Origin of the sequence: Luteimonas sp. 9C (genome assembly GCF_902506295.1) — a bacterium.
Taxonomy (GTDB): Bacteria; Pseudomonadota; Gammaproteobacteria; order Xanthomonadales; family Xanthomonadaceae; genus Luteimonas.
Genome location: NZ_LR733313.1, coordinates 395232 through 451823, shown reverse-complemented (window position 1 = coordinate 451823; position 56592 = coordinate 395232). Strand labels below are relative to the sequence as shown.

Genomic DNA, 56592 nt, shown 5'->3' with positions numbered 1-56592 from the left:
ACCACGCCTGCCACAACATGCAGGCGGCATTGACGGTCACCACCACGATCGTCCACGGGTCGTCGACCGGATGGAAGGCGAGATGCAGGGCCAGGGTCAGCGCCGACACCACCAGCAGCTGCAGGCGGGGGAAATCGAAACCCCGGATCCACCACTTGCCGCTGCGGATGGTCGGTACCAGAGTCGCGATGGCCAGCAGCGCGGTGACTGCGGCGAAGGTGAGGGTGAGCATCTGACGTGCGGCGGCGACGGAAGCTGCACTATGAACACGCGCGCGCTGCGGCCATGTGAACCCGGGATGCGCCGTTGCGCGCGCGGTGGCTGGTCGCAGGCGGTGCCGGCTGCGACCATGGCCACCCTCGCGCTGCCCACGCCGGCATGCGGTTCCGGAACTCCTGCATGTCCCTGCGTTCGCGACTCGACCCCTTCACGCTGCTCCTGCTGGCCACCGTCGCACTGGCCTCGCTGCTGCCGGTCCAGGGCCGCGCGGCCGTGGTCATGGATGTGGTGACGAATGGCGCGATTGCCGCGCTGTTCTTCCTGCATGGCGCGCGCCTGTCGCGCGCGGCGATCGTCGCCGGTGCATTGCACTGGCGTCTGCACCTGACGATCCTCGCGTGCACCTTCGCGCTGTTTCCGCTGATCGGTCTGCTCGGACGACCGTTGTCGGGCTGGTTGCTGACGCCCGAGCTCTACGTCGGCGTGCTGTTCCTGTGCGCATTGCCGTCGACGGTGCAGTCGTCGATCGCCTTCACCTCGATGGCCGGCGGCAACGTGCCGGCCGCTGTCTGCAGCGCGTCGCTGTCGAGCCTGCTCGGCGTCGCGCTGACGCCGCTGTTGATGGCCCTGCTGGTCGGCAGCGCCGAAGGCGCGATGGCGCATCCGCTCACAGCGGTCGGCAAGATCATGCTGCTCCTGCTGCTGCCGTTCGTGGCCGGGCACCTGTTGCGCCCGGTCGTGGGCGGCTGGGTGGAGCGCCGCCGCGCGGTGCTGCGCTGGACCGACCAGGGCACGATCCTGCTCGTGGTCTACACCGCCTTCAGCGCGTCGGTGATCGAGGGTCTGTGGCAGGAAACCCCGGTGTGGACCCTGATCGCGGTCGCCGCGGTGTGCGCCGTGCTGCTGGGCATCGCCATGCCGTTGATCGCATGGATCGCGCGCCGGCTCGGCTTCGATCGGGCCGACGAGATCGCCATCGTGTTCTGCGGCTCCAAGAAGAGCCTGGCCACCGGACTGCCGATGGCGAAGCTGATGTTCGCCAGCGGTGGCCTGGGCGCGATCGTGCTGCCGATCATGATCTACCACCAGATCCAGCTGATCGTCTGCGCGGTCGTGGCGCGCCGCTATGCCCGCGGCGCGGCGCAGGCCGCGACGGGCTGACGCACAGCGCCGCGTGCCTTGCCGCCGTCAGCGGTTCAGCGCGCCCATGCCCGCGGCCGGATAGCGCGTGCCCGAAGCCGCATCCGGCGGAAAGATCGCGTCGATGCGCGCCAGATCGTCTTCGGTGAGATGGATGTCGAGCGCGGCGATGTTCTCGTCGAGATAGCCGATGCGCTTGGTGCCCGGAATCGGCACCAGGTCGTCGCCCTGCGCCAGCACCCAGGCGAGTGCGAGCTGGCCCGGCGTGACGCCGTAGTCCTGCGCGATCGCCTGCACCGATTCGACCAGCGCGAGATTGCGGTCGAAGTTCTCGCCCTGGAAGCGCGGGGAATGGCGGCGGTAGTCGTCGTCGTCGAAGTCCTCGATGGTGCGGATCGTGCCGGTCAGGAATCCGCGACCCAGCGGCGAGTACGGCACGAAGCCGATGCCCAGTTCGCGGCAGGCGGCCAGCGTTCCGCTGGTCTCGGGATCGCGCGACCACAGCGAATACTCGCTCTGCAGCGCCGCGATCGTGTGCACCCTGGCCGCGCGCCGCAGGGTATCGGCAGACGCCTCGGACAGGCCGAGGTGCCGCACCTTGCCCTGTTCGACCAATCGCGCCATCGCGCCGACGGTGTCCTCGATCGGCACCTGCGGATCGACGCGATGCTGGTAGTACAGATCGATCGTCTCAATGCCGAGGCGCTTGAGGCTGGCCTCGCAGGCCTGCTGCACGTATTCGGGCCGGCCGTTGATGCCGCGCGCCTGCGGGTCGGACGGATCGAGCTGGATGCCGAACTTGGTCGCGACGAAGACATCGTCGCGGCGGCCGTCGATGGCGCGGCCGACCAGTGTCTCGTTGGTGTGCGGGCCGTACATGTCGGCGGTGTCGAGCAGGGTGATGCCCTGATCCAGCGCGTGCCGGATGACGGCGATCGCGTCGGCATCGCTGCCGCGGCCGCCGTAGAACGCGCTCATGCCCATGCAGCCGAGGCCGATCGCGGAGACGGTGGGGCCGCCGGGTCCGAGGGTGCGGGTCTTCATCGCGGGTCTCCGTCGTGAATGCGAAGGCGCACTGTGCATGTCCGGATGGCAAGCCGGTGTCGAGGCGCAGGCGGTGCCGGGCGCGGTGACGCTGTCCGCGTCCGGCGATCGCGTACTACGCCGGCGCGAAGTCGCGCGCCCGCCGCTGCGCGGCGGGCGGCTCAGCGCAGCCAGGCGGCAGCGAGTGCGATCAGGATCAGCACGCTGGCGGCGAGCGCGCCGGCGCGGCGCAGGTCGCGATGCATCATCGGATCGCGCCTCCGTGTGCGCTCATACGAGATCGAACCGTTCCGAGTAGAGCCGGTCCGACGGCACGCCGCGCGCGACGAGTGCGGGTTCGACCGCATTCGCCAGCGCATCCGGGCCGCAGACGTACACCGGCAGCGTGTCCAGGTGGGCAGGCAGGCGACGGTCGATGAGCGCGGCATCGACATGGCCGGTCTCGCCGTCCCAGCCGTCGGGTGCGTGTTCGAGCACGTGGATCACGGTCAGTGGCAGGTCGTCCGCAAGCGCGGACAGTGCGTCGCGATACAGCACCGCGTCCCAGTCCGGATTGCCGTATACCAGCCACAGCGGCGCGGTCGCGCCCCGGTCGCGCGCGGTGCGCAGCATGCTGATGATCGGGGTGATGCCGACGCCACCGGCGATGAACACCGCGCCTTCGGGACACCGCGCGGGCGCGTACACGAATTCGCCATATGGCCCTTCGACGAAAGCGCGCATGCCGGGCGACAGCGTGCCCACGCGCCGGGTGAAATCACCGAGCGGCTTGATCGTGAATTCCAGCGTCGCATCGTCGGCGCTGGAACTGATCGAGAACGGATGCTGCTGCAATCGCCAGGGCGTGTCGCCGATCGTGATCCACGCGTACTGGCCGGGACGGAAATCCAGTCCGTCGTGGCCGGCCGGCAGCAGGCGCAGCATGTGGCTGCCGTCGCGCGCGGTCTCGACCGACTGCACCGTCCACGGCCGCCGCGCGAGACGACGCGGCCGCAGCACACGTGTCTCCAGCACGGCGTAGAGCGATGCACCGACCGCCAGCGCCAGCGCGGTCTTCTTCCACAGCGGCGCGGTGTAGTGGTCGACCATCAGCGCGTGGCCGAGACCGATGGCGACGACCATCAACGCGAGTGCGCCGTGCAGCGCGCGCCAGTGTTCGTACTGCAGGCCGAACGACAGCCGCCACAGCGAGGTCGTCGCCAGCCAGGTCGCCGCCAGCAGCGCGCCCCACAGCGGCGTCGCGCGCAGCCAGTCCGCGCGGGGATCGAGATACTCGAGGAAGCGCGCATCACCCAGGCACATCGTCAACGGATGCGCCAGCACCAACCCCCAGCCGAGCAGACCGGTCTGGCGATGGAACTGCAGCACGTCGTCCTGGCCGAGGCCCTTCGCGAACCAGCGCTGGCGGCCCGAGGTCAGCGCCTGCGCCGACAGCACGCCCAGGCCCAGCAGGCCGAGCATCGCGCCGATCTCGACGATACGATCGCGCACCGCGGGTGGATCGCCGCTCAACGCGATCGCCATCGGCAGCAAGGCCAGCGCCATCCATGCGAGCAGCCACAGCAGCAGGTGGCGCCAGCCGGTGTTCATGCCGCGGGCCCCCCGGTCGCGCCGCGCACGTCGCGCAGCAGCGTGACGACCAGGCCCATGCACACCAGCAGATACGGCAGCCCGCTGGGGACCCACATCAGCAGGCCGGCGAGCTGCTGGTCGCGGACCGCATCCAGACCGGCGAGCAATGCGCGGTCGGTGTAGGCCGGATACAGCAGGCGCGGCGAGAACGTCAGCAGCGCGCCCAGGAAGCCCATCAGCATCATCGCCGTCACCAGTGCCACGCAACCGCCCGCCGCGCCGCCGTCGCGTGCGCGCAGCCGATGCAGCACCGCGCTCCAGAACCACACGCCGGCCAGCACCACGCTGGCGAGCATCGCCCGGTGCAGGGGTTCGCTGGCCAGTGTCGCCGCCGTTGCCGCCGGCAGATGCCACACCCACATCGTGGCGACGTGCACGAGCGTCGCGACGCCCAGGTGTGCGTGCGCCAGCCCGGCGGCTGGCGCGCACACCGGCGCGAGCCGCGCGCGGATCGATGGCGGCAGCGCGTGCGCCGCGACGCGGGCGGGCCGCGCGACCAGCAGCAGCGGCGGCGCGCAGGCGAGCAGGGTCATGTGCTGGGCGACATGCGCCGACAGCGCGTAGCCCGCGTACGTGTCCAGCGGCCAGACCAGGGCCCCGCCCAGGGCCGCCATGCCGGCAGAGAAGGCCAGCGGACCGCGCCACCGGCCGCCGGGAATGCCGTCGACGGACGCCCGGTGCATACGGCGCAGGCCCGCGACGTACAGGAGCGCCACGACCGCCATCGGCACCAGCGACCACGGCGACAGCGTCCAGGCATGGCCCAGGGGTGGGGGCGGTCCGTCCGGCATCGAAGCGCCTGCCGCCGGGGCGGCCATCAGGCACGCCAGCGCGACGGCGGCCGGGAAGGTGAGGGCGGGGCGCGACATGGCCACGACCCTAGCAGCCGGAGCGCAGGCACCGCGTCGCGCTGCACCCGACGGCACGCCGATTTGATGCGCGTGCGCGTAGGCTGCGCGCTTCGACGAATCGTGGAGCGCCGGTGTACTTCTGGCTCAAGGTCCTGCACATCCTGGCGATGACGGTCTGGTTCACCGGACTGTTCTTCCTGCCACGCCTGTTCGTGGCCCGGCACCGCCGCGAGATCGATGCCGATCCCGCGTACTGGAACCCGGTCACCAACACGCTGTTCTTCCGGATCATGACCCCGGCCGCGCTGGTGACGATCACGCTGGGCGGCATCCTGATCGCCTGGAATCCGAGCGGTGCCTGGCTGGTGCTCAAGCTCGTCGTCGTCGCGTTTGCCGTGCTGCTGCATCTGTACATGGGCCTGCTGCTTTACGAACTGGGCCACGACCGCTGCCGGCACGGGCCGACGTTCTTCCGCGTGATCGGATGGATCCCGCTGGTGCTGCTGCTGTTGATCGCCGGGCTGACGGGCGCCAAGCCGCAGACGCTGGGCGATCTGCCGGCGCCGCCGTCGCGCAATGTGGATGTGGAGGATGTGGTGCCCGGGCTGGAGGATGGCGCCGCGAGGCCGTAGCGAATTGTTCTTTTGCTTTTGCTTTGCTGTTGCTCCGCTCCTACCGAAGCGTGACGCAATGGCTTAGCTGGCAGACCCGTAGGGCGCCGCACAGGGATGTGCGGCGTTTTTCGACCGATGCAGGATGCCGAGTCGGAAAATCCCGGAACAAGTGACACGCCGGGTGAGCTCCGTCGGGGCTGGCCCTTTTCTTTGGTTCCGTTTCTTTGACTCGTATCTTTCGATGCTCGCCCCCTCGGGACGGCTGCGCCGTTCGCACTGCGTGCGTGGGCCAGCAAAAGAAATGAACCTGCTCGCCGCAAGGCGAGTGGAACCGTTTGATCTTGCTCATCGCCGCAGGCGGACACACGAACATCAACGTCAACCGCTTTCGTCCGCTGACGCGGCCGAGTTCATTTCTTTTGGTTGACGCCAAAAGAAACGGAACCAAAGAAAAACGTCTCCCCGACACGTCCGAAGCCCGCGGCTTTTAGCTCTTCGGGACTTTCCGACTCGGCATCCTGCCTCGGTCGGAAAACGCCGCCCATCCATGGGCGGCGCCCTCCGGGTAGGCCAATGCTGGATGGCGTCGCGAATGGGTAGAAGCAAGCGAACGCAACGGCAGGAGCCACAGCAACAGCGAACGGCAAAACGGCAAACCCTACTCCGCCGGCGGCTTCTCCACCGCATCGCGCCCACTGGCCGCCTCGGTCTCCTCGTCTCCGTACACGCCCACGCCATGGCGGAAGCTCAGCGTGCCGCCGAGCCAGCCGGCCACGCCCACCAGCACCGCCATCGTCGCCGACGACAGCAGGCCCCAGGGCCAGACCGCTTCCTGGTGCCCGGGCAGGCGCAGCCAGACACCGAGCGCGGCCATCGCCAGCACCATCACGGCGACGATGAAGTGGTTCCACGCGGACACGTGCCGGCGCACGACGCGGATCGACATCATGTCGATCGTGCCGACAACGCCGGCGAGTACGCCGAAGCCGAGCCCGCCGACGTTGAGCCAGAACGAGAGTTCGGCCCAGAACGGAGCGTCGAGCCAGAGATAGAGCACGTCGGTGACGACCACCATCGACAGGAAGGCGATCGGGAACGTCACCAGCATCGGGTGGATGGGGTGCTTGGCGATCGCCAGCACGCTCTCCACGGTGTGGCTCTGGGTGTCGGGAACCGGCTGTTTGAGATCGTCACGCATGGGGTATCGGGCGCCTCAGGCGCAGGTCGGAAGCATCGCCAGCGGCGACGCGGTGAACACGACGCCGAGCGCGGACACCGCCGCGCCCAGCAGGGTCAGTGTCACCAGGAAATGGCGTCGCTCGTGGTCGGCGCGGCCGGTCTGGTCGCTGACCGTCAGCGCGCGACGGATCTGCCAGGCACGCCGGGCCTCGAACGCGATCGCGGCGAGGACGAGCGCGGTCAGCGCCCACAGCACCCAGGTCATCAGCTCCAGCCCGCCGACGCGGTCGCGCCACAGCTGTTGCGCGCAGGCCAGGCCCTGCAGGCTGTAGAGGGCCACGAAGTGCAGCGCCCACAGCGCGTATGGCACGCTCATGCGGGTCAGGGTGATGCGTGGCGGCCGGTTCACAGCCACCTCGGGAACACGTGCAGCACCGCCCAGGTGATCACGCCGATGGCGACCGTATAGCGCCAGAACCCGGCGGCGATCCGCGACTCGAGACGGCGCACCGCGTCGACATAGCCGTGATGGATGCGCAGCGCGGTGAAGCCACCGATCAGCAGCGCCACGCACACGTGCACGGCGTGGAAGCCGGCCAGCGTCCACACCACCGACGCATAGGCATGCACCTGCGGCGCGCCGACCGCCGCCCACAGCGCCGGCAGGTGCAGCGCGAGGAACGCGATGCCACCGACGATCGCCACGCCCTGCCACACGATCGCCGCGCGCTGACGGCCGGCGGCCAGCGCCACCGGGCCGCGCCACGCCGCGAGCAGCGGCAACGCCAGCATGGCCAACGCGGTCAGCGCCGGCGTCCACGCCATCACCGCTGCGCCGCCCGCTGGCCAGGCCGGTGCGTTGAGCCACAGGTAGAAATAGGCGAACACCAGGGAGGCGAACAACGAGCCGTCGATCAGCAGGGTGCCGACCAGCGCCCACCAGCCCGGCGCGTTCTGCGCCGCTGCCTGCGTGGGCAGGCGCAGCCCCGGCGCGATTTCGATTTCGGCCGGTGCATGACGATCGCCGGTGGTCCACGCCCAGTGCAGGAACAGGCCGATCAGCGGCGCCAGCATCAGGATCGACAGCCAGTACTGGGAGCTGATGAAGCCGCCCAGCAGCACGGCGATCACCAGCGCCGCACACAGCGGCAGCCAGGTGGAGTCCGAAATGCGGATCACCTGCTCGGGGCGACCGGACTGGATGCCGGTGCCGAGCAGTTCGCGGCGGTCGTCGTGCGCCTCGCCCAGCAGGCCGTCGGTGCGCCGGGTGGCCTCGACCACCTCGGGGTTGTCCCACAGCGGATAGCGGCTCTCGATCTGCGGCACCGAAGCGAAGTTGTAGGTCGGTACCGGTGTCGGCATCGCCCATTCCAGCGTGCCGGCCTGCCACGGGTTCTCGACACCGCGGCGGCCGAGCACGAAGCACAGGACCACGTCGATCAGGATCGCGATCACGCCGACCGCCATCACGAAGCCCGCCGCGGTCGACAGCAGGTTGAGCCAGTGCACGCCGAGCTCCATCGCATAGGTGTCCACGCGCCGCGGCATGCCGACCATGCCGGTCACATGCATCGGCAGGAACGCGAGGTTGAAGCCGATGAACACCAGCCAGAACCCGCTGCGGCTCAGGGACTCCGACGGCATGCGTCCGCTGACCAGCGGCAGCCAGTAGTACAGGCCCGCGAACAGCGGGAACATCAGACCGCCGATCAGCACGTAGTGCAGATGGGCGACGACGAAGTGGGTGTCGTGGACCTGCCAGTTGAAGGGCACGAAGGCCAGCATCACACCGGTCAGCCCGCCGCAGACGAAGACCACGAAGAAGCCGATGATGTAGAGCATCGGCACGCGCAGCCACGGCTTGCCGGCCCACAGCGTGGCCAGCCACGCGAAGATCTGGATGCCGGTCGGGATCGCCACCATCATGCTGGCCGCGCTGAAGAACGCCAGCGCCAACAACGGAATGCCGACCGCGAACATGTGGTGCACCCACAGTCCGAAACTCAAAAAGCCCGTCGCCACCAGCGCCAGCACGATCCAGGTGTAGCCGATCATCGGACGCCGCGCGAAGGTCTGCACGACCATCGACACCACGCCCGCGGCGGGCAGGAAGATGATGTAGACCTCGGGATGGCCGAACAGCCAGAACAGGTGCTGCCACAGCAGCGGGTCGCCGCCCCGCGCGACCTCGAAGAACGCGAAATCGAACGCGCGTTGGATCTCGAGCAGGATGCTGGCGAGGATCAGCGGCGGAAACCCGAACGCGATCATGAAGGCGGTGACCAGCATCGCCCAGACGAACAGCGGCATCCGCCGCAGGTCCATGCCCGGCGCGCGGGTGATCAGGACCGCGGTGATCATCTCCACCGCCGAGACCACGGCCGCGATTTCGGCGAAGGTCACGCCGATCAGCCAGAAGTCCGCACCTTTGCCCGGGGAATAGGTCGAATCGCTCAGCGGCGTGTACATGAACCAGCCGGTGTCGGGCACGCTGCCGAAGATGAAACTCGAGTACAGGAACAGGCCGCCGAACAGATAGCACCAGTAGCCGAACGCCGACAGCCGCGGGAACGGCAGGTCGCGCGCGCCGATCATTTTCGGCACCAGATACATGCCGAAGCCGCCCATGATCGGCACCGCGAACAGGAACATCATCGTCGTGCCGTGCATGGTCACGAACTGCGCGTAGCGCTGCGGGTCGAGCACGTCGAGACCCGGCCACGCGAGCTGCAGACGCATGAACATCGACAGCAGACCGCCGACCAGCAGGAACGCGAAACCGGTGACGATGAAGCGCATCGCCACCGTGGAATGGTTGACCGCGGTCAGCTGGCCGACGATGCCGGGGCCGTTGGCCCACACGCGCGTCAGTCGTGCGAGGCGGTCGGCATGGCGCAGGTGGTCGCCGGGCGTGGGAATGGTGTGGTCGGGCGTCGCGGCGCTCACAGCACGTCCTCCGAAGCGCCGTGGCGGGGCGGCGCGCGACCCGCCGGTGCCTGCGCCGAGGGCGGCGCGTCGGCAGGCCGCGCATCCCGCTCGGCCAGCCAGCCGGCGAGCGCTTCCGGCGCGATCACGCGCACGGGAAACAGCATGCGCGCGTGCTCCAGTCCGCAGAATTCGGCGCATTGCCCGCGCATGGGCGTGTCGCGGTCGGCGCGCAGTCGCAGCGTATTGATGCGGCCGGGAATCGCGTCGACCTTGCCGCCCAGCCGCGGAATCCAGAAGCTGTGGATCACGTCTTCGCTGGTGATGCGGAACTCGATCATCCGGCCCAGCGGCATCGCCAGTTCGTCGATGCTCTCGCCGATGACCTGGTCGTTCGCGTCGCGATACCGGAAATGCCATTGCCACTGCCGCGCGGTCACTTCGACCACCGCGTCGGGTTCGCTGCCCACGCCGGTCACGCGCGCGCTGGTCAGCGTGCCGTAGACCAGCAGTGCGGCCACGACGACCAGCGGCAGCGCCACGCCGCCCCACAGGATCAGACGTTCGGGACGACGGGGGCCCGCGCCCGCATCGCGCCGCCGCAGCGTGTGCCACAGCAACAGCAGCACGCCGATCCAGACCGCGGTGAACAGGCCGGTCATCAGCCAGCCCCCCCGCGCGATCTCCGCGGCAGCGGGGCCCGCGGGATCGAGCATGGACTGGGGGCCGGTGCAGGCGCTGGTCAATGCCGCGGATGCGGCAACCAGCAGGGCGCCGGCGCGTCGGCGAGCTCGGTTCGGCATGTCGATGGTGCGGCCCCAGTGTCCACGTGCATGGGTGCCGGTCGGCGAACCCTCCGCGCACGCTACCGGTCGGCGCGGCCACATTCTGTGAATGCGCCTGCACGACGCCAGCCTCGCGCTGCCCTCACGGGATGGACGGGCAGGTCGGGCAGTCTCATGGCCTGAGACGATTGACGGGCACAGTACGCGCGTGAACCTGACCGACAAACTCGCGATCCTCGCCGATGCCGCCAAGTACGACGCCTCCTGCGCGTCGAGTGGTGCGAACAAGCGCGACTCGTCGAAGACCGGCGGCATCGGCAGCACCGAAGGCATGGGCATCTGCCATTCGTATACGCCCGACGGCCGCTGCGTGTCGCTGCTGAAGATCCTGCTGACGAATTTCTGCATCTTCGACTGCGCGTATTGCATCAACCGGGTGTCGAGCAACGTGCGCCGCGCGCGCTTCACGCCAGAGGAGGTCGTGACGCTGACGCTGGATTTCTACAAGCGCAATTACATTGAAGGCCTGTTCCTCTCCAGCGGCATCATCCGCAGCGGCGACTACACCATGGAGCAGATGGTCGAGGTCGCGCGCAGCCTGCGCGAGGACCATCGCTTCGCCGGCTACATCCATCTCAAGACGATTCCCGATGCCGCGCCCGAGCTGCTGGCCGCAGCCGGACGCTATGCCGACCGTCTGAGCATCAACATCGAACTGCCGACCGAGGCCGGCATGTCGGCGCTGGCGCCGGAGAAGACCCATGCCGGCATCCACGGCGCGATGGGCGAACTCAAATGGCGGATCGACGAGGACAAGGACGCGTGCCGGATCAAGCGCCAGGCGGTGACGGTGCGCCGCGCCAAGGCGCCGCGCTTCGCGCCGGCCGGCCAGAGCACGCAGATGATCGTCGGCGCCGACGATGCCAACGACCGCAGCATCCTCGAGACCAGCAACCGCATGTACGGCACCTACCGGATGCGGCGGGTGTACTACTCGGCCTTCAGTCCGATTCCCGATGCGTCCAAGAATCTGCCGCTGCAGTCACCGCCGCTGCTGCGCGAGCACCGTCTCTACCAGGCCGACTGGCTGTTGCGCTTCTACGGCTTCGATGTCGAGGAAATCACGCCGGACGCGGCGAATGCGGAGGACGTGGACGCCGAGACACCCGGCATGCTCGATCTCGACGTCGATCCCAAGCTGGCCTGGGCGCTGCGCAATCCGACGCGCTTCCCCGTCGACATCAACCGCGCGCCGCGCGAGATGCTGCTGCGCGTACCGGGTTTGGGCACGCGCAACGTCGAGCGCATCATCGCCGCGCGTCCGCACGGCGCATTGCGCCTCGACGATCTCGCCCGGCTGCGTGTGCCGCTGAAGAAGATCATGCCGTTCGTGATCACGCCCGGCCATCACCCGCGTCAGCGCCTGGACGATCCGACGCGGCTGCGCAACGAACTCGCCCCGCAGCCGCGGCAGGCGAGCCTGTTCTGATCCGCGTCGCAGTCATGACGGATCGCGCCCAGGCTTCAGACACAAAATTTGAAGCCCTCCCCCATGCATGGGGGAGGGTTGGGTGGGGGCAAACCTTCCGATCGCTTCGGTCTGTGAGCTTGCCCCCATCCCAGCCTTCCCCCGTCGACGGGGGAAGGAGCAAAAGCAACTGCCCCCCGTGCGTCCAGAAAACTTGACTCGCGTCACCGCAAAGGTCGACCCGCCCTGGGACGCCACCGCGTGGCGCGTTGCTGCGCGCGCCGCCCTGTGCGCCGGCCTGCCACCCGAACAGCTCGACTGGAGCGGCGGTGCCCAAGGCTCGCTGCTCGGCGGACTCGACCTGTCGACGCTGCCTGCGCAACGCACCGCCCCGCGCGTGCCCTCCGAATTCCTCTCGCTGGCTGGTGCCGTGCTCTGCAACCGCGCCGAGGACCGCCATGGTTTGCTCTACCGCATGCTCTGGCGCATCGCCGAGGGCGAACGCGCATTGCTGCAGCGTGCATCCGATCCCGACGTGCATCGCGCCACCACGATGGCGCAGGCGGTGCGCCGCGACAGCCACAAGATGAAGGCCTTCGTGCGCTTCCGCGCGGTACCCGGCGCCGACGAGGAATATGTCGCCTGGTTCGAGCCGGACCACCACATCGTCGATCGCGTCGCGCCGTTCTTCGCGCGCCGCTTCGCCGGCATGCGCTGGGCGATCGTGACGCCGTACCGGACCGCCCTGTGGGACGGCGAAGCGATCGCATTCGCCGACGGCGGCGTGCGCGCCGATGCGCCGTCGGAAGATGCGCGCGAGGATCTGTGGCGCACCTACTACGCCAACATCTTCAATCCGGCGCGCCTCAACCCGACGATGATGCGGTCGGAGATGCCGCAGAAATACTGGAAGCTGCTGCCCGAGGCGGCGTTGCTGCCGGACCTGATGCGCGACGCCGGCCTGCGCGTGCGCGAGATGGCCGAGCGCGCACACGAAGCGCCGCGTCGCCGCATTCCCGCGGCGCCGGCGCCCGCGCCGGTCGTGGCCGGCACGCTCGACGCGTTGCGCGAATCCGCGCGCGACTGTCGCCGCTGTCCGCTGTGGCAGCCGGCCACGCAGACCGTGTTCGGCGAAGGGCCTGCGCACGCGCGCACGATGATCGTCGGCGAACAGCCTGGCGACGAGGAGGACCTGTCCGGACGTCCTTTCGTCGGTCCTGCGGGGCGTCTGTTCTCCCGCGCGTTGGACGAACTCGGCATCGACCGTACCGCGTTGTATCTGACCAATGCGGTCAAGCATTTCCGTTTCGAGCCGCGCGGCAAGCGCCGGCTGCACAAGCGCCCGGACGTCGCGCACATCGAGGCCTGCAACGGCTGGCTGCGCGCTGAGATCGCGCAGGTGAAACCCGAGCGCATCGTCTGCCTCGGCGCGAGCGCCGCGCGCGCGGTGTTCGGACCCGGCGTGCGATTGACCGAAGAGCGGGGCCTCTGGCGCACGCGCGAGGACGGGGTGCGCGCGTTCGCGACCGTGCATCCGTCCTGGGTCCTGCGGCAGGGCGATCCGCAGGCCCAGGCCGACGCGTACGCCGGCTTCGTGGACGATCTGCGCCTGCTGCTCGCGGCGTGACGCCTGCGCGGGGCCGCCCGTCGTAACGCGGCGCTCGCATGCGTGAACGGCGCTGGATTGCGCCGTGGTGCGTTCACCCGCACGTCGCAGCCCCGGTCGAACACTCCCCGCACTCAGAACGCAGGAGTGTCACGATGAAGCACACCACCGCAGTCCGTGGCCTTGTACTGGCCCTTTCGCTCGCCGCCGGCGCCGCCGCCGCCGCGCAGGACGCCATGACCAGCACCCAGGTGCGCGCGGCGCTCACCGAGGGCGGTTACACCGAGATCAACGATGTCGAGTTCAAGGACGGCGTATGGAAGGCCGATGCCAAGGACGCCAGCGGCAACATGATCGACGTCCGCCTGGACCCGGCGAGCGGCCGTGTGTATCCGGAAACCGCGGGCGCCACGAATCTGGGTGAAGCCGATATCCGCGCCAAGCTGACCGCGGCTGGCTACACGCGGATCGAAGACGTCAAGTTCGACGACGGCATGTGGGAAGCCGAAGCCGACAACGCCCAGGGCCAGCGCATGGACCTCAAGCTCGATCCGGAAGATGGCCGCGTGGTCAGCGAATCGCGCGACTGAGTCCTGCGCGGATCGTGGGACCGGAACGCCCGGCTCCGGCCGGGCGTTCTGCTGTCCGGGCGCTGCGGATGCGTCAGTCGCGCGCGTGATCGGGAATCGGCACGTCGTGGGGCATCTCGTCGCGCACGCAGTTGGCGGCGTCTTTCGGCGCCTCGGCATTCGTGTCCACGCAGCGGGCGGCGATCATCGCCCAGCGCGAGACCGCGTCTTCGCGTGCTGACAGTGCATCGGTCGCGACCATCCAGCGGGCGATGTCGACCAGCTGCGCGCGTTCGTCGAGCGAGGACACCGCATCGATCGCCGCGGTGCTGACGATGAAACTGTGCGCGAACGCCGCGGTGGTGCGTTCGGCGGAAACCGCCGGATCGGCGATGCCCGCGGGTGCATCGAGCAGGGCATGCAAGCGGATCGCCTCACGGGCCTTCAGGTCACCGGCCGAGCCGATGCTCATGCGCAGCAGCACGGTGGCACCGAGCGCGCCGATGAAGATGCCGATCATCACGACGAAGACGGCGCCCACCAGTAGCGGGCCGCGAGGACGCGGCGCATGGGTGTCGTCATGGGGACTCTGGTTCACGCACGGACTCCATCGCCGACCGGTGGCCGGAGGCGGCATAGGCTAGCGCAGCACGGCCGGGCTGCGTCGCGCCGGGGTGCGACCGATCAGCGCAGCCAGCCGGCGAGTTCCTCGCGGCTCAGGCGTCCGTCGCGGTTGCTGTCGATCGCGTTGAACTCCGCGTCGAGTGCGGAATGGGCCTTGGCTTCGGTCCGGTCGACGTAGCCGTCGCCGTCCGCATCGAGTGCGGTGAAGTCGATGCGGTACTGCGCCGACTGCGCGGAGCGCGGTTCGTAGGACCGGACGATGACCTGGTGGCCGTCGTCGTGGTCCATCGTGACCACGCCGGTCTGCCGGCCGGCCTGCGACGACACTTCGGGCTGCGCATTGACGTGCTGCAGCGGCGTCGTGGTGACCTGGCCCGAGGCCGGTGACGCGGCGAAGGCGAGCACGCACAGACCGGCGGCAATGGATGGACGGAACATGGGACCCCCTGTGGGATGTACTGGCGGCACAGCGTCGCAATGCCCGCCCGCACGATGCGTGAACGCGCCGCAGCGCCCGGCTCAGCGGTGTCGCAGGCGCAGTTGCAGCACGGCGGTCTGGATCGCCAGCACCACACCGATGCCGAGCGCCACCCATGCCGAGGTCACCGCGCCGGTCAACGGCCATTCGGTCTGCTTGAACCACACCGCGAACAGCCCCCACAGTGCGATCGCCAGATAGGCGATGTTGCCGCGCATGCGCAGGTTGAGGACCAGCAGCACGACCGCCGATATCGCCCACAGCGCAAGGCTCCAGCCGAGCATGCGGGTGGTCGACAGCAGCTCGTAGGCCACGATCGTCTGTGCGACGTTGAGGAAGGCCGCCAGCGACAGCCAGCCGGCATGCACCGACAGCGCCAGCCACGCCAGCCGGTAACGCTTCGCGTTGCCCGCGCGCGACAGCTGCACGGCGCACCAGGCCAGCGCCATCAACGCGCCGAAGATCACCACCACGCACGCCCAGAACAGGCCGGCGGAGAACAGCGGCATCCAGATCGCGGTGAGGAAGAAGCCGAGGGCGGCGATCGGCGCGATGCGGCCGAGCAGCGGATCGGTGCGCCGCGTCCCGGTCGCCTGCCACCCGGCGTAGAGGAGATCGAGCAGGAAGATCAGCCCCCAGACCGAGAACGCATAACCCGCGGCGACGAGCAGGGTGGGATAGCGGTCGGAGATGGTGCCCTGGTCGGGCCCGAACACACCGGTCTGCGACAGCCAGGCGATGGCCGGCATCGCGAGGGCACACAGCAGTACGAGCAGGCGCATGGCGTCACTTCCGTCGGGAACCGGCGCGGATGCTCGCACCGGAGACGTGAGGGTGTCGTGGGATTGCGCATTCGCGCGCCGTTCCCCCCGGAGTGAAGCGACGCGCCTGCGCGCGGTCCGTTCGCGTGTCGACCGATGCGCTCATGCCGGCGCGCAGGCCGGGGGCGTGGCGCTAAGTCGGGGTCGGATTGCGGTCCGTTCCGGCAGCGTGCTGTGCGAGCGTCCTTCGCTCACCCCACCCCTGCGCGACAGGCGGCCTCCGCTCCCTGGGGAAGCGAGACGTCGATGCGTTCCGCCCTCGGCGGAACGTGCTTCACATCCCGCTGTGCCGCAGCAGCGCGGCGATGTCAGGATCGCGCCCGCGGAACGCGCGGAAGTTCTCGATCGCATCCCGGCTGCCACCACGCGACAGCACCTCGTCGCGGAAGCGCCGACCGGTGTCCGACAGCGGGTCCGTGGTCTCCTCGAACGCGGCGTAGGCATCCGCGCTCAGCACTTCCGCCCACTTGTAGCTGTAGTACCCGGCCGCGTAACCGCCGGCGAAGATGTGGCTGAACTGGTTGGGGAAGCGATGCCAGTCGGGGATGCGGGTCACGGCGACCTCGTCGCGTACGCGCGTGAGCAGGGCCTGCACGTCGTCCCGGGCGGCATCGAAATCCGAATGCAGCAGCATGTCGAACAGCGAGAATTCGATCTGCCGCAGCGTCTGCAGGCCGCTCTGGAAATTGCGTGCGGCCAGCATGCGGTCGAAGAGTTCGCGCGGCAGCGGTTCGCCGGTGTCGGCGTGCGCGGTCATCGCCTGCACGCGGTCCCACTCCCAGCAGAAGTTCTCCATGAACTGGCTCGGCAGCTCCACCGCGTCCCACTCCACGCCGTTGATGCCGGCGATCGGCAGGCGGTCCACCCGCGTGAGCAGCTGGTGCAGGCCGTGGCCCATCTCGTGGAACAGGGTGGTGACTTCGCCGTGCGTGAACGTGGCCGGGCGACCGCCGGTGCCGCGGCCGAAGTTGCAGACCAGATAGACCAGCGGTGTCTGCACGCCGTCGGCGGTCGCGCGGCGGTTGCGGCAGTCGTCCATCCACGCGCCGCCGCGCTTGCCTTCGCGGGCGTACAGATCGAGATAGAACTGGCCGACCAGCGTGCCGTCGGCATCGGTCAGGCGGTAGAAGCGCGCGTCCTCGTGCCACACCGGCGCCTCGTCGCGCTCGACGCGCAGGCCGTACAGCGACTGGATGACGTCGAACAGCCCGGCCAGCACCCGATCCTCGGTGAAGTAGCGCTTCACCGTCTGCGCCGAATAGTCGTAGCGCGCCTGGCGCAGCCGGTCGCTGGCGAACGACATGTCCCAGGGCTCCAGCGACGGAATGCCGAGCTGTTCGCGGGCGAAGTCCGCCAGGGCCTCGCGGTCCGCCTCGGCATGCGGCCGTGCGCGCGCGGCGAGATCGCGCAGAAACGCCAGCACCGCGTCCGGGTCGCTGGCCATCTTGGTCGCCAGCGAGAGCTCGGCGTAGTTCGTGTGGCCGAGCAGCCGTGCCTGTTGGTCGCGCAGCGCCAGAATGCGCCCGATCAGCGGCCCGTTGTCGAGCGCCTCGGGCCCGGACTCCGACGCGCGCAGACCATAGGCGCGATAGAACCGCTCGCGCAGGTCGCGGCTGGTGGCATAGGTCTGGATCGGCAGATAGGACGGCATCTGCAGCGTGAGCTTCCAGCCCGCCCGTCCGTCGCGCTCGGCCGCGGCGCGCGCGGCGGCCAGCGTCTCTTCGGGCAGGCCGTCGAGTTCGGCGAGGTCTTCGACATAGACCGCGAACGCATCGGTGGCGTCGAGCACGTGTTCGGAGAACTCGGAGGACAGCTTCGCCAGCGCCTGCTGGATCTCCGAAAACCGCGCGCGATCGGCATCGTCGAGTGCCGCGCCGCCCAGCCGGAAGTCGCGCAGGGCATGGTCGAGCACCCGGCGCTGCAGGGCGTCGAGTCCGAGCGCATCGGCCTGGTCGGACAAGGCCTGATAGGCGGCGAACAACGCCTGGTCCTGCCCCAGCGCGCTGAAGAACCCCGTCACCTTGGGCAGCGCGGCGTTGTAGGCCTCGCGCATGACCGGCGTGTTGACCACCGCATTGAGATGACCGACCTGGTTCCAGGCCCGGCCCAGACGCTGGGTGGCGTCCTCCAGCGGCGCGACCACGCGGTCCCAGGTCACCGGCTGGGTGCGGCCCGCCAGCGCCAGGGCCGCTCCGGCTTCGGTGACCAGCGCGTCGATCGCCGGCGCCACATGGGCCGGCTCGATCTCGTCGAAACGCGGCAGGCCGGATTGATCCAGCAGCGGATTGTCCATCGGAGCGTCCATCACAAGCGGGGAGCGCGATTCTAGGTGCGGGCCGATGCAGGGCCCGTGTGGACGCCGCGCCAGCGCGCTTCGGCGCTATCGTGACGGCCTCGCTCCCCGCGCCGCGCCGTTCCGCAATGCATTCGATCGAAGTCGTGCTGGTGATGCTGCTGGCGGTGGTCGCCAGCGGTTACCTGACCCGCGTGCTGCCGCGCTGGCTGCCGTTGCCCCTGCCGCTGGTGCAGATCGCGCTGGGGGCGACGATCGCGGGCGTGTTCGGCCAGGGCGTCGCGCTCGATCCGCACCTGTTCTTCGTACTGTTCCTGCCGCCGCTGCTGTTTCTCGACGGCTGGCGGATTCCCAAGGGCGGCCTGTTCCGCGACCGCGGCGTGATCCTGCAGCTTGCGCTGGGCCTGGTGGTATTCACCGTCATCGGCGCGGGGCTGCTGATCCACTGGATGATTCCGGTGATGCCGCTGGCGGTCGCGTTCGCTCTGGCGGCGATCCTGTCGCCGACCGATCCGGTGGCGGTGTCCTCGATCGCCGCGCGCGCGCCGATTCCCAAGCGGGTGATGCACATCCTGGAAGGCGAATCGCTGCTCAACGACGCGTCCGGCCTGGTGTGTTTCCGCTTCGCCGTCGCCGCCGCGCTGACCGGCACGTTCTCGCTGCTGTCGGCGTCGCTGACCTTCCTGTGGCTGGCGCTGGCCGGGGTCGCGGTCGGCGTGTTGCTGACCATCGGCATCAACCGCGGCCACGCGCTGGTCTCGCGCGTGTTCGGCGAGGAGGCCGGCACGCCGATCCTGATCAGCCTGCTGACCCCGTTCGGCGCCTATCTGCTGGCCGAGCAGGTCGGTGCGTCGGGCATCCTGGCCGCGGTCGCCGCGGGCGTGACGATGAGCTACGTCGAACTCAGCGGCCGTGCACTGGCGACCACGCGCGTGCAGCGCGCCGCCGTGTGGGACACGGTGCAGTTCTCGCTCAACGGCATCATCTTCGTCCTGCTGGGCGAACAGTTGCCGTGGATCCTCGAACGCGCGGTGCGTTCGGTGCGCGAGGCCGGCCATGTCGATCCGTGGTGGCTGGCGGTCTACGTGTTCGCGATCTACGGCGGGCTGTTCGCGTTGCGCTTCGCCTGGGTCTGGGTGTCGCTGCGCATCGGGCTCCACCGCAGCGGACGCCACGACACCCGGCCGCGCATCCGCCTCGTCGCGGCGATGTCGCTGGCGGGCGTGCGCGGCGCGATCACCCTGGCCGGCGTGCTGACCCTGCCGCTGGTGCTCGACGACGGCACCCCGTTCCCGACCCGGGACCTGGCGATCTTTCTCGCCGCCGCGGTGATCATCCTGTCGCTGCTGCTGGGCAGCTTCGCGTTGCCGCGGCTGCTGCGCGGACTGGAAGTGCCCGAGGAAGACGAGGACGACCGCGAGGTCGACCTGGCCCGCCACGAGGCGGCGGTCGCCGCCGTGGCCGCGGTCGAACGCGCGCAGCACGGGCTGCCGGCCGCGCAGGCCAACCCCGACCTCTACGCCAGCGCGGCGGTGCGGGTCATGGCCCTGTACGAGGAACGGCTGCGCCGCGAGGGCGCGCTGGGCGTGGACGCCGCCGCGCTGCGCCGCGCCGACGAGGCCGAGCGCGCGCTGCGCCTGGCGGGCGTGCACGCCGAGCGCGAACGCATCTACGCGCTCGCCCGGCATCGCGACATCTCGGAAGAAGTCGCGCGCAAGCTGGTGCGCGATCTGGATCTGATGGAGGCGCGGTACCGCTAGGTCCAGCCCGTCCCCGCTCGAGGAGGCGGGCTTGTCGGCGCGCTCAGCCCGGCTGCCAGTCGAACGCCAGCGTCTCGTCCCGCGCGAAGCGCTGGAGGTGGTTCTCGATGACGGTCTGGTAGCGCTCGCTGTCCTCGGCCGTCGGCTGGGTCAGCACGATGCGCAGCGTGTCGTCCTCGACGAAAAAGTCGGCGCCGTTGTCCTCCCCCTGGAACGGGATGAAGGCGTGGCCTTCCTCGTCGTCGCGGGTGATCTCGAACTTGTGCCGCCAGTGGTTGCACAAGGTGCGGAGCAGACGCGGGGCATCGTTGGACGCGGTGGTCGCGGTGGTGGTGATCGACATCGTGGAACTCCTGCGAGCGGCGCGTCGCCGCGGCCGCGAGCATAGGCCCAAGCCGATGACGCGGTGAACCCCCGGACCCCAACGCAGCGTTGCACGGCCGATGCCGCACACTGTGCGGCCCCGTGTCCCTGCAGGTGCTCCATGACTGATGCCGCCGCGCCGCGCGCGTTTCCCTGGCCGGTCGTGCTGTTCGATCTCGACGGCACCCTCGTCGACAGCGCGTCCGACATCGCCGCCGCGGTCAACCGCCTGCTGGCCGAACTCGGCCATCCGCAGGTCGACGAGGCCACGGTGCGCAGCTGGATCGGCGACGGCGCGCGCCAGCTGATCACCTCGGCGCTGCAGCATGCGGGCGAGACGCAGACGGTGGATGCGGTGATGCCGCGTTTCATGCGCCACTACGGGGACTGCCTGCTGCTCGAGCCGCGCCTGTATCCGGGCGTCGAATCGACCCTGCAGGCGCTGCAGTCCGCCGGCGTGCGCATGGCGGTCTGCACCAACAAGCCGTCGCAGTTCGTGCCGCCGCTGCTCGAAGCGCTAGGCATCGACGGCTACTTCGACGCGGTGCTCGGCGCGGGCGATCTGCCCGAGCGCAAGCCGCATCCGCTGCCGCTGCTGCATCTGGCCGATGGCTTCGGCGTCGATATCACGCAGTGCCTGATGGTCGGCGATTCGGCGGCCGATGCCGGCGCGGCGATCGCGGCCGGCGCGCCCCTGGTGCTGGTCGCCTACGGCTACCGGCGCGATTTCGATCTGCATGGTTGCGGCGCGCGTGCGGTGATCGACCGGTTCGAGGCGCTGCTCGAATTGCGCTGACGCGGTCTGGTATGCGATGGGTTTCGCCATCCTACGAAGCGCTGCACGCGCAAGCACTCAACGCGCGAACAACACAGCACGCACCTCGGCCGCGATGCGCGCGGTCTCGCGCAGCGGCGTGACGTCGAACGCCGGCAGCGCATCCCCGAACGGACGGGCGCGTCCATCGGCGATCAGGCCATCGACGAAGCGCTGCGGGGCGCCGTCGAGCGGTCCGGGCGCGAACACATGGACCGGTGCGTGCGTCGCGCAGGCCTCGGACAGCATGTTGACCGAGTCCGACGAACACACGATCCGATCGGCCCAGCCCAGCATGCCGGCATAGGGATTCGCGCCGTCGCGTGCGTCCGCCCAGACGCTGGCGGCGCGGCCGGCATAGCGCGCACGCAGCGCATCGCGCACCGCCGGCGACGTGCGCCGCGATCCGGTCAGCAGCAGGCTGCCGCCCTCGCGCGCAACGACCGCATCGAGCCGGTCGGCGAGCGCGGTGAACGCGGCGACGTCGAAGCGGCCGTGACGCGAGTCGCCGCCGAGCAGCACCGCGATCCGCGGGCCGGGCAGGGCGCCGAATGCCGGGTGGGCATCGCGCGCAGCGGCCAGCCACGCATCGTCGACCGGATGCAGGCTCCCGCGTGCGACGAGGACGTTGTCGCCGCGCAGGGCGTCGTGCTCGGGCACGACGACGAGATCCCAATGCCGCGGATCGATGCGCGGATCGAGGATCTGCACCGTGCGCGCGCCGCGCTGCCCGGCCAGCCGGGTCGCCAGCGCCGCCTGGCGGCCGCAGCCGATCGCGAGCGCCGGCGCAGCGTCCAGTCCTGCGGCAAAGTCGCGGCCGAAGGCGTGCGACGCGAACGGCAGCCGGCGCGGCGCGGCCCAGCGCCATGGCGCATGCGGCGCCAGATGCAAGGCATCAGGCTGGGCAGAGAGCGCAGCGGCAAGCGCTTCGGCCTGGCGCGCGTTGCCGGCGCGCCCATCGCTGAGTGCCCAGATCCGTCCGTAATCCCCGTCTTCGCCTGGCCCACGTTCCACGTATGTGATCATCCGTTCTGCGCCGTCGCACGCGTCGCGCCGCCGCAGGACTCTACACTGCGGCCCTGCCTGGCCCATCCGATCCGAGGTTGCCGATGACCGATGTTCTGCCCGATGCCGCGCTCGACCAGCTGTTCCGCACCGCCCGCACCTACAACGGGTTCAGTGGCGAGATCAGTGACGACACGCTGCGCCAGCTCTACGACCTGCTGAAGTTCGCACCGACGTCGGCCAATTCCTCGCCCGCGCGCTTCGTGTTCGTGAAGTCGGCCGAAGCCAAGGCGAAGCTCGGGCCGGCGCTCTCCGAAGGCAATTACGAGAAGACGATGTCGGCGCCGGTGATCGTGATCGTCGCCCACGACGAGGACTTCCACGAGAAGCTGCCGTTCCTGTTTCCGCACACCGATGCCAAGAGCTGGTTCGACGGTCCGCGCGAGAACCGCGAAGTGCCGGCATTCCGCAATGGCAGCCTGCAGGGCGCCTATCTGATCCTAGCCGCGCGCGCGCTGGGTCTCGATACCGGTGCGATGTCCGGCTTCGACAACGCCAAGGTCGACGAAGCATTCTTCGCCGGCACGGCGATCAAGTCGAACTTCCTGGTCAATCTGGGCACCGGCGATCCCTCGACGATCTTCCCGCGTTCGCCGCGCCTGCCCTTCGACGAAGCCGCGCGCATCGTCTGATCTTCCGCCCGCGCGCCGGCGATCCGGCCGCGCGGTTTCCGCCCACCACCCGTTCGAGGATCCGCCCATGCGTACCGCCCACCTGCTGCTCCCGCTTGCCGCCGCCCTTGCCCTCGCCGCCTGCGCCCAGCAGGATCCGGCGCCGGCGGATGCCACCCCGCCTGCCGCCACCGCCACCGCGCAGCCGGCGACCGAGCCGATGACCGACACCGCACCGGCCGCCGACGCCATCACCGGCGTGTCGGGCACCTACGTGCTCGACCCCAAGCACACCGACGTCATCGCCCAGTGGAGCCATTTCGGCTTCTCCAATCCGATCGCGCACTTCGGCGAAGTCTCCGGCCAGATCGTCTACGACGCCGAGAACGTCGGCGCGTCGTCGGTCGAGGTCACGCTGCCGCTGTCGGGCCTGAACTCGCACGTCGGCGATTTCGACGACCACCTGCGCAGCGCCGATTTCTTCGACGCGGCCAAGTTCCCGAACGCCACGTTCAAGAGCACCGCGGTCGAGAGCGCCGGCACCAACCAGCTCAAGGTCACCGGTGACCTGACGATCAAGGACATCACCAAGCCGGTGGTGCTGGACGTCACGATCAACAAGTTCGGCGAGCAGCCGATGGCCAAGCGCGCCGCCGCCGGTTTCGACGCGGTCGCGCAGATCAAGCGCAGCGACTTCGGCGTGGGCGCGTATGCGCCGAACGTCAGCGATGAAGTCGAACTGCGCATCACCACCGAGGCCGTCGTCGCCGAAGGCGCCGCCCCGGCCGCGCCTGCCGCGCAGTAAGCTTCCGCGTCACGACGCCGGCGCACGGGTCTCCCGAGCGCCGGCGTTTTCGTTTCCGCGATCCGGATCTGCCGTCATGAAAGTCCAACGTCCCGCCGACCAGCGCGGCCGCACCACGCACGGCGATCGCACGCGCCTGTGCACGTTCTCCAGCGGTGATTTCCACGATCCCGACTGGCTGGGCTTCGGCGCGCTGCGCCAGCTCAACGAGGAGCATCTGCCGCCGGGCGCGACCGTGCCCGCGCAGCGCGTGGCGAACATGGAGCTGCTGGTCCTGGTGCTCGACGGCGTCCTGGGCCGCGACGGCGCCGCGCTCGAGGCCGGTGCGCTGGCCTGGACCGGCGCCGGTCATGCCAGCGATACGCCGGTCGAAACCGCAGGCGCCGAGGGTGCGCGCGTGCTGCGCATCGCGATCCAGCCCGACCGGGTCAATCTGTCGCCGGCCACGGGCGTCATGCGGGTGGCCGGCGACGCGGGTTGGACGCTGCTCGCCGCGCCCGATGGCGCCGCGGGCAGCCTGCCGATCCGCCAGCAGGCCGGGCTGCACCATGCGCGCATCGCACCGGGTGCACGTCTGGGCCTGACGCTCGACGCCACGCAGCGGCACTGGCTGCAGGTCCTGCGCGGGGGCGTGACGCTCGACGGGCAGACGCTCGCGGCCGGCGATGCGCTGGGCTGGCATGCGGAGACCGTCGTCACCGGTCTCGTCGCCACGCACGACGGCGCCGAACTGCTGCTGATCACCCTGCCGGGCTGAGCCCGTCTGCACGGTCGCGCGCTAGAATGGCGGCCTCCACGCCGATGAACACCGCCGTCATGACCGCAGCCCCGACGCAAGCCAATGCCGCCCAGCGCTATGAAGTGCGCCGCGCCGACCTGCCGCTGAGCTGCCCGCTGCCGTCGATGGCGCTGTGGAATTCGCATCCGCGCGTCTACCTGCCGATCGAAGCCGAGAACGGCGAGTCCGACTGCCCGTACTGCGGCGCGCACTTCGTTCTCGTCGACTGACCCCGGCGCGTTCCGCGCCCGTATGCGTCGACCGCTGACCGTCATCCAGTTGCTGCCCGCGTTGTCGTCGGGCGGCGTCGAGCGTTCCACGATCGAAATCGCGCAGGCGCTGGTCGATGCCGGCCATCGCGCGATCGTCGTCTCCGCGGGCGGACGTCTCGTGCCCGCGCTGGAGGCCACCGGCGCGACTCACATCGCGCTCGACATCGGTGCGAAATCGCTCCGGGTGCTGCGCCATGTGCGCACGCTGCGACGCCTGCTCGCCGACACCGGCGCCGACATCGTGCATGCCCGCTCGCGACTGCCGGCGTGGATCGGCTGGTGGGCGCTGCGTGGCCTGCCCGAAACGCGCCGCCCGCGGTTCGTCACCACCATGCACGGGCTCAATTCGCCGTCGCGCTACAGCGCGATCATGGCCCGCGGCGAGCGGGTCATCTGCGTGTCGGACACCGTGCGCGACTATCTGCTGCAGCACTATCCGGCGACGCCGCACGCGCGCCTGCGGGTGATTCCGCGCGGCATCGATCCGACGCAGTTCCCGGCGACGTCGCATCCGAACGCGGGTGCACGTGTCGAGATCGCGGCGCGCTGGCCCGCGCTCGGCGGCGATGGCCCGCTGCTGCTGTTGCCCGGCCGCGGCACGCGGCTCAAGGGCCACCACGATGCGATCACGCTGCTCGGCGACCTGCGCGCCGAAGGCCTGGATGCGCGCCTGTGGATGCCCGGGGCGCGCGAGGCGGGGCGCGAGGCCTATCTCGACGAACTCACCCGCGCCGCCGATGCCGCGGGATGCGGCGATGCGCTGGCGATGACCGCGCCCACCGATGCGATCGCCCGCGCCTATGCGGCCAGCGATCTGGTGCTGCAGCTCTCGCGCAAGCCCGAAGCGTTCGGCCGCACCGTGCTCGAAGCGCTGTCGTGCGCGCGGCCGGTGGTCGGCTGGGCGCATGGCGGCGTCGGCGAACTGCTCGCGCAACTGCAGCCCGAGGGCACGGTGGCGCCGTTCGATCGCGTCGCGTTGGCGCACGCCGCACGCGCGCTGGTCACGCGAGCGCCGGCGCGAGCCGGTACGATGCCCGACACGCTGCGTGCGATGCAGGAGGCGACCCTCGCGGTCTATGACGAGTTCGACGACGACAACTGAAACCGCGAGCGGTGCCTCTGCGCCGCGCCCCGTCGGCTGGCGCTGGGCGCCGCACTGGGTCCTGGCCTTCGTGATCCTGTGGCCTGCGCCCGGCTACGCCGAGGGCGTGATGGTGCTGGGCGCGCTGGCGGCGATCATCCATCTGGTCGGCGCGCGATTCCGCGGCGGTGCCGCCCTGCTCAGCGCGCCGGCCTGGGCGCTGACCAGCGTGCTGTTCTTCGCCTACTGGCTGCCCCAGCTGGTCTCGGCAGTGGATTCGGTCGATGTCGGGCGCGCGCTGCGCGAGGCGCTGGTCGACCTGCGCTATCTCCCGTTCCTGTGGCTGGTGGCGTCCGCGGTCGCGACGCGCCGCGGCCGGCGCATCACGCTGGGCGGGCTGGCGGTGATCGTCGCGGTGTGGACGATCGACGGTCTGTGCGAAGTCGTGTTCGGCACCAGCCCGCTGTTCTTCGGCATCGACCAGCTCAAGCAGCTGATCAGCAGCCGGCCGATGTGCACGGTCGACCAGATCGCCGCCGCGGACCGCCTCGGCGGTGTGCTGGGCCCCTGCAATCTCAAGCTCGGCGTGGTGCTGGCCAGTCTGTCGCCGTTCGGGCTGTACTGGGCGGGCCGCCGCTTCGGCGCCAGCGGCTGGGTGATCGCGAGCGCGGCGATCGGCATCGTGCTGCTGTTTGCCGGCTCGCGCGCGTCGTGGCTGACCTATGCGCTGGTGCTGCTGTTCTCCGGCTGGCGCCTGCTCGGCTGGCGTCGCCTGCTGGCGGTGTTCGCGGCCGGGCTCGTCGTGGCCGTGGTCGCGGCCGTGGGTTCGCCGCAGGTGCGTGACCGCATCGAGCGCACCGCGATGGGGCTGTCGGCCGACGAGGCCGGCGTCGACAACGCGCTGTCGGGTCGCGCGCGCATCTGGGACGCGGCGCTGTGCATGGTCCGCGAGAATCCGGTCAACGGCGTCGGTGCTCGGGGCTTTCGCGAAGCCTTTGCCGGCTGTGATCCGCGACCGGGCGAACTGGCGGCCTGGGGCGATGGGCCTGCGTTCCACGCCCACCAGATCGTGCTCGAGATCGGCAGCGAGACCGGACTCATCGGCCTGCTGATGTGGCTGGCGGGCGTGGCGATGGCCTGGCGCGCCTGGCGCTTCGCCACACCCGACGCACGCGAACAGGCGCGGCCGGCGATGCTCGCGCTCGCGGTGACGGTGTTCCCGCTCAACACGCATCTCGCGTTCTATTCGACGTTCTGGGGCGGCTTCACGCTGCTGCTGTCTGCCCTGTACGCCGGCAGCCTGCTCGCGCGCGTGGAGCCGGTGCAGCCGCAGGACGGCGTGCTGCGCTGATCGAGATCCGTCGGATGGGTAGAGCGCAGCGACACCTATCGTCGCCATGCGCGTACTCGCGATCGCAGCCATCGATGCAGCACCGCCGATCTCGGCAGATGCACGACTCCATCAATCAGAACAATGATGGGTTTCGCTGCGCTCTGCCCATCCGACGTAGGCGGTCGCCTTCGCTCAGTACAGCGATGCTCCATCCGGTTGCCGCTTGAAGCGCCGGTGGATCCACAGGTACTGGTCGGGCGCCGCGCGGACCATGTCCTCGATGCCGGCGATGACCGTCGCGGTGTCCGCGGTCGCGTCCTGCGTCGGATACGGCGCGGGCGCCGGAGACAGCGTCAGCGTGTAGCCGCCGTCGTCGCGGCGCACATGCCGGTAGAACACCACCGCCGCACCCGACAGGCGCGCGAGCGAGTGGGTCGACGTGAGGCTGTGCGCAGAGCGGCCGAAGAACGGCACGTAGACCGCGTCGCCGCCACTGGGATCCTGGTCGGGCGCGTACCACAGCAGGCCGCCGCGCTTGAGGTGGCGCACCACCCCGCGCACGTCGCGCTTGGGAAACATCGCCGCGGCGTAGCGCGCGCGCCCGCGGCGCACCGCCCATTCCATCGCCGCTTCCGAATGCGGGCGATACATGCCGGCCAGCGGGATGTGGTCGCACATCAGGCGGCCGCAGACTTCGAGCGTGGTGAAGTGGCCGGACACGACGATCACGCCACGCCCCGCCGCGCGCGCGGATTCGACATGCTCGACGCCTTCGACGACCAGTCCGCGCCGCAGCGGTGCGATCGAGCCCCACCAGGCGCGTGCGAATTCGAACAGGCCGATGCCCAGCGCGTGGAAATGGCGACGCAGCAGCGCATCGCGCGCAGGCGCGTCGAGTTCGGGAAAACACAGTTCGAGATTGCGCGCCGCGACCCGGCGACGGGCCGCCAGCGCGACGCGCAAGGTGGCGCCGAGTCCGCGTCCGAGCGCGCGCTGCAGTGGCCACGGGATCCGCGCCGCGAGCGCCATCAGGCCGATGCCGAGCCACGCCGGCCAGTGGCGGGGCGCGAGCGGCGGGCGGGGCAGGGGCGGCGTCGACATCGGGCCATTGTAGAAGGTGGAGCCGTGCAGGCATCCGCTATCCTGTGCCGATGCCGGCCGACACCACAGAACGACTGCTGCGCGGCCTCTACTCGGCCCTGCTCGTCGTGCTCGCGCCGATCACGGTCTATCACCTGATCTGGCGCGGCTTCCGGCAGTCGGCCTACCTGCTGCGCTGGGACGAGCGCTACGGCATCTACCGCACGCCGCCGCTGACGGCGCCGGTGTGGGTGCACGCCGTCTCGGTAGGCGAGGTCAACGCCGCGGCGCCGCTGATCAACGCACTGCTCGCCCGCGATCCGGCGCGTCGCCTGCTGGTCACGACGATCACGCCGACCGGTTCGGAGCGCGTGCGGGCGCTGTGGGGCACGCGCGTCGAGCACGTCTACCTGCCCTACGACCTGTCGGGCGCGGTGCGGCGTTTCCTGCGTCATTTCCGTCCGCAGATCGGCCTGATCGTCGAGACCGAACTATGGCCGAACCTGCTGTTCTGCTGCCGCGATGCCGGCGTGCCGACGGTGATCGTCAACGCACGACTGTCGGCACGTTCGCTACGCGGCTATCGCGTGCTGCGCCCGCTGGTCGGCCGCGCGCTGCGCACGGTCCGCCGCGTCGCGACGCAGTCCGGGGACGACGGCAAGCGTTTCGTCAAACTCGGTGCGCTGCGCGAGGCGGTGATCGACACCGGCAACCTCAAGTTCGACATCACCCTCGACGACGCAAAGATCGCGAAGTTGCTCGCCGACTTCCGCGGCCACGCCGGCGCGCGGCCGGTGTGGATCGCGGCCAGCACGCATCCCGAAGAGGAAGCGGCGGTCATCGGCATCCACCGCCGCCTGCGCGTGCGATGGCCCGACCTGCTGCTGATCTGGGCGCCGCGCCATCCCGAGCGGTTCCGCAGCGCGATGCAGCTCGCCGTCGATGCCGGCTGGCGCGTGGCCACCCGCGCGCTGACCACCTGGCCCGATGCCGGCGACGACGTCTTCGTGCTCGACACCCTCGGTGAACTGGGCCAGTTCTTCGCCTGCGCCGACGTGTCCTTCGTCGGCGGCAGCCTGCAGGACATCGGCGGCCACAATCTGCTCGAGCCGGCCGCCGTCGGCACGCCGGTGGTCACCGGGCCGCACCTGCAGAACTTCACCGACATCGCCAGGCAGCTGGGGCGCGCGGAGGCGCTGCGGATCGGCGAAGACGCGGACGCGGTGCACGACCACATCGCCGCATTGCTGGACGATGCGCACGCGCGCGAGACGATGGCCGAGGCCGGCCGTGCGCTCGTCGCCAATGGCCGCGGCGCACTCGCGCGCACGCTGGCCCTGATCGAGCCGGATCTGCCGGCGCCGGATACGAAAACAGCGCGGATCCTGCGATCCGCGCCGTCGTCGTCCTGACCGCCGCAGGGCTTACTGTGGCGGCGGTGTCGCCGTGCCGTCGCCGGTCCCCGTGGACGCGCCGACGCTGTTGACGTCGACGGTCAGCTGACGGTTCACGTTCTGCAGGTTGCCGATGTCCAGCGTGCCGGCGGCCTGCTCGAGCAGCAGGCGGCTCTGCAGGAAGTTGTACTTGGCGAAGGCATAGGCCTGGCGCGCCGAGAACAGGTTCTGCTGGTTGATCAGCACGTCGATGACGGTGCGCGTACCGACTTCCAGACCGACCTGCGAGGCCTCGTAGGCGCTGTTGGCCGAGACCAGCGCCAGACGGCGTGCCTCGACTTCGGTGATGCCGGCGACGAGGTTCTGGTAGGCGCTGCGGGTGTTGCGTTCGATCGCGCGGCGCTGCGCTTCGTACTGGTCGGTGGTGATGTCGCGCTGGGCGATCGACTGGCGCACGCGCGACTGGGTGATGCCGCCGCTGAAGATCGGCACGGTCAGCGTCACGCCGATGCTGTTGGTTTCGCCACGACGCGTGAGGGTGTCGATGTTCTCGCGCCCCCAGGTGTCACTGTTGCCATAGCTGGCGCCGAGATCGAGCGTCGGCAGATGCGCCGACTTCGCTGCGGTCACGCCGTACTCGGAAGCCGTCACCTGGTAGCGCAGGGCCTGCAGCTGCGGATTCTGCTCGATCGCGGTGGCGACCCAGGCTTCCGCGTCGCGGCCTTCCGGCAGCTGCGGGGTGAAATCGTCGGGCAGGCCGCGCAGGTCGCGGATCTCCGAACCGGTGATCTCGGCCAATGCCTGGTAGGCATCCTGTAGCGCGTTGCGCTGGACGATCGTGTTCGCGCGGGCGCCGTCGTACTGGGCGCGCGCCTCGTGCACGTCGGTGATCGGTGCCAGACCCACTTCGAGACGCTTGTCGGCGAAATCGAACTGGCGCTTGAACGCGGCCTCGGCAGCCTCGGCGGCGGCCAGGGTTTCGGTCGACACCAGCACGTCGAAGTACGCCGCCGACGTCCGCGTGATCAGCGAGTCGTTGTCCGCGTCGAGCTGGAAGTCGGCCGCCGTGCTCAGCGCGCGCTGCGAACGCAGCGTCGACACCTGGCCCCAGTCGAACAGCACCTGGCCGGCATTGATGCCGTAACTGCGCGTCCGCCCGCGGCCCGACACGCCTGCAACGCGGCTGTCGGTCAGCGAGGCGCTGCCGTTGATCTGAGGCAGCAGTGCGCCGCGGGCCTGGACCGCGCCTTCCTTGGTCGACAGGCGCTGCGATTCGGCGATCGACAGCGTCGGATCATTGGTGCGGGCCAGCTCGTAGGTCTGGACGAGATCGGCGGCCAGCAACGGACTGGACGTCAGCGCGAGTGCGAGCGACAGGAACAGGGGGCGGCGGAACATGGAGGATCCTTGGACGATCAGAGAGTGAACTGCGGCACCGGCGCCGCGCCTGCGAGATAGGCGAGTCCGGTCTCGAACAACGATTCGATGCGCGGCGCGTTGACAGCATCGCCCTCGCGGTGCACCAGCACCGCTTCCATCGCGGGTGCGCGGCCCCGGACGATGAACATGCGGCCGCCGGGACGCAGCCACTGCACGAAACGCGCGGGGATCACGTCGACGGCGCCACAGACGCAGATCGCGTCGAAGCGGCGGTCGGTATTCCAGGCGAACGCATCGGCGGCGACCACGTCGACATTGGCGATGCCCTGCGCCTGCAGGCGGCCGCGGGCCGCATCGGCCAGGTCCGCATGGCGCTCGAGGCTGACGACGTCGCGCGCCAGATAGCCCATGCACGCCGCCAGATAGCCGCTGCCGGTGCCGATCTGCAGCACTTCGTCGCCCTGTTCCAGGGCCAGCGCCTGCAGCGCACGGCCTTCGACCACGGGCTTGAGCATCAGCTCGCCGTGGCCCAGCGGGAGTTCGAGGTCGGCATAGGCCAGCGCGCGGCGCGGTTCGGCCACGAACGCCTCGCGCGGCACGCGCGAAATCGTTTCGAGCACGCGTGCATCAAGCACGTCCCAGGGCCGGACCTGTTGTTCCACCATCGCCACACGGGCCTTGGCGTAGTCGATCGTCATTGTTGCGGGTTCCTTCGTTCGCCAGCCCGCAATTCTAGCGGTGCGGGGGCGGGTTCATCATCGCGGGGGTGTCGCGGGTGACGCAGTGCCGGAAGTCACCGGCCCAGACGGCACGCGGGCGGCCCATGTGACAGCGCTCAGCGCCGCCCGTAGGCGCGCAGGAACATGTCCACCGAGGCTTCCAGGTGCGCGCGCCGTTGCGCGGCGCAATCGCCGGCGTCGTCGCAGTCGAACACCATCCGCTGGTGCAGGTCGCCCTTGAGCAGCACGAAGAACTGCGCCGCCGCGGTCGGCACCAGAGACGCATCGATGTCGAGATCGCCGGTCTCGATCCGGCGCTGCAGCAGCGTCGCGAACGCGGACTGCACGCGCTCGGGGCCGCCCTTCCAGAAGCGCTGCGGCAGGCGCTTCTCCACCATCTGCGGCGTGCACAGCAGGCGGTGGCCGGCGACGGCCTCGGGCGAGGACACCATGGCGAAGAACGCCTCGGCGACTTCCAGCAGGCGCTGGCGCAGCGGGGTGGCCGGTGCCGGCTCGAACACCGAATCGGGCATCTGCTGCTCGCAGTAACGCGCCGCGGCCTCGGTGAACAGCGTGTCCTTGTCGCCGAAATGGCTGTAGACGGTCAGCTTGGACACGCCGGCCTCGGCCGCGATCTGGTCCATGCTCACGCCTTCGAAGCCCTGTTGCAGGAACATGCGCTCCGCGGCTTCGAGGATCGCCGCGCGCTTGGCCAGATCCTTCGGACGGCCGGGACCCGCCGCGGCCTTTTCGGGCGTCGGAACGGGGGTCAGCGTGGACGGACGCGTCGACATGGCGGGGAATACTATACCAATCAGTTCTGAAAATATACGATACGGCTCCGTATCCCCACCCGATGGACGCTCGTCATGCGACGCCTGACCCCGTTTCGCACCTCCCGCGCCGCGCTGCTGACGACCCTGGTCGCCGGCATGCTGGTGCTGTCGGCCTGCGGCGATCGCAGCGCGCCCGAGCCGGCGGCGCGCCCGGTGCTCGTGGTCACGCCGGGCGCCGCCGTCGACAGTGGCACGGCCGCATTCCCCGGCGAGATCCGCGCCCGCGAGGAGGCGGTCCTGGCGTTCCAGGTCGGCGGCCAGCTGATCCGGCGCGACGTCGACGCCGGTGCACGGGTCGAACGCGGCCAGGTTCTGGCCGAACTCGATCCCGGTGACCTACGGCTGCAACAGCAGTCGGCGCAGGCGCAGGTCGCATCGGCCGAGGCGGAATACACCCGCGCCCGCACCGATCGCGCGCGCTATGCCGCGCTCGTCGACCAGCAGCTGATCAGCCGTTCGCAGATGGATGCCCAGGACGCGGCCTACAAGGCGGCGCAGTCGCAGCTGCGCGCCGCGCGGGCGCAGGCCGATGTCGCAGGCAACCAGGCCGGCTACACGCAGCTGCGGGCACCGCGCGACGGCGTGATCGCCAGCCGCGAGGCCGAAGCGGGGCAGGTGGTCGCCGCGGGCCAGGCGATCTTCATGCTCGCCGGCGACGACGGCCGCGAGGTCGCGATCGCCCTGCCCGAATCGCGCATCGCGGATTTCGCGATCGGTCAGCCGGCGCAGATCGAGCTGTGGAACCGGCCGGGCACGCGCGTGCCCGGCACGATCCGGGAAATCGCCGCGGGCGCCGACCCGCAGACCCGCACCTACGCCGCGCGCGTGGCGATCGCCGACGATGCGGTCGCAGGCCTCGAACTGGGCCAGAGCGCACGCGTGTATCTGGCCGGCGCGAGCACCGGCACCGCCCTGCAGGTGCCGCTGGCCGCGATCCAGCCGGGACCCGATGGCGGCAAGGCGGTCTGGGTGGTCGACCGGGGCGACGGCCGCCTGCGATCGGTGCCGGTCGAGACCGGTCCCTACGGCGCGCGCAGCGTACCGGTGCTGTCCGGGCTCGCGTCCGATGCGCTGGTCGTCGCGGCCGGTGGGCACCTGCTGCGTGCCGGCCAGCGGGTGACGCCGGTGGATCGCGAGAACCGGCCCATCCAATCGGACGTGCCGAAACCGGCGGCAGCGAAATGACGCACGTCGTCATCGAACGCCAGTTTCGTTCCGACTGCGGCGCGTCGTCGCCGCGGTCCGCGTGCGGTGACGCCGGACGGATGACGCCGTCGCGCGCGCGCGTCCGGGTCTGCTGCCCGTGACCCGCTTCAACCTCTCCGAATGGGCGCTCGGCAACCGCACGCTGGTGCTCTACATGATGCTGGTGGTCGCGGTGGCCGGCATCTTCTCCTACGGCCGGCTGGGCCAGTCCGAGGATCCGCCCTTCACCTTCAAGGCGATGGTCATCCAGACCCAGTGGCCGGGCGCCACCGCCGAGCAGGTCTCGCGCCAGGTCACCGAGCGCATCGAGCGCAAGCTGATGGAGACCGGCGACTACGAGTTCGTGAGCTCGTACTCGCGTCCGGGTGAATCGCAGATCGTGTTCCATGCGCGCGACGATCTGCGCTCGGCGCAGATTCCCGATCTCTGGTACCAGGTGCGCAAGAAGGTCGCCGACCTGCGGCCCTCGCTGCCGCAGGACATCGTGGGGCCGTTCTTCAACGACGAGTTCGGCGACACCTTCGGCAACATCTACGCGCTGACCGGCACGGGCTTCGACTACGCGATCAAGAAGGATTACGCCGACCGCATCCAGCGCGAACTGCAGCTGGTCGACGACGTGGGCAAGGTCGAGCTGGTCGGCCTGCAGGACGAGAAGGTCTGGATCGAGGTCAGCAATACGCGACTGGCCACGCTGGGCATTCCGATGGCGGCCGTGCAGCAGGCGCTGGCGGAGCAGAACGCGCTGGCGTCGGCGGGTTTCTTCGAGACCGGCAGTGCGCGCGTGCAGCTGCGCGTCGACGGCCCCTTCGATTCGATCGACGCGATCCGCGATTTCCCGATCCGCGCCGGCGACCGCACCGTGCGCCTGGGCGACATCGCGACCGTCGAGCGCGGCTTCGCCGACCCGGCCGCGCCGCGCATGCGTTTCATGGGGCAGGACGCGATCGGCATCGCGGTGGCGATGCACGAGGGCGGCGACATCCTCGAACTCGGCAAGCGCCTGGAAACGGAATTCGCGCAGCTGCAGGAGACGCTGCCCGCCGGCATGGAACTGCGCAAGGTGTCCGACCAGCCGCGCGCGGTGCGCGATTCGGTGGGCGAATTCGTCAAGGTGCTCGCCGAGGCGGTGATCATCGTGCTGCTGGTGAGCTTCGTGTCGCTGGGCCTGCGCACCGGGCTGGTCGTGGCGGTGTCGATTCCGCTGGTGCTGGCGATGACCTTCATCGCGATGGACCAGTTCGACATCGGCCTGCACAAGATCTCGCTCGGCGCGCTGGTGCTGGCGCTGGGACTGATGGTCGACGACGCCATCATCGCGGTGGAGATGATGGCCGTGCGGATGGAGCAGGGCGACAGCCGGCTCGCGGCGGCGAGCTACGCGTGGACCCACACCGCGTTCCCGATGCTCACCGGCACCCTGATCACCGCGGCCGGCTTCCTGCCGATCGCGACAGCGGCGTCGAGCACCGGCGAATACACGCGCTCGCTGTTCGAAGTGGTGACCATCGCGCTGGTCGTGTCGTGGATCGCCGCGGTGCTGTTCATCCCGCTGCTCGGCGAGAAGATGCTGCCGGATCTGGCGAACCCGCAGCCGCCGCGCCCCGGCTCGTTGCCGGCCCGCTGGCGCGATGCGCGCGCCCGCGCCGCGGACCGCTGGCCGGCCTTCGCCTTCGCGCTGGCGCCGGGTACGCCGCACGCCCACGACCACGATCCCTACCAGCGGCCGTTCTACCGGCGCTTCCGCGCGTGGCTGCACTGGGCGCTGACCCATCGCTGGCTGGTGATCGGCGCGACCGCGGCGATGCTGGTCGCTTCCTTGCTGCTGTTCCGGTTCGTGCCGCAGCAGTTCTTCCCCGATTCGACGCGCCTGGAGCTGATGGTCGACGTCGAACTGGCCGAGGGCAGTTCGCTGCGCGCGACCGAAGCCGCGGCCGCCCGACTCGATGCACTGCTCGACGGACGCGCCGGCATCGATTCGCGCGTGTCCTATGTCGGCAGCGGCTCGCCGCGCTTCTATCTGCCGCTGGACCAGAAACTGCCGCAGGCGAACTTCGCCCAGTTCGTCGTGACCACGACCGATGTCGAGGCACGCGAGCGCATCCGCATGTGGCTGGTCGATGAGGTTGCGCCGACATTTCCGGAGCTGCAGCTGCGCGTGACGCGGCTCGAGACCGGGCCGCCGGTCGGCTATCCGGTGCAGCTGCGGATCTCGGGCGAACACGTCGAACGCGTGCGCGCGATCGCCGATGCGATCGCCGAGCAGGTGCGCGCCAATCCCGGCGTCGCCAACGTCAATCTGGACTGGGACGAACCCAGCCGCGTCGTGCGCCTGCGGGTCGACCAGGAGCGCGCCCGCGTGCTCGGCGTGAGTTCGCAGACCCTCGCCCAGTTCCTGTCGAGTTCGCTGTCGGGCCTGCAGGTCAGCACGTATCGCGAGGGCAACGAACTGATCGGCATCGTCATGCGCGGCGACGACGACGAACGCGGCCAGCTCGAGCTGCTCGAAAGCCTGTCCATTCCGACGTCGAACGGCGCGTCGGTGCCGCTGGGCCAGATCGCGCGGCTCGATCCGACATTCGAGGACGGCATCATCTGGCACCGCGACCGCTTGCCGACGATCACCGTGCGCGCCGACATCCGCGGCGATGCCACGCCGCCGACGGTGGTGGCGCAGATCCTGCCGACGCTCGAGGACATCCGCGCGTCGATGCCTGACGGCTACCGGCTCGAGACCGGCGGTACGGTCGAGGATTCCGGCAAGGGCCAGGATTCGATCAAGGCCGGTCTGCCGCTGTTCCTGTTCGTCGTGGTGTCGCTGCTGATGTTGCAGCTGCGCAGCTTCTCGCGGACCGCGCTGGTGCTGCTGACCGCGCCGCTGGGCATGATCGGCGTGACTCTGTTCCTGCTGGTGTTCCGCGTGCCGTTCGGCTTCGTGGCGATGCTCGGCACGATCGCGCTGGCCGGCATGATCATGCGCAACTCGATCATCCTGGTGGACCAGATCGAGCAGGACATCGCTGCCGGGCATGCGCGCTGGGACGCGGTGGTCGACGCGACGGTGCGGCGTTTCCGGCCGATCGTGCTGACCGCGCTCGCCGCGATCCTGGCGATGATTCCGCTCTCGCGCAGCGTGTTCTTCGGGCCGATGGCGGTGGCGATCATGGGCGGGCTCACGGTCGCGACGCTGCTGACGCTGCTGTTCCTGCCGGCGCTCTATGCCGCGTGGTTCCGCGTGCGCGAGGACGAACGCGGCGCGCAGGATGAACGCCCCGAGACCGGACGGCACGCCGACACCGCCGGAACGAAGTCCTAACAACGGGCTAATCGAGGCTTAATCGGGCGGCCACAGCATGCCGCTCCATGGACACCGCTTCCGCCCGACTCACCGCCCGCCTGCCGCGCCCCTGGGCCCAGTGCCGCGTCGTCGAACCCGACGCGGTGGACCGCGCCGAGGTCGAGGCCTTCATCGCCCACGTCTACCTCGCGCGTTACGGCGCGCGGCTGCGCAGCTTCCTGCCGCACCTGCTCGCGTTCCGCGACGGCGACGGCCGGCTGCTGGCGGCCGTCGGCCTGCGCACCGGCCATGACGGCGCGTTGTTCGTCGAGCAGTATCTCGACGCGCCGGCGGACGCCGTCGTCGCGGCATCGGTCGGGCGCTCGGTGTCGCGCGGCGAGCTGGTCGAGGTGGGCAATCTCGCGGCGCTGTCGGCCGGCGATGCGCGCGCGCTGATCGTGCATCTCACCGGCGCGCTGCATGCGGCCGGCCTGCGCTGGGTGCTGTTCACCGCGACGCGCCAACTGCGCAACGCCTTCGACCGCCTGCACCTGGCGACGGTGGTGCTGGCCGACGCGGACCGGTCGCGCCTGCACGACGACGGCACCGACTGGGGCCGCTATTACGAGGTGCAGCCGCAGGTGCTGTTCGGCGATCTCGCCGCCGGGCACGCCTTCCTGCAGGCACGTGCGACGCCCGAGGTCGCGCCCTGGCACGGCATGACGGCGACCTGCGCCGGAGTGCCGGCATGAGCGGCTTCGCCGATCTGCTCGACAGCCTGCTGCACATGCCCACGCGCGTGCTGACCGCCGACGGCGCAGTCGATGCGCCCGCGCTGCACGCCCGCGCGCTGGCGATCGCCGATGCGCTGCAGGCGCGCGGGGCCCGCGTCGTCGCCAGCCGCCTCGACAACGGTCCCGACTGGCTGGCCCTGGATCTCGCGCTGCGCGCGCGCGGCCTGGTGCACGTGCCGCTGCCGACGTTCTTCAGCGCCGCGCAGACCGCGCATGCGCTCGCGCGCAGTGGCACCGGTCTGCTGGTGCTGGCCGAGTCCGCCGCATCGCACGCGGACACGCAGCCGCTGCTGCCGGGGCTGCGTGTCCGCCTGCTGGAGGCCGCGGGTGCGGCCATGCCGGCGGGCACTGCGTGCATCACGTTCACCTCCGGCACCACCGGCCAGCCCAAGGGCGTGTGCATCGGCGACGACGCGCTGCTGACCGTGGCCGGCGCGCTCGTGGATGCGTCACGGCCGCTCGCGCCGGCGCGGCACCTGTGCCTCATGCCGCTGTCGACGCTGCTGGAGAACATCTCCGGTCTCTACGGCGCGCTGCTCTCGGGCGCCGACATCGCGGTGCCGCCGCTGGCCGAGATCGGCTACAGCGGCGCGGCCGGGCTGGATGTGCCACGGCTGCTCGCCTGCCTGCATCGCTACGCGCCGCACAGCCTGATCGTGTTTCCGCAACTGCTGCTGGCGCTGGTGACGGCGGCGGAGCAGGGCGTCGCGCTGCCGGCGTCGCTGCGCTTCGTCGCGGTGGGCGGTGGCCGCGTCGGCCCGGCACTGCTGGCGCGCGCCGCGGCCGTGGGGCTGCCGGTCTTCGAGGGCTACGGCCTGAGCGAATGCGTGTCGGTGGTCGCCCTCAACCGGCCCGGCGCGGTGCGCGCCGGCAGCGTCGGACGGCCATTGCCCCATGCGCGCGTGTCGGTGATCGACGGCGAACTGCACGTCGCCGGCGTGCGCTGCCTGTCGTATCTGGGCGAGGACGCGCCGCCGCCGGGCGCCATCGCCACCGGCGATCTGGGCCACGTCGACGACGACGGGTTCGTCCACGTCACCGGCCGGCGCAAGCACATGTTCATCACCGCGTTCGGCCGCAACGTCTCGCCCGAATGGGTGGAGAGCGAACTGCTGCAGCACCCGCTGTTCGCGCAGGCGATCGTGCTCGGCGAGGCGCGACCGTCCAACGTCGCGGTCGCCTGGTTGCGCCGGCCCGATGCCGATGCCGCCGCCGTGCGGCGCGCCCTCGACGCGGTCAACGCCGGGCTGCCCGACTACGCGCGCATCGCCCGTGTGGTGCGCGCCGCGCGTCCGTTCTCGGCCGCCGACGGCCTGCTGACCGACAACGGCCGGCCGCGTCGCGACGCGATCGCGCACGCCTACGCCGATGCCGTCGCACGCGCCTATGGCGACGCGCCCGTTTCCCCGTTTCCCACGTCGACACAGGAACTGCCCGCATGACCTTCCACGACCGCCTGCTGGCCGAGACCGCCGATGCGCGCGCCACGCTCGTCACCCTGCCGATCATCCACCAGGCGCTGACCGGTGACATCGCGCGCGCGACCTACGTCGATTTCCTGACCCAGGCCTATCACCACGTGCGCCACACCGTGCCGCTGCTGATGGCCTGCGGCGCACGCCTGCCGGCGCGGCTGGAATGGCTGCGCACCGCGATCGGCGAATACATCGAAGAGGAGATGGGCCACCAGGAGTGGGTGCTCGACGACATCGCCGCGTGCGACGCCGATCGCGCCGCGGCCGCGGCATCGGAGCCGTCGCTGGCGACCGAACTGATGGTCGCCTATGCCTACGACACCATCGCCCGCGGCAATCCGGTCGGATTCTTCGGCATGGTGCTGGTGCTCGAAGGCACCAGTGTCGCGCTGGCGACGCGTGCGGCGACGAGCATCGAAACTTCGCTGGGCCTGCCTCGCACCGCCTTCAGCTATCTGCTGTCGCACGGCGATCTCGACATCGAGCACGCCGGTTTCTTCGAAGACCTGATGAATCGCCTCGACGATCCCGGCGACCAGGCCGCGGTGATCTACGCCGCGCGCCGGTTCTACCGCCTCTACGGCGACGTGTTCCGCGGCCTGCATGTGCCCGCGCGCGACCTGCGCCAGGCGGAGGCCGCGTGATGGATCTCCAGGGCAGGACCGTGCTGCTGACCGGCGCCACCGGCGGCATCGGCGCGGCACTGGTGGCGACGCTGGTGGCGCGCGGCGCGCACGTGCTCGCGGTCGCGCGTCACGCGGAACGGCTGACGACGCTGGCGCGCAGCCATCCGGCGGGCGCGGTCACGCCGTTCGCCGCCGATCTGACCGACGCGGTGGATCGCGCGGCACTGCTGACGCATGCGCGCACGCTGCTGCCTGCGCCGTCGGTGCTGGTGCTGGCGCATGCACGCCCGTCGTTCGGACTGTTTGCCGCGCAGACGGACGCCGAGTTCGAGGCGCTGGTGCGCACCAACCTGGTCGCGCCGATGCAGCTGATCCGCTGCCTGCTGCCGATGCTGCAGGCGCAGTCCCAGGCCGCGGTGGTCGCGGTGGGCTCGACCTTCGGCAGCCTCGCCTTTCCCGGTTTCTCGGCCTACAGCGCGAGCAAGTTCGGCCTGCGCGGTCTGATCGAAGGCCTCGGCCGCGAACACGCCGGCGGCGCCGTGCGGTTCCAGTACCTGGCGCCGCGCGCGACCCGCACGCCGTTCAATACGCCGGCGGTCGATGCGCTGAACCAGGCGCTGGGGACGCATGTCGATGCGCCCGAGCCTGTGGCCGAGGCGCTCGTGCGCGCGATCGAACGCGGCACCCGCCGCCGTCAGCTCGGCTGGCCCGAAGCGCTGTTCGCGCGCCTCAACGGGCTGCTGCCCGCACTGATCGACCGCAGCCTCGCGAAACAACTGCCGCTGATCCGCCACCACGCCGGTGGTACCCCGTCCAACGCATCCCAGGAGCCCCGCCATGATTTGCTTCCGCTCTGACCGCCTCGCCGCCGCCCTGCTCGCCGCCTGTCTGGCGCTGCCGGCGTTCGCATCCGCTGCCGAGCCCGCCGCGCCCGTCGTCGCCGTGCGCGACCAGTGGGCGCAGGCCGCCTACGTCACCCCGAAGGCCCAGCGCGGCGCGGCGCTGACCGCACTCGCCGGCCGTTCCGAAGCCCTGGTCGCGGCGCGACCGCGCGATCCCGATGCCCTGATCTGGGACGGCATCGTGCGCTCCAGCCTGGCCGGCGAGCGCGGTGGGCTGGGCGCCCTGGCGCTCGCCAAGCAGGCCCGGCGCGATTTCGAATCCGCGATCGCACTCGACGACACCGCGCTCGGCGGCGCCGCGCACACCAGCCTCGGCGCGCTGTACTACCAGGTGCCCGGCTGGCCGGTCGGCTTCGGCGACGACGCCAAGGCCCGCGAGCACCTGCAGCGCGCGCTGGCGATCGACGCCAGCGACATCGATGCCAACTACTTCTACGGCGACTTCCTCCGCGACCAGGGCGAGTGGGCCGGCGCCGCAGCGGCATTCGAGAAGGCCATCGCCGCGCCGGCGCGCCCCGGACGCGATATCGCCGACCGCGGCCGCCGCGCCGAGGCGACGCGCAAGCTCGCGGAGGTGCGCCAGCACCTTGCCAGCCGCTGAGCGCCGCCACAGACTGCGGCGATGCGCATCTTGCTGGTCGAGGACGATCCATCGCTGGGTGAGGGACTGCGCACCGCGCTGCGCCGCGCCGCCTATGCCGTCGACTGGCTGCAGGATGGGGCAAGCGCGCTCGCGGCCATCCGCACCGGCGGCATCGATCTGGTGGTGCTCGATCTGGGCCTGCCGCGCAAGGATGGCCTCGAGGTGATCCGCGAGGCCCGCCGCGCCGGGGCCACCGTGCCGATCCTGGTGCTGAGCGCGCGCGAGCGTGCGGCCGACCGGATGCTGGGACTGGACCTCGGCGCCGACGACTACGTCGGCAAGCCCTTCGACAACGGCGAACTGCTCGCCCGCGTGCGCGCGCTGCTCCGCCGCAGCAGCGGCCAGGCCAGTCCGACGCTGGCCTTCGCCGGTCTCGCGCTCGATCCCGCCTCGCTGACGGTCACCTGGCAGGGCCGGGTGGTCGATCTGCCGCGGCGCGAGGTCGCGTTGCTGCGCCTGCTGATGGAACATCCCGGCCGCATCGTCTCGCGCGAGACCGCGCAGCAGCGGCTCTACGGTTGGGACGAGGATGTCGCCAGCAACGCCGTCGACGTGCACGTGCACCACCTGCGCAAGCGTCTGCATCCGGCGCTGATCCGCACCGTGCGCGGCGTGGGCTACGCGCTCGACGATCCGGCAGGAGAGGCCGCATGAGATCCATCCGCCGCCTGCTGCTGGTCGGCCTGATCGGCGTGATGTCGCTGGTGATGATCGTCGCCGGCGCCTTCAGCTATCGCGCCGGCCTGCAGGAAGCGGGCGAGATGTTCGACGCCAAGCTCGCACATTCCTCGCGCGTGCTGATGAGCCTGGTCGACGAACCGCTGGGCGACGTGGCCGTGCATGCGGGCGGCGCGCCGATCGTCGTGGCCGTCTGGCAGGGCAGCGCCGACGGCGTGGGCGACGCGCTGGCGTTCCCGACCGGGCACGCCTACGAGACCAAGCTCGCGTTCCAGGCGCGCGATGCCGACGGGCGCCTGCTGCTGCGCTCCGACAGCGGCCCCGACATCCCGCTGGCGCCGCTGGTGGCCGGCTATGCGGACGCCGTCATCGACGGCGACCACTGGCGCACCTTCACCCTGCGCTCGCCGCGCGGGCGCTGGTACCAGTCCGGTGAGCTGTCGGACATCCGCATGGAGCTGGCCGAGGACATCGCCGAGGGCACGCTGCTGCCGCTGCTGCTCGCGATTCCGTTGATGGCGGTGGTCGTGTGGCTGCTGGTCGGCTGGAGCCTGCGCGGCCTGGCGCGCGTGTCGGGCGAGGTGGAAGCGCGCACGGCCGATCGTCTCGCGCCGCTGCAGCCCGGACGTGTGCCGCGCGAGGTGCAGGGGCTCGTCGTGGCGATCAACGACCTGCTCGCGCGACTCGACGCCGCCTTCCAGCGCGAGCGCCGCTTCACCGCCGATGCCGCGCACGAGCTGCGCACGCCGATCGCCGCGCTGAAAGTGCATGCCGACAACCAGCGCACCGCGCGCGATGCCGACGAACGCGGGGCCGCGCAAGCGCTGCTCGATGCCGGCGTGCAGCGCATCGAGCGCCTGGTGGAACAACTGCTCGCGCTCAGCCGCGTGGAGCCGGGCGCCGCGGTCGCCAAGCCCCGGCGCGTGGACCTGCACGCACTCGCCGACACCCATGTCGCCGAACGGCGCGCGCTGGATGCCGCCCGCGGCCTGACCATCACGCTGGACGGCGACGCGCAGCAGGTGGTCGGTGACGAGGCCGCGCTCGATGCACTGGTCGGCAACCTCGTCGACAACGCCTGCCGCTATGCGCCCGACGGCGGGCGCGTGCGGGTCTCGGTCACGCGCGCGGCCGCACACGTGCAACTGGTCGTCGAGGACGACGGCCCGGGCATACCCGAAGCGGCGCGCGAACGCGTCTTCGACCGGTTCCACCGCGAGCTGGGTACCGGCGTCGTCGGCAGCGGCCTGGGCCTGTCGATCGTGCGCCAGGTGCTGGACCTGCATGCCGGCACGATCGCGCTCGATGCCTCGCCGACGCTCGGCGGCCTGCGCGCGACGGTCCTGCTGCCGGCCGCGGACTGACCGCGCGCTGCGTCAGTCGCCGAGCATCGCCAGGTTGCGCACCGCGCCCTTGTCGGCGCTGGTCGCGAGCAGGGCATAGGCCTTGAGTGCCGCGGTGACTTTGCGCGGGCGCGGTTGCGCCGGCTTCCAGCCGAGCGCGTCCTGCGCGTCGCGGCGCGCGGCCAGTTCCGCATCGTCGACCAGCAGGTCGATGCGTCGCTGCGGAATGTCGATGCGGATGCGGTCGCCGTCGCGCACCAGTCCGATCGTGCCGCCCGCCGCGGCTTCCGGCGACGCATGTCCGATCGACAGGCCCGAGGTGCCGCCGGAGAAGCGCCCGTCGGTCAGCAGCGCGCACTGTTTGCCGAGGCCTTTGGACTTCAGGTAGCTGGTCGGGTACAGCATCTCCTGCATGCCCGGCCCACCCTTCGGGCCTTCGTAGCGGATCACCACCACGTCGCCGGCCTGCACCTCGTCGGCGAGGATGCCCTTGACCGCGGCGTCCTGGCTCTCGAACACTTTGGCCGTGCCTTCGAACACGTGGATCGACGCGTCCACGCCCGCGGTCTTGACCACGCAGCCGTCGGGCGCGAGGTTGCCGCGCAGCACGGCGAGGCCGCCCTCCTGCGAATACGCGTGTGCGACATCACGGATGCAACCGCCTGCGCGGTCGTCGTCCAGCGTCTCCCAGCGCGTGGCTTGGCTGAAGGCGGTCTGCGTCGGAATGCCCGCGGGGCCAGCCTTGAAGAATGTGCGTACCGCGTCGTCACCGGTCACGGTGATGTCCCAGCGCGCGATGCCTTCGGCCAATGTGCGGCTGTGCACCGTCGGCTGGTCGACATGCAGCAGACCGCCGCGTGCGAGTTCGCCGAGGATCGAGACGATGCCGCCGGCGCGATGCACGTCTTCCATGTGGTAGGTCTGGATGTTCGGCGCGACCTTGCACAGCTGCGGCACGCGTCGCGACAAGCGGTCGATGTCGTGCAGATCGAAGTCGACTTCGGCCTCCTGCGCGGCGGCGAGCAGATGCAGGATGGTGTTGGTCGAACCGCCCATCGCGATGTCGAGCGTCATCGCGTTTTCGAATGCCTCGAAGGTCGCGATGCCACGCGGCAACGCGGTCGGGTCTTCGGCGCCGTACCAGCGATGGCAGAGTTCGACGACGGTGCGCGCGGCCTGCAGGAACAACTGCTCGCGATCGGCGTGCGTCGCCAGCATCGAGCCGTTGCCGGGCAGCGCGAGGCCCAGGGCTTCGGTCAGGCAGTTCATCGAGTTGGCGGTGAACATGCCGCTGCAGGAACCGCAGGTCGGACACGCGCTGCGCTCGTAGGCGGCGACCTTCTCATCCGAGGCATCAGGGTCAGCGGCGACGACCATCGCATCGACGAGATCGAGGCCGTGTTCGGACAGCTTCGTCTTGCCGGCTTCCATCGGTCCGCCGGACACGAACACCACGGGAATGTTCAAGCGCAGCGCGGCCATCAGCATGCCGGGCGTGATCTTGTCGCAGTTGGAGATGCACACCAGCGCATCGGCGCAGTGCGCGTTGACCATGTACTCGACGGAGTCGGCGATGATCTCGCGGCTCGGCAGCGAGTACAGCATGCCGTCGTGGCCCATCGCGATCCCGTCGTCGACGGCGATGGTGTGGAACTCCTTGGCCACGCCGCCGACGCGCTCGATCTCGCGCGCGACCAGCTGGCCGATGTCCTTGAGATGCACGTGGCCCGGCACGAACTGGGTGAACGAATTCGCGACCGCGACGATCGGCTTGTGGAAGTCGTCGTCCTGCATGCCGGTCGCGCGCCAGAGCGCGCGGGCGCCGGCCATGTTGCGGCCGTGGGTGGAGGTTCTGGAACGGTACTCGGGCATCGATGACTCGCAGGTGCGGCGGGCGCGGGGCTGGCGGCGTGGGGTGGTTGTACGCGATCGACGCGGCGTGGTTGCACCGCGCTACGGCGGGACGGCGCGCTATCCGTTGACCTGTGCGGTCGACTCGATGCGCGTGAGCACCGCAGCGGCGGCGTCGCGCGTCGAGACCGCAGTGCCGTCGGATGCCAGGTCGGCGGTGAACACACCGGCGTCCAGCGCGTCGTCGACCGCCTGCTCGATGCACGCCGCTTCCTGCGACAGGCCCAGCGAGTAACGCAGCAGCAGCGCGGCGCTGAGGATCGTGCCGTAGGGGTTTGCGATGCCGCGGCCGGCGATGTCCGGCGCCGAACCGTGGATCGGCTCGAATATGCCTTTGGCGCGGCGCGTCGAGACTAAGCCGTCGGCGCCCACACTGCCTTCGCCCAGCGACGCCGACGGCAGCAGGCCCAGCGAGCCGGCCAGCATCGAGGCCTCGTCGGTGAGGATGTCGCCGAACATGTTCTCCGTCACGATGACATCAAAGGCGCGCGGCTTCGACAGCAGATGCATCGCCATCGAATCGACCAGCTGGTGTTCGATCGTGATGTCGGGAAATTCATCACGCGCGATGCGGCTGGCGACATCGCGCCACAGCCGCGAGGTCTCGAGTACGTTGGCCTTGTCGACCGAGGTCACGTGACCGCGGCGACCGCGCGCGAGCAGGCAGGCGCGACGCACGACGCGTTCGATCTCGGTCACGGTATAGGTGCACAGGTCGCTGGCGGATTCGGCAGTGCGTGTACGCTCGCCGAAATAGATGCCGCCGGTCAGTTCGCGCACCACCAGCAGGTCCACGCCCGCCAGCAGGTGCGGCTTGATCGGCGAGGCGCCCATCGCGGCCGGATGCGGCCTGGTGGGACGCAGATTCGCGTACAGGCCCAGCGCCTTGCGGATCGCCAGCAGGCCCTGTTCCGGGCGCACGCTCGCGTTGGGATCGGACCACTTCGGACCGCCTACCGCGCCCAACAGCACCGCATCGGCGTTGCGCGCGGCGGCCAGCGTCTCGTCGGGCAAAGGCTTGCCGGTCGCGTCGATCGCGGCGCCGCCGATCAGGTGTTCGTGCAGCGAGAAACGATGGCCGAAACGCTGCGCGATCGCCTGCAGCACGTCGACCGCGGCGGCGGCCACTTCGGGACCGATGCCGTCTCCGGGCAGTACGACGATGTCAGCGTGCATGGTGCGTGTCCTCATACGTTTGGATGTCGGCGCCGCGCGCCAGCAGGAACCCCATTTCGTCCACGCCCTCGAGCAGGCAGGTGCGCGCGAACGCGTCGAGCGGGAAGGCGTGGACGGCGCCGTCCGGCGTGCGCAGTTCGCGGGCGACGATGTCGAAGGTGAGCACGTCGTCCGGTCGCGTCATCAGATCCTGCACCACGGCTTCGGGAAGGACGACCGGCAGCACGCCGTTCTTCAGCGCGTTGTTGCGGAAGATATCGGCGATCTCGCTGCTGACCACGACCTGCAGGCCCAGATCGCGCAATGCCCACGGCGCGTGTTCGCGCGAGGACCCGCAGCCGAAGTTGCGCCCGGCCAGCAGCACCGCGCGCCCAGTGTTGTGCGGCTGGTTGAAGGCGAAGTCCGGGCTCGCGCTGCCGTCGCCCTGCCAGCGCCAGTCGTTGAAGGCGTGCTTGCCCAGGCCCTTGCGCTCGGTCGTCGACAGGAAGCGCGCGGGAATGATCTGGTCGGTGTCGATATTGCTCTGGCTCAGCACCACGCTGGCCGAGCGCACCGGAAACTCCGGAATGTGCGCGGCGGACATCAGGCCACCTCCCGGCGGTCTTCGAACAGTTCGCGTGGATCGGCCACGATGCCGCGCACCGCAGCCCAGGCCGCCGTCGTCGGCGAGGCCAGCAGCGTGCGCGCACCCGGGCCCTGGCGGCCTTCGAAATTGCGGTTGCTGGTGCTCACGGCCAATTGGCCCGGCGCCACCAGATCGCCGTTCATCGCGATGCACATCGAACACCCCGGCTCGCGCCATTCGGCGCCGGCCTCACGGACGATCAAATCGATGCCTTCGGCCTCGGCTTCGCGCTTGACGATCTCCGAACCCGGCACCACCAGCATGCGCACGCCTGCCGACACGTGGCGGCCACGCAACACGTCCGCGACCTCGCGCATGTCGCGCAGGCGGCCGTTGGTGCATGAGCCGACGAACACCACGTCGACCGGCATGCCGGCCAGCGACTGACCGGCGACGACGCGCATGTAGTCCTGTCCCTTCTGCTCGGCGGCATCGGTCGCGGCCGGCACCGGCACGTCGACGCCGATCGCGGTGCCCGGGTGCGTGCCCCAGGTCAGCGTCGGGCGGATGTCGGCGGCATCGATGCGGACTTCGGTGTCGAAACGCGCGCCGGCGTCGGTGCGCAGTGCGCGCCAGCGGGCGACCGCGGCATTGAACTCGGCGCCCTTGGGACCGCGCGGCGTGCGCGCGACCCACTCGAATGTGGTGTCGTCCGGCGCGACCATGCCGGCGCGCGCGCCGGCTTCGATCGACATGTTGCACAGGGTCATGCGCTGCTCCATGTCCATCGCCTCGATGGTGGAGCCGCGGTACTCGATGACGTGGCCGGTACCGCCGTTGACGCCGATGACGCCGATCGCGTGCAGGGTCACGTCCTTGGCGCCGACGCCGGGCGCGAGGTTGCCGTCGACGGTGATCGACATCGTCTTCGGCCGTCGCTGCAGCAGGCACTGCGTCGCCAGCACGTTGCCGACCTCGCTGGTGCCGATGCCGAACGCCAGCGCGCCGAACGCGCCGTGCGTGGAGGTGTGGCTGTCGCCGCAGACGATGGTCATGCCGGGCTGTGTGAAGCCCTGTTCGGGCGCGATGACGTGGACGATTCCGCGCTGGTCGGATGACATGTCGAACAGCTCGATGCCGAACTCCGCGCAGTTTAGCGCCAACGTGTCGACCTGCTTTTCCGACGCCTCGCTGGCATAGGACAGGCGGCCGTCGGGGCCGGCAGGCAGCGTGGGCGTGGAGTGGTCCATCGTCGCCTTGGTGCGGTCCGGGCGGCGCGGCACGAGGCCACGCGCGCGCAGCTCGGTGAATGCCTGCGGCGAGGTGACTTCGTGGATCAGATGCAGGTCGATGTAGAGCACGGCGGGCGCGGCGTCGGACTCGGGCGTCACGATGTGCGCGTCCCACAGTTTGTCGAACAGGGTGCGGGGCGGTCTGGCGGTCATGGTTGGCAATGTGTCCGGAATGCGAAAGGGGATGCGTGACGCGTCAGGCGTGCGCGGCCTGCGGCGCGGGAACGGCATGCGCGCTGCGCAGGATCCGGTTGGCGACATCCAGCCACGCGAGCGCGCTGGCCTCGATGATGTCGCGGCTGGTGCCGGTGCCTTCGTGGATGTCCGCGCCGTGACGCACGCTGACGCTGGCTTCGCCGCGCGCATCGCGGCCCATGCCGACGCTGTGGACCTGGTAGCTCTCCAGCGCCAGCTCGACGCCGGTCGCGGTGGCCAGCGCGGCGAACAGCGCGTCGACCGGGCCATCGCCCAGCGCGCTCTCGCTGACCTTGCCGCCGTCCGGATCCGACAGTTCGACCTGTGCGCTCGCGCGCTGGCCCCGATCGCTGACGGTCATCGACGCCAGCCGCCAGCCCTGGCCATGCACGTCGCCGTGCATCAGCGCTTCCAGATCGTCGTCCTCGACCACGCGCTGGCGCTCGCACAGATCCTTGAACGCCTCGAACACCTGTTCCAGCTGCCCGTCCTCCAGCGTGTAGCCCAGCGCACGCAGGCGATGACCGACCGCGGCGCGACCACTGTGGCGGCCGAGCACCAGCTTCGAATCGGGCCAGCCGACGTCCGACGGATTCATGATTTCGTAGGTGCCGCGGTGGCGCAGCATGCCGTGCTGGTGGATGCCGGATTCGTGCGCGAATGCGTTTTCGCCGACGATGGCCTTGTTGCGCTGTACGGCCATGCCGGTCAGGCGACGCAGCAGCTGCGAGGTCGGGACCAGGCGGCGCGTGTCGATGCCGGTATCGATGTTGTAGAACGCGTTGCGGACCTTCAACGCCATCGCCAGTTCTTCGACTGCGCAATTGCCGGCGCGCTCGCCGATGCCGTTGATGGTGCACTCGACCTGGCGCGCGCCACCTTCGATCGCGGCCAGCGAATTGGCGACGGCCAGTCCCAGGTCGTTGTGGCAGTGCGCGCTGAAGACCACGTCGCGGGCGCCGGGGATCGTGTCGATCAGGCGCTGGAACAGCGCGCGGGTTTCCTCGGGCGTCGCATAGCCCAGCGTGTCGGGCACGTTGATCGTGGTCGCGCCGTTGGCGATCGCGACGGCGATTACATCACTCAGGAAATCGTCTTCGGTGCGGGTCGCGTCTTCGGCCGAGAATTCGACATCGCCGATCAGCCGGCGCGCGTGGGCGACGCTGGTCGCGGTCATGTCCAGCACCTGCTGCCGGCTCATGCGCAGCTTGTGTTCGCGGTGCAGCGGGCTGGTCGAGATGAAGACATGCAGGCGCGGATTCGCGGTGCCGTCCAGCGCGCGCGCCGAGGCTTCGATATCGGCGGGCAGGCAGCGCGACAGCACCGCCAGAGTGGGGCGCCGGACCTCGCGCGCGATCAGACGCGCCGCCTCGCGGTCGGATTCGGAGCTGGCCGGAAAGCCGGTCTCGATGATGTCGACGCCCAGCGCATCGAGCGCGCGCGCCATCACCACCTTCTGCTGCGGGCTCATGCTGCAGCCGGGCGACTGCTCGCCGTCGCGCAGGGTGGTGTCGAAAATCCGGATGGTGTCAGAGGTGGTCATGCGGGCAGTTCCTCGGCAATGGCGTGTGGCGTGCGTTCGATGCGGGCGGCGGTCGCGCGTCGAAGTCGCGGTTCGCCGCCTCCGGACGGCGCGGATGCAGCGAGGTCGTTGCGGCGACGTGGCGTCGCCATGTGCGCGGCAGGTGCGATGGCTGCAATAGCCGGCACCTCGGCCGCGGTCTCGCGCACGCGCCGGCGCGGCTTGCGCGGCGGGCGCGGACGCACCTCCGACAGCAGCTGCGCCAGCACGCCGGCATCGACGTTGCCGCCCGATACCACGGCGACCTTGCGCTTGCCGGCGACGCGGCGGCCCGCGGCCAGTGCCAAAGCGCCGGCGCCTTCGGCGATCACGTGTTCTTCCAGCGCTAGACGCACCAGCGTCTCGCGCAACTCAGCCTCGCGCACGATCACCACGTCGTCGAGCAGATCGGCCAGCAGCGCACGTGTCAGCAGGCCGGGATCCTTCACCCGCACGCCGTCGGCCAGCGTCGCGACGGGCGAAAACGGCGAGTGATCGCCGCGTAGCACGCGCGCCATCGCATCCACGCCTTCGACCTGCGCACCGACGATGCGCACGCCCTGCGATTTCAATGCCAGGGCGACGCCCGACGCCAGTCCACCACCGCCGATCGGCACGATGACCACGTCCGGCATCAGCACCGAGGCGATTTCCAGGCCGACCGTACCTTGACCTGCGATCACGTCGACATCGTCGAACGCCGACAGCAGGCGGAAACCGTTCTGCGCGGCCAGTTCGGCGGCGAAGGCTTTCGCTTCGTCGTAGGTCTCGCCATGCAGGCGCACGGTCGCGCCCCAGTGGGCGACGCCGGCGACCTTGGTCACGGGTGCGTTCTTCGGCATCACCGTGATCGCCGGCACGCCCAGACGGTATGCGGCCCACGCCATGCCCTGCGCGTGGTTGCCGGCCGAGGCGGTGATCACCGTGCGGTCGTCGCCGCGCTCGCGCGCAGCCATCAATGCGTTCAGTGCCCCTCGCACCTTGTAGGAGCCGGTGCGCTGCAGGTTCTCGAGCTTCAGCCAGCAGCCGAAGCGTTCGGCGTAATGCATCGGCGTCACGTCGAGATGCCGACGCAGCCGCGCCTGCGCCGCCAGCACATCACTGGCGGTCGCTCGCGGGGCGCGGCCTACGTCGGGTTCGGACATGCTCAGACTGCCGTCAGCCAGCCGCGCTGGCGCTCGGCATCGCCGCGCACAACACGCGCGTACAGCGCGGCCAGTTCGCGGGTGACCGGGTTGTCGCCATAGCTGCGGTCCTCGACGCCATGCACCGGCGCCACTTCGGCGGCGGTGCCGCAGGCGAAGACTTCGTCGGCGTCGTACAGCTCCTCGACAGTGACGGCGCGCGACTCGGCGCCGCTCAGACGGATGAGCGTGTCGCGGGTGATGCCCGGCAGCGCGTCGCGATGCTCGACCGCGGTGACGCGTCCGGCCTTGACGATGAAGACGTTGGCGCCGGTGCATTCGACGACGAAGCCATCGGCATCGGTAAACAGCGCTTCGTCGAAGCCGCGCGACTTGCTCTCGCGCTTGGCCAGGATCGAATTGACGTAGGCGCCGCACAGCTTCAGTGGCGGCAGCGAGTCGGCGGGATTGCGACGCCACTTGCTGATGCCCAGTCGCGCGCGGGTGCCGTTGAGGTGCACCTGGGTCGCGGTGGTCGCGACCATCAGATGCTCGGTGTGGCCTTCGACGTCCAGGCCGAAGCCGCCTTCGCCGAACCAGGCCAGCGGACGGATGTAGGCATCGCGATGGTCATTGGCGCGCAGCGTCGCCATCACGGCCTCGGTGGCCTGTGCGGGATCGAAGTGCATGCCCAGCAGCGCCGCGCCTTCGCGCATGCGCGCCATGTGCTCGGGCAGACGGAACACCGCGGCGCCGTCGGCGGTCGCGTAGCTGCGGATGCCTTCGAACACGCCGCTGCCGTAGTGCATGGCATGCGTGGTCAGGCCGGCCTGCAGCGCGTCGATATCGCACAGCGCGCCGTCGAACCAGGCCTGGGGACGCTTGGGCGCTGCGGTCTCGACGATCGAAGGCGCCTGTGCCGGTGCGGCTTCGGCGGTGACGTTCAACGACACGGCGAGACCTCCACCGACAGGCAGTCGTAGAGCTTGGCCAGTTGGCCCTGCAGGGCGATCGCGGCGCGGTCGCCTTCGACGGTCATGCGCAGGTTCCAGTGGTCGCTGTCGGCGTGCGCGTCGCCCTCGAACGACACCGGGCGGAAGCCGCGACGCTCGGTCGTGCCCAGCACGCGCACCAGCGCGCCTTCGGCGCGGCGCAGAGTCATCTCACACTGGTAACGCATGGCTCGATTCCTTGGCGGACGTGGCGGCAGCGGGTTCGGCGAGAGGTGCGACGGAATCGCCGATGTCGAGCGAGGTGGCCTCGTCGGCATCGAGCATCTGCGCGTTGTTGTGGTTGGGCGGGACCAGCGGCCAGACGTTGGCGGCGGTGTCGATGGCGACGTGCAGCAGCGCGGGGCCGTCGACGGCCAGCAGCGCGGCCAGCGCGGATTCGACATCGGCGGCCTTGTCGACCGAAAGCGCCTGGATGCCGAACGCGCGCGCGACCTCGGCAAAGTCCGGGTTGTCGGACAGGTCGATCTCGGAATAGCGGCGCTCGAAGAACAGTTCCTGCCACTGGCGCACCATGCCCAGCGCCTGGTTATCGAGCAGGACGATCTTCACCGGCACGCGGTAGCGCTTCAGCGTCGCCAGCTCCTGCACGTTCATCAGGAACGAGCCGTCGCCGCTGACGCAGACCACGCGCTTTGAGGCTTCTTCCATCTGCGCGCCGATCGCGGCCGGCAGGCCGAAGCCCATCGCACCCAGCGCGCCGCTGGTCAGATGCTTGCGCGGATGGTCGAAGCGCCAGTGCTGCGCGACCCACATCTGGTGCTGGCCGACATCGCAGGCGACGGTCGCATCGGGCGCCAGTTCGCTCATGCGCTTCAGCAGCGCGGGCGCGAAGACCTTGTCGCCGGGTGCGTCGTAGCGGGCGGCGAATCGCTCGCGTCGCTGTGCGCACAGCTCACGCCACGCAGTGCGTGCGGCGGCGTGCCGGCCCTGCATCTGCGCCCCGCAGGGCGCGCCCAGACGCGACAGACTGGTGGCGACATCGCCGCACACCGACACGTCTGCCGCGCGCAGCTTGCCGATCTCGCAGCTGTCGCCATCCAGATGGACGATGCGCGCCAGCGGCGCGAACTCGGTCAGCTTGCCGGTGGCGCGGTCGTCGAAGCGCGCACCAACGACGATCAGCAGATCAGATTCCTGCACCGCCAAGTTCGCCGCGCGGCTGCCGTGCATGCCGATCATGCCGAGGTTGGCCGGATGCGTCGGCGGCAGCGCGCCCAGTGCACGCAGCGTCAGCACCGTCGGGATCTGGGTCAGATCGGCGAACTCCCGGAACGCGTCCAGCGCATCGCCCAGGATGATGCCGCCGCCGCCGTAGACGACCGGGCGCTCGGCCTGCGAGATCAGCGCCGCCGCTTCGTGCAGCGCGTGGTCCGCGCATGCCGGCATGACGTCGGCGGTCGAGGGAATATGCGCGCCCAGATGCGCGGCATCGCCGATCTGCACGTCCTTCGGCAGATCGATCAGCACCGGGCCGGGACGGCCGGAACGCGCGATGCGGAATGCTTCGGCGACGACGTTGGGCAGCTCGTCGACGCTGCGCAGCAGGAAGCTGTGCTTGACGATCGGCAGGGTCATGCCGAACACGTCCAGTTCCTGGAACGCGTCGGTGCCCATCAGCGGCGTCGCCACCTGGCCGGTGATGACGACCATCGGCACCGAGTCCAGCATCGCGTCGGCGATGCCGGTCACCAGGTTCGAGGCGCCCGGGCCGGAGGTCGCGACGCAGACACCGACGCGCCCGCTGGCCCGCGCGAACCCGTTCGCGGCAAACGCCGCGCCCTGTTCGTGGCGGACCAGCACGTGCTTCAACGATGCGCCGTGCAGCGCGTCGTAGAACGGCATGATCGCGCCGCCCGGATAGCCGAAGATCGTGTCGACCCCTTCGGCTTCCAGCGCCTGCACCAGCCAGCGGGCGCCGTTCATCAGGCGGCCTCGCTCTGCGGTTGTGCCGGCGCGCCGGTCTGCTCGCCCAGCCAGGTCATTTTGGCGCGCAGTTCGCGGCCGACCTGCTCGATCGGGTGATCCTTGTCGGCCTGCTGGAACTTCTTGTAGTTCGGCAGGCCGGCGTCGTATTCGGCCTGCCAGTTGCGGGTGAAGGTGCCGTTCTGGATGTCGGTCAGCACATCCTTCATGCGCGCCTTGACGCTGGCATCGATGACCCGCGGGCCGCTGACGAAGTCACCGTACTGCGCGGTCTCGGAGATGAACTCCAGCATCCGGGTGATGCCGCCCTCGTAGAACAGGTCGACGATCAGCTTCAGCTCGTGCAGCACTTCGTAGTACGCGATCTCGGGCTGGTAACCGGCTTCGACCAGCGTCTCGAAACCGGCCTGCACCAGCGACGACGCGCCGCCGCACAGCACGGCCTGCTCGCCGAACAGATCGGTCTCGGTCTCTTCCTTGAACGTCGTCTTGATGATGTTCGCGCGTGCGCCGCCCAGGCCTGCGGCGTAGGTCAGTGCCAGCTGCTCGCCCTTGCCGGTGGGATCCTGGTGCACGGCGTAGATGCAGGGCACGCCGCGGCCGATCTCGTACTCGCGGCGCACCAGCGCGCCCGGGCCCTTGGGCGCGACCAGCACCACGTCCAGATCCGCACGCGGCGCGATCATGTCGAAATGCACGTTGAGGCCGTGCGCGAACAGCAGACAGGCGCCCTGCTTCATGTGCGGCGCCAGCACGTCGGCATACAGCTGCTTCTGCACCATGTCGGGCGTCAGCACGGCGACCAGGTCGGCGTCGGCGACCGCGTCGGCAGGCGTTTTGACGGTGAAGCCGTCGGCCTTCGCGCGTCGCTCGGTCGGTCCGCCGGGTCGCAGGCCGACGACGACGTCGAAGCCGGAATCGCGCAGGTTCAGCGCGTGCGCGCGGCCCTGGCTGCCGTAGCCGACGATCGCGATGGAGGGAGTGGCATTGCTCATGGGTGGTGGTGTCCGATCTGCGGGTGGAGAGGGCGTCGTGGCGGCTGGCAGCAGCGCTGCCGGTGCGAGGGGCCAAACAAAAACCCCGCGCCTTTCGGCACGGGGTTCAGGTTCTTTCGACCTTGTGGGGTGTCGTATCGCTACACGAACCCCATCCCCGCGCCATTCCGGACGGTAATAAGGAGTACGAGTACGAGAAGGATCGCCGAGGCGAGCGCGACCGGCGGACGCGCATCGCGCACGCGCAAGCGTGCGGCGGGAGCGGTCTGGCGGTGGTTGTTGCGCTGCGTCATGGGTTCGAGAAAACCACGCCCGCGAAGGGCGTGTCAACAGTTACTTCGACAACGATTTCGCGGCCGGGCGCTTGCGATGCCGCTGTCGCAACAGCTTCAACGCAGCCGCTTCCCATTGGCGTTCGCCACGCGCGTTGCCCGCCGCACGCTGCAGTCCCCCGTCGCGCCAGGCCTCGTACAGCACCGGATCGATGTAGGCCTTGCGGCACACCGCGATGGTATTGCCGAGCGCATCGGCGACGTCGGCGATGACGATTTTCTCCTGCGTCGCCAAGGCGCGCTCGCTGGGCTCGTCACCCTTGCGGCCCTCCGGCAGCGGCATCGCCGCGAATCGCCGGAACGCCATCAGCGTACCGCCCCAGGTGCGGAAATCCTTGGCGGTGAACGGGCCGCCCATCGCTTCGCGCAGGTAGTCGTTGACCATGCCCGAGTCGACGCCGTGACGTGCGCCGTCGTCGTCGACGTACTGGAACAGCGACTGTCCCGGCAGTTGCTGCACCTTGCGCACCAGCGCCGCCAGCTTCGCATCGTCGAGTTCGATTTCCTGTTCCTGCCCGCTCTTGCCGCGGAATTTGAGCCGTGCACGGCCGCCGCGCACCAGTTCGAAATGGCGGTTGCGCAGGGTCGTCAGACCGAACGAGCCATTGCTGCGCGTGTAGCTGTCGTTGCCGACGCGCACGAAGGTCTGCGCCATCAACGACACCACGATCGCCAGCACCTTGTCGCGCTGTAGCCCCGGCAGTTTGAGATCGCGCCCCAATGCGCGGCGCAGGCGTGGCAATGCGGTCGCGAATGCGACGATGCGATCGAACTTGCCGTGGCCGCGCACTTCGCTCCAGTCCGGGTGATAGCGATACTGTTTGCGTCCGCGCGCGTCGCGACCGGTGGCCTGCAGATGTCCGTTGTCGAGCGCGCAGATCCACACGCTGTGATACGCCGGCGGGATCGCGAGCATGCGCACGCGGTCGAGCGTCGCGCGATCGCGCACCGCCTTGCCGTCGGGATCGCGATAGCTGAAGCCCTTGCCCGCGCGGCGCCGGCTCAGGCCGGGCAGCTCGTCA

52 protein-coding genes (2 of these 52 running past the window's edge) are annotated in these 56592 nt (G+C 70.0%); 23 read left to right on the top strand and 29 right to left on the bottom strand.

Features of this window, described 5'->3' with window-relative positions; genetic code table 11:
* Positions 1–232: the 5' end (the start) of an endonuclease/exonuclease/phosphatase family protein gene (locus CURTO8I2_RS15100; protein ID WP_159682061.1), read on the bottom strand. Its footprint begins 848 nt before the window's first position; the window shows 232 of its 1080 coding nt (coding positions 1–232); its start codon is at positions 230–232; its stop codon lies beyond the left edge, outside the window.
* A 167-nt stretch (positions 233–399) separates the two neighbouring features.
* Here CURTO8I2_RS15100 and CURTO8I2_RS15095 point away from each other — a divergent pair, with 167 nt between their 5' ends.
* Positions 400–1380, top strand: coding sequence for a bile acid:sodium symporter family protein (locus CURTO8I2_RS15095; protein WP_159682060.1), 981 nt, complete (start codon positions 400–402; stop codon positions 1378–1380).
* 27 nt (positions 1381–1407) lie between these two features.
* Here CURTO8I2_RS15095 and CURTO8I2_RS15090 read toward each other — a convergent pair whose 3' ends face one another.
* The 3 genes from CURTO8I2_RS15090 to CURTO8I2_RS15080 form a co-directional block, all read right to left on the bottom strand.
* Complete coding sequence (locus CURTO8I2_RS15090; RefSeq protein ID WP_159682059.1) at positions 1408–2403, bottom strand: aldo/keto reductase; 996 nt, start codon at positions 2401–2403, stop codon at positions 1408–1410.
* Between the two features lie 270 nt (positions 2404–2673).
* Positions 2674–3993, bottom strand: a complete 1320-nt coding sequence (locus CURTO8I2_RS15085) for a ferredoxin reductase family protein (RefSeq protein WP_159682058.1) — start codon at positions 3991–3993, stop codon at positions 2674–2676.
* Entirely contained in the window at positions 3990–4904 is a 915-nt protein-coding gene (locus tag CURTO8I2_RS15080; RefSeq protein WP_159682057.1) for a cytochrome c oxidase assembly protein, read from the bottom strand. The genes CURTO8I2_RS15085 and CURTO8I2_RS15080 overlap by 4 nt, the downstream gene beginning before the upstream one ends.
* 113 nt (positions 4905–5017) lie before the next feature.
* Here CURTO8I2_RS15080 and CURTO8I2_RS15075 point away from each other — a divergent pair, with 113 nt between their 5' ends.
* On the top strand, positions 5018–5518 hold the full coding sequence (locus CURTO8I2_RS15075; RefSeq protein WP_236551181.1) for a CopD family protein: 501 nt from the start codon (positions 5018–5020) through the stop codon (positions 5516–5518).
* 640 nt (positions 5519–6158) lie between these two features.
* Here CURTO8I2_RS15075 and CURTO8I2_RS15070 read toward each other — a convergent pair.
* From CURTO8I2_RS15070 to CURTO8I2_RS15055, 4 genes are read right to left on the bottom strand one after another with little or no spacing between them, the layout of a single operon-like run.
* Positions 6159–6698: a DUF2231 domain-containing protein gene (locus CURTO8I2_RS15070; RefSeq protein WP_159682056.1), complete on the bottom strand. Its 540-nt coding sequence runs from the start codon at positions 6696–6698 to the stop codon at positions 6159–6161.
* A 15-nt stretch (positions 6699–6713) separates the two neighbouring features.
* Positions 6714–7055 (bottom strand): hypothetical protein, encoded by a 342-nt coding sequence (locus tag CURTO8I2_RS15065; RefSeq protein ID WP_159682055.1) that lies wholly within the window; start codon positions 7053–7055, stop codon positions 6714–6716.
* A 29-nt stretch (positions 7056–7084) separates the two neighbouring features.
* Complete coding sequence (gene ctaD, locus CURTO8I2_RS15060) at positions 7085–9625, bottom strand: cytochrome c oxidase subunit I (RefSeq protein WP_159682054.1); 2541 nt, start codon at positions 9623–9625, stop codon at positions 7085–7087.
* Positions 9622–10320, bottom strand: a complete 699-nt coding sequence (locus CURTO8I2_RS15055; RefSeq protein ID WP_159682053.1) for a cytochrome c oxidase subunit II — start codon at positions 10318–10320, stop codon at positions 9622–9624. The genes ctaD and CURTO8I2_RS15055 overlap by 4 nt, the downstream gene beginning before the upstream one ends.
* Positions 10321–10597: 277 nt before the next feature.
* Here CURTO8I2_RS15055 and CURTO8I2_RS15050 point away from each other — a divergent pair, with 277 nt between their 5' ends.
* From CURTO8I2_RS15050 to CURTO8I2_RS15040, 3 genes are all read left to right on the top strand, one after another.
* Entirely contained in the window at positions 10598–11878 is a 1281-nt protein-coding gene (locus CURTO8I2_RS15050; protein WP_159682052.1) for a putative DNA modification/repair radical SAM protein, read from the top strand.
* 193 nt (positions 11879–12071) lie between these two features.
* Positions 12072–13484, top strand: a complete 1413-nt coding sequence (locus CURTO8I2_RS15045; protein ID WP_236551180.1) for a UdgX family uracil-DNA binding protein — start codon at positions 12072–12074, stop codon at positions 13482–13484.
* A gap of 134 nt (positions 13485–13618) precedes the next feature.
* Positions 13619–14053 carry a PepSY domain-containing protein gene (locus CURTO8I2_RS15040; RefSeq protein WP_159682050.1) on the top strand — a complete coding sequence of 145 codons (435 nt, stop codon included), beginning with the start codon at positions 13619–13621 and terminating at the stop codon, positions 14051–14053.
* 73 nt (positions 14054–14126) lie between these two features.
* Here CURTO8I2_RS15040 and CURTO8I2_RS15035 read toward each other — a convergent pair whose 3' ends face one another.
* The 4 genes from CURTO8I2_RS15035 to CURTO8I2_RS15020 form a co-directional block, all read right to left on the bottom strand.
* Positions 14127–14630: a hypothetical protein gene (locus tag CURTO8I2_RS15035; protein WP_159682049.1), complete on the bottom strand. Its 504-nt coding sequence runs from the start codon at positions 14628–14630 to the stop codon at positions 14127–14129.
* Between the two features lie 86 nt (positions 14631–14716).
* Complete coding sequence (locus tag CURTO8I2_RS15030) at positions 14717–15094, bottom strand: EF-hand domain-containing protein (protein WP_159682048.1); 378 nt, start codon at positions 15092–15094, stop codon at positions 14717–14719.
* Between the two features lie 81 nt (positions 15095–15175).
* On the bottom strand, positions 15176–15916 hold the full coding sequence (locus CURTO8I2_RS15025) for a hypothetical protein (protein ID WP_159682047.1): 741 nt from the start codon (positions 15914–15916) through the stop codon (positions 15176–15178).
* A gap of 313 nt (positions 15917–16229) precedes the next feature.
* Positions 16230–18248: a M3 family metallopeptidase gene (locus CURTO8I2_RS15020; RefSeq protein ID WP_159682046.1), complete on the bottom strand. Its 2019-nt coding sequence runs from the start codon at positions 18246–18248 to the stop codon at positions 16230–16232.
* A gap of 128 nt (positions 18249–18376) precedes the next feature.
* Between CURTO8I2_RS15020 and CURTO8I2_RS15015 the strand changes: the two genes are divergently transcribed.
* Positions 18377–20008 (top strand): Na+/H+ antiporter, encoded by a 1632-nt coding sequence (locus CURTO8I2_RS15015; protein WP_159682045.1) that lies wholly within the window; start codon positions 18377–18379, stop codon positions 20006–20008.
* A 43-nt stretch (positions 20009–20051) separates the two neighbouring features.
* On the opposite strand, the gene CURTO8I2_RS15010 is transcribed toward CURTO8I2_RS15015, so the two are convergent.
* Entirely contained in the window at positions 20052–20351 is a 300-nt protein-coding gene (locus CURTO8I2_RS15010; RefSeq protein ID WP_159682044.1) for a DUF2218 domain-containing protein, read from the bottom strand.
* Positions 20352–20492: 141 nt separating this feature from the next.
* Between CURTO8I2_RS15010 and CURTO8I2_RS15005 the strand changes: the two genes are divergently transcribed.
* A complete protein-coding gene (locus CURTO8I2_RS15005; protein WP_159682043.1) occupies positions 20493–21167 on the top strand; it encodes a phosphoglycolate phosphatase in 675 nt (224 codons plus the stop codon).
* Positions 21168–21224: 57 nt separating this feature from the next.
* Here the strand turns inward: CURTO8I2_RS15005 and CURTO8I2_RS15000 are convergent, their stop codons facing one another.
* Complete coding sequence (locus CURTO8I2_RS15000; RefSeq protein WP_236551179.1) at positions 21225–22199, bottom strand: mitochondrial fission ELM1 family protein; 975 nt, start codon at positions 22197–22199, stop codon at positions 21225–21227.
* Between the two features lie 95 nt (positions 22200–22294).
* On the opposite strand from CURTO8I2_RS15000, the gene CURTO8I2_RS14995 reads away from it, so the two are divergent.
* The 6 genes from CURTO8I2_RS14995 (at position 22295) to CURTO8I2_RS14970 (ending at position 27148) form a co-directional block, all read left to right on the top strand.
* Complete coding sequence (locus tag CURTO8I2_RS14995) at positions 22295–22882, top strand: malonic semialdehyde reductase (RefSeq protein WP_159682041.1); 588 nt, start codon at positions 22295–22297, stop codon at positions 22880–22882.
* Positions 22883–22949: 67 nt separating this feature from the next.
* Positions 22950–23666, top strand: coding sequence for a YceI family protein (locus tag CURTO8I2_RS14990; RefSeq protein ID WP_159682040.1), 717 nt, complete (start codon positions 22950–22952; stop codon positions 23664–23666).
* 76 nt (positions 23667–23742) lie between these two features.
* Complete coding sequence (locus CURTO8I2_RS14985; RefSeq protein WP_159682039.1) at positions 23743–24423, top strand: hypothetical protein; 681 nt, start codon at positions 23743–23745, stop codon at positions 24421–24423.
* Between the two features lie 59 nt (positions 24424–24482).
* Positions 24483–24674 carry a zinc-finger domain-containing protein gene (locus tag CURTO8I2_RS14980; protein WP_159682038.1) on the top strand — a complete coding sequence of 64 codons (192 nt, stop codon included), beginning with the start codon at positions 24483–24485 and terminating at the stop codon, positions 24672–24674.
* A 22-nt stretch (positions 24675–24696) separates the two neighbouring features.
* Positions 24697–25818, top strand: coding sequence for a glycosyltransferase (locus tag CURTO8I2_RS14975; protein WP_159682037.1), 1122 nt, complete (start codon positions 24697–24699; stop codon positions 25816–25818).
* A complete protein-coding gene (locus tag CURTO8I2_RS14970) occupies positions 25793–27148 on the top strand; it encodes an O-antigen ligase family protein (RefSeq protein WP_159682036.1) in 1356 nt (451 codons plus the stop codon). The genes CURTO8I2_RS14975 and CURTO8I2_RS14970 overlap by 26 nt, the downstream gene beginning before the upstream one ends.
* Positions 27149–27322: 174 nt before the next feature.
* Here CURTO8I2_RS14970 and lpxL read toward each other — a convergent pair whose 3' ends face one another.
* Entirely contained in the window at positions 27323–28231 is a 909-nt protein-coding gene (gene lpxL, locus CURTO8I2_RS14965) for an LpxL/LpxP family Kdo(2)-lipid IV(A) lauroyl/palmitoleoyl acyltransferase (protein WP_159682035.1), read from the bottom strand.
* A gap of 50 nt (positions 28232–28281) precedes the next feature.
* On the opposite strand from lpxL, the gene waaA reads away from it, so the two are divergent.
* The gene (gene waaA, locus CURTO8I2_RS14960) at positions 28282–29622 is read left to right on the top strand and encodes a lipid IV(A) 3-deoxy-D-manno-octulosonic acid transferase (RefSeq protein ID WP_159682034.1); all 1341 of its coding nucleotides are present in this window, start codon (positions 28282–28284) and stop codon (positions 29620–29622) included.
* A 12-nt stretch (positions 29623–29634) separates the two neighbouring features.
* Here the strand turns inward: waaA and CURTO8I2_RS14955 are convergent, their stop codons facing one another.
* From CURTO8I2_RS14955 to CURTO8I2_RS14945, 3 genes are all read right to left on the bottom strand, one after another.
* Positions 29635–31002, bottom strand: coding sequence for a TolC family outer membrane protein (locus CURTO8I2_RS14955; protein WP_159682033.1), 1368 nt, complete (start codon positions 31000–31002; stop codon positions 29635–29637).
* A 17-nt stretch (positions 31003–31019) separates the two neighbouring features.
* Positions 31020–31682, bottom strand: coding sequence for a protein-L-isoaspartate O-methyltransferase (locus tag CURTO8I2_RS14950; protein WP_159682032.1), 663 nt, complete (start codon positions 31680–31682; stop codon positions 31020–31022).
* Between the two features lie 137 nt (positions 31683–31819).
* On the bottom strand, positions 31820–32497 hold the full coding sequence (locus CURTO8I2_RS14945; RefSeq protein ID WP_159682031.1) for a TetR/AcrR family transcriptional regulator: 678 nt from the start codon (positions 32495–32497) through the stop codon (positions 31820–31822).
* Between the two features lie 138 nt (positions 32498–32635).
* Here CURTO8I2_RS14945 and CURTO8I2_RS14940 point away from each other — a divergent pair, with 138 nt between their 5' ends.
* From CURTO8I2_RS14940 to CURTO8I2_RS14900, 9 genes are all read left to right on the top strand, one after another.
* Positions 32636–33724, top strand: coding sequence for an efflux RND transporter periplasmic adaptor subunit (locus CURTO8I2_RS14940; RefSeq protein ID WP_159682147.1), 1089 nt, complete (start codon positions 32636–32638; stop codon positions 33722–33724).
* 118 nt (positions 33725–33842) lie between these two features.
* Positions 33843–37061: an efflux RND transporter permease subunit gene (locus CURTO8I2_RS14935; protein WP_159682030.1), complete on the top strand. Its 3219-nt coding sequence runs from the start codon at positions 33843–33845 to the stop codon at positions 37059–37061.
* Positions 37062–37108: 47 nt separating this feature from the next.
* The gene (locus CURTO8I2_RS14930; protein ID WP_159682029.1) at positions 37109–37774 is read left to right on the top strand and encodes a thermostable hemolysin; all 666 of its coding nucleotides are present in this window, start codon (positions 37109–37111) and stop codon (positions 37772–37774) included.
* On the top strand, positions 37771–39258 hold the full coding sequence (locus CURTO8I2_RS14925) for an AMP-binding protein (protein ID WP_159682028.1): 1488 nt from the start codon (positions 37771–37773) through the stop codon (positions 39256–39258). The genes CURTO8I2_RS14930 and CURTO8I2_RS14925 overlap by 4 nt, the downstream gene beginning before the upstream one ends.
* Positions 39255–39935, top strand: a complete 681-nt coding sequence (locus tag CURTO8I2_RS14920; protein WP_159682027.1) for an iron-containing redox enzyme family protein — start codon at positions 39255–39257, stop codon at positions 39933–39935. Before CURTO8I2_RS14925 ends, CURTO8I2_RS14920 begins: the two co-directional genes overlap by 4 nt.
* Positions 39935–40774, top strand: coding sequence for an SDR family oxidoreductase (locus CURTO8I2_RS14915; RefSeq protein WP_159682026.1), 840 nt, complete (start codon positions 39935–39937; stop codon positions 40772–40774). The genes CURTO8I2_RS14920 and CURTO8I2_RS14915 overlap by 1 nt, the downstream gene beginning before the upstream one ends.
* Positions 40755–41420, top strand: a complete 666-nt coding sequence (locus CURTO8I2_RS14910; RefSeq protein ID WP_159682025.1) for a hypothetical protein — start codon at positions 40755–40757, stop codon at positions 41418–41420. Before CURTO8I2_RS14915 ends, CURTO8I2_RS14910 begins: the two co-directional genes overlap by 20 nt.
* Positions 41421–41441: 21 nt before the next feature.
* Positions 41442–42116: a response regulator transcription factor gene (locus CURTO8I2_RS14905; protein WP_159682024.1), complete on the top strand. Its 675-nt coding sequence runs from the start codon at positions 41442–41444 to the stop codon at positions 42114–42116.
* A 17-nt stretch (positions 42117–42133) separates the two neighbouring features.
* On the top strand, positions 42134–43504 hold the full coding sequence (locus tag CURTO8I2_RS14900) for an ATP-binding protein (protein ID WP_159682146.1): 1371 nt from the start codon (positions 42134–42136) through the stop codon (positions 43502–43504).
* A 12-nt stretch (positions 43505–43516) separates the two neighbouring features.
* Here the strand turns inward: CURTO8I2_RS14900 and ilvD are convergent, their stop codons facing one another.
* The 11 genes from ilvD to CURTO8I2_RS14845 form a co-directional block, all read right to left on the bottom strand.
* Positions 43517–45355 (bottom strand): dihydroxy-acid dehydratase, encoded by a 1839-nt coding sequence (gene ilvD / locus CURTO8I2_RS14895; protein WP_159682023.1) that lies wholly within the window; start codon positions 45353–45355, stop codon positions 43517–43519.
* Positions 45356–45454: 99 nt separating this feature from the next.
* Complete coding sequence (gene leuB / locus CURTO8I2_RS14890) at positions 45455–46570, bottom strand: 3-isopropylmalate dehydrogenase (protein ID WP_159682022.1); 1116 nt, start codon at positions 46568–46570, stop codon at positions 45455–45457.
* Positions 46560–47153 (bottom strand): 3-isopropylmalate dehydratase small subunit, encoded by a 594-nt coding sequence (leuD, locus tag CURTO8I2_RS14885; RefSeq protein WP_159682021.1) that lies wholly within the window; start codon positions 47151–47153, stop codon positions 46560–46562. Before leuD ends, leuB begins: the two co-directional genes overlap by 11 nt.
* Positions 47153–48580 (bottom strand): 3-isopropylmalate dehydratase large subunit, encoded by a 1428-nt coding sequence (leuC, locus tag CURTO8I2_RS14880; RefSeq protein ID WP_159682020.1) that lies wholly within the window; start codon positions 48578–48580, stop codon positions 47153–47155. Before leuC ends, leuD begins: the two co-directional genes overlap by 1 nt.
* Before the next feature lie 43 nt (positions 48581–48623).
* Positions 48624–50165 carry a 2-isopropylmalate synthase gene (locus tag CURTO8I2_RS14875; RefSeq protein ID WP_159682019.1) on the bottom strand — a complete coding sequence of 514 codons (1542 nt, stop codon included), beginning with the start codon at positions 50163–50165 and terminating at the stop codon, positions 48624–48626.
* A complete protein-coding gene (locus CURTO8I2_RS14870; RefSeq protein WP_159682018.1) occupies positions 50162–51328 on the bottom strand; it encodes a threonine dehydratase in 1167 nt (388 codons plus the stop codon). The genes CURTO8I2_RS14875 and CURTO8I2_RS14870 overlap by 4 nt, the downstream gene beginning before the upstream one ends.
* Before the next feature lie 2 nt (positions 51329–51330).
* Positions 51331–52260, bottom strand: a complete 930-nt coding sequence (locus CURTO8I2_RS14865; RefSeq protein WP_159682017.1) for an aminotransferase class IV — start codon at positions 52258–52260, stop codon at positions 51331–51333.
* Positions 52251–52469: an ACT domain-containing protein gene (locus CURTO8I2_RS14860; protein ID WP_236551178.1), complete on the bottom strand. Its 219-nt coding sequence runs from the start codon at positions 52467–52469 to the stop codon at positions 52251–52253. The genes CURTO8I2_RS14865 and CURTO8I2_RS14860 overlap by 10 nt, the downstream gene beginning before the upstream one ends.
* A gap of 1 nt (position 52470) precedes the next feature.
* A complete protein-coding gene (ilvG, locus tag CURTO8I2_RS14855) occupies positions 52471–54243 on the bottom strand; it encodes an acetolactate synthase 2 catalytic subunit (RefSeq protein ID WP_159682015.1) in 1773 nt (590 codons plus the stop codon).
* Complete coding sequence (gene ilvC / locus CURTO8I2_RS14850) at positions 54243–55238, bottom strand: ketol-acid reductoisomerase (protein WP_159682014.1); 996 nt, start codon at positions 55236–55238, stop codon at positions 54243–54245. Before ilvC ends, ilvG begins: the two co-directional genes overlap by 1 nt.
* Positions 55239–55571: 333 nt before the next feature.
* Positions 55572–56592, bottom strand: partial view of a DNA topoisomerase IB gene (locus tag CURTO8I2_RS14845; RefSeq protein WP_343161360.1) — the 3' portion only. 56 nt of this gene lie beyond the right edge of the window; only the last 1021 of its 1077 coding nucleotides appear in the window; its start codon lies off the right edge, out of view; it ends in the stop codon at positions 55572–55574.

Bases quoted from the DNA above. Each gene is read 5' to 3' on its own strand.
- CURTO8I2_RS14915 (WP_159682026.1), top strand. From the start codon at position 39,935: ATGGATCTCCAGGGCAGGACCGTGCTGCTGACCGGCGCCACCGGCGGC.
- CURTO8I2_RS14995 (WP_159682041.1), top strand. From the start codon at position 22,295: ATGACCGATGTTCTGCCCGATGCCGCGCTCGACCAGCTGTTCCGCACC.
- CURTO8I2_RS15090 (WP_159682059.1), bottom strand. From the start codon at position 2,403: ATGAAGACCCGCACCCTCGGACCCGGCGGCCCCACCGTCTCCGCGATC.
- CURTO8I2_RS14920 (WP_159682027.1), top strand. From the start codon at position 39,255: ATGACCTTCCACGACCGCCTGCTGGCCGAGACCGCCGATGCGCGCGCC.
- CURTO8I2_RS14910 (WP_159682025.1), top strand. From the start codon at position 40,755: ATGATTTGCTTCCGCTCTGACCGCCTCGCCGCCGCCCTGCTCGCCGCC.
- CURTO8I2_RS15005 (WP_159682043.1), top strand. From the start codon at position 20,493: ATGACTGATGCCGCCGCGCCGCGCGCGTTTCCCTGGCCGGTCGTGCTG.
- CURTO8I2_RS14980 (WP_159682038.1), top strand. From the start codon at position 24,483: ATGACCGCAGCCCCGACGCAAGCCAATGCCGCCCAGCGCTATGAAGTG.
- CURTO8I2_RS15040 (WP_159682050.1), top strand. From the start codon at position 13,619: ATGAAGCACACCACCGCAGTCCGTGGCCTTGTACTGGCCCTTTCGCTC.
- CURTO8I2_RS15020 (WP_159682046.1), bottom strand. From the start codon at position 18,248: ATGGACAATCCGCTGCTGGATCAATCCGGCCTGCCGCGTTTCGACGAG.
- CURTO8I2_RS15080 (WP_159682057.1), bottom strand. From the start codon at position 4,904: ATGTCGCGCCCCGCCCTCACCTTCCCGGCCGCCGTCGCGCTGGCGTGC.
- CURTO8I2_RS14975 (WP_159682037.1), top strand. From the start codon at position 24,697: ATGCGTCGACCGCTGACCGTCATCCAGTTGCTGCCCGCGTTGTCGTCG.
- CURTO8I2_RS14985 (WP_159682039.1), top strand. From the start codon at position 23,743: ATGAAAGTCCAACGTCCCGCCGACCAGCGCGGCCGCACCACGCACGGC.
- leuB (WP_159682022.1), bottom strand. From the start codon at position 46,570: ATGCACGCTGACATCGTCGTACTGCCCGGAGACGGCATCGGTCCCGAA.
- CURTO8I2_RS15095 (WP_159682060.1), top strand. From the start codon at position 400: ATGTCCCTGCGTTCGCGACTCGACCCCTTCACGCTGCTCCTGCTGGCC.
- CURTO8I2_RS14875 (WP_159682019.1), bottom strand. From the start codon at position 50,165: ATGACCACCTCTGACACCATCCGGATTTTCGACACCACCCTGCGCGAC.
- CURTO8I2_RS15070 (WP_159682056.1), bottom strand. From the start codon at position 6,698: ATGCGTGACGATCTCAAACAGCCGGTTCCCGACACCCAGAGCCACACC.
- CURTO8I2_RS15030 (WP_159682048.1), bottom strand. From the start codon at position 15,094: ATGTTCCGTCCATCCATTGCCGCCGGTCTGTGCGTGCTCGCCTTCGCC.
- ilvG (WP_159682015.1), bottom strand. From the start codon at position 54,243: ATGAACGGCGCCCGCTGGCTGGTGCAGGCGCTGGAAGCCGAAGGGGTC.
- lpxL (WP_159682035.1), bottom strand. From the start codon at position 28,231: ATGTCGACGCCGCCCCTGCCCCGCCCGCCGCTCGCGCCCCGCCACTGG.
- leuD (WP_159682021.1), bottom strand. From the start codon at position 47,153: ATGTCCGCCGCGCACATTCCGGAGTTTCCGGTGCGCTCGGCCAGCGTG.
- CURTO8I2_RS14990 (WP_159682040.1), top strand. From the start codon at position 22,950: ATGCGTACCGCCCACCTGCTGCTCCCGCTTGCCGCCGCCCTTGCCCTC.
- CURTO8I2_RS15015 (WP_159682045.1), top strand. From the start codon at position 18,377: ATGCATTCGATCGAAGTCGTGCTGGTGATGCTGCTGGCGGTGGTCGCC.
- CURTO8I2_RS14940 (WP_159682147.1), top strand. From the start codon at position 32,636: ATGCTGGTGCTGTCGGCCTGCGGCGATCGCAGCGCGCCCGAGCCGGCG.
- CURTO8I2_RS14860 (WP_236551178.1), bottom strand. From the start codon at position 52,469: ATGACTCTGCGCCGCGCCGAAGGCGCGCTGGTGCGCGTGCTGGGCACG.
- CURTO8I2_RS14945 (WP_159682031.1), bottom strand. From the start codon at position 32,497: ATGTCGACGCGTCCGTCCACGCTGACCCCCGTTCCGACGCCCGAAAAG.
- CURTO8I2_RS14905 (WP_159682024.1), top strand. From the start codon at position 41,442: ATGCGCATCTTGCTGGTCGAGGACGATCCATCGCTGGGTGAGGGACTG.
- CURTO8I2_RS15010 (WP_159682044.1), bottom strand. From the start codon at position 20,351: ATGTCGATCACCACCACCGCGACCACCGCGTCCAACGATGCCCCGCGT.
- ilvD (WP_159682023.1), bottom strand. From the start codon at position 45,355: ATGCCCGAGTACCGTTCCAGAACCTCCACCCACGGCCGCAACATGGCC.
- CURTO8I2_RS14970 (WP_159682036.1), top strand. From the start codon at position 25,793: ATGACGAGTTCGACGACGACAACTGAAACCGCGAGCGGTGCCTCTGCG.
- CURTO8I2_RS15065 (WP_159682055.1), bottom strand. From the start codon at position 7,055: ATGAGCGTGCCATACGCGCTGTGGGCGCTGCACTTCGTGGCCCTCTAC.
- CURTO8I2_RS15055 (WP_159682053.1), bottom strand. From the start codon at position 10,320: ATGCTCGATCCCGCGGGCCCCGCTGCCGCGGAGATCGCGCGGGGGGGC.
- CURTO8I2_RS14930 (WP_159682029.1), top strand. From the start codon at position 37,109: ATGGACACCGCTTCCGCCCGACTCACCGCCCGCCTGCCGCGCCCCTGG.
- waaA (WP_159682034.1), top strand. From the start codon at position 28,282: ATGCCGGCCGACACCACAGAACGACTGCTGCGCGGCCTCTACTCGGCC.
- CURTO8I2_RS14925 (WP_159682028.1), top strand. From the start codon at position 37,771: ATGAGCGGCTTCGCCGATCTGCTCGACAGCCTGCTGCACATGCCCACG.
- CURTO8I2_RS14950 (WP_159682032.1), bottom strand. From the start codon at position 31,682: ATGACGATCGACTACGCCAAGGCCCGTGTGGCGATGGTGGAACAACAG.
- CURTO8I2_RS14870 (WP_159682018.1), bottom strand. From the start codon at position 51,328: ATGTCCGAACCCGACGTAGGCCGCGCCCCGCGAGCGACCGCCAGTGAT.
- ilvC (WP_159682014.1), bottom strand. From the start codon at position 55,238: ATGAGCAATGCCACTCCCTCCATCGCGATCGTCGGCTACGGCAGCCAG.
- CURTO8I2_RS15085 (WP_159682058.1), bottom strand. From the start codon at position 3,993: ATGAACACCGGCTGGCGCCACCTGCTGCTGTGGCTGCTCGCATGGATG.
- CURTO8I2_RS14955 (WP_159682033.1), bottom strand. From the start codon at position 31,002: ATGTTCCGCCGCCCCCTGTTCCTGTCGCTCGCACTCGCGCTGACGTCC.
- CURTO8I2_RS15025 (WP_159682047.1), bottom strand. From the start codon at position 15,916: ATGCGCCTGCTCGTACTGCTGTGTGCCCTCGCGATGCCGGCCATCGCC.
- leuC (WP_159682020.1), bottom strand. From the start codon at position 48,580: ATGACCGCCAGACCGCCCCGCACCCTGTTCGACAAACTGTGGGACGCG.